At 40.0% G+C, this 57,671-nt stretch carries 54 protein-coding genes and 1 other RNA gene (1 of these 55 running past the window's edge); 29 read left to right on the forward strand and 26 right to left on the reverse strand.

Translation table 11 applies throughout. The features are described 5' to 3' along the window. On the reverse strand, window positions 1-423 hold a 423-nt coding region (locus AC0UA9_RS00005), incomplete at its 3' end, for an IS110 family transposase (protein ID WP_475655649.1). 248 nt (window positions 424-671) lie between these two features. Here AC0UA9_RS00005 and AC0UA9_RS00010 point away from each other — a divergent pair. Next, a complete protein-coding gene (locus AC0UA9_RS00010; protein WP_475655650.1) occupies window positions 672-923 on the forward strand; it encodes a hypothetical protein in 252 nt (83 codons plus the stop codon). 95 nt (window positions 924-1,018) lie between these two features. On the opposite strand, the gene lnt is transcribed toward AC0UA9_RS00010, so the two are convergent. The 5 genes from lnt to AC0UA9_RS00035 form a co-directional block, all read right to left on the reverse strand. Beyond that, entirely contained in the window at window positions 1,019-2,623 is a 1,605-nt protein-coding gene (gene lnt / locus AC0UA9_RS00015) for an apolipoprotein N-acyltransferase (protein WP_475655651.1), read from the reverse strand. After that, window positions 2,623-2,805: a hypothetical protein gene (locus AC0UA9_RS00020; protein ID WP_475655652.1), complete on the reverse strand. Its 183-nt coding sequence runs from the start codon at window positions 2,803-2,805 to the stop codon at window positions 2,623-2,625. The genes lnt and AC0UA9_RS00020 overlap by 1 nt, the downstream gene beginning before the upstream one ends. Further along, the gene (locus tag AC0UA9_RS00025) at window positions 2,802-3,326 is read right to left on the reverse strand and encodes an archaeosortase/exosortase family protein (RefSeq protein ID WP_475655653.1); all 525 of its coding nucleotides are present in this window, start codon (window positions 3,324-3,326) and stop codon (window positions 2,802-2,804) included. The genes AC0UA9_RS00020 and AC0UA9_RS00025 overlap by 4 nt, the downstream gene beginning before the upstream one ends. Before the next feature lie 829 nt (window positions 3,327-4,155). Further along, on the reverse strand, window positions 4,156-4,761 hold the full coding sequence (locus tag AC0UA9_RS00030) for a PEP-CTERM sorting domain-containing protein (protein ID WP_475655654.1): 606 nt from the start codon (window positions 4,759-4,761) through the stop codon (window positions 4,156-4,158). A gap of 484 nt (window positions 4,762-5,245) precedes the next feature. Then, window positions 5,246-6,502, reverse strand: coding sequence for an NRAMP family divalent metal transporter (locus tag AC0UA9_RS00035; protein ID WP_475655655.1), 1,257 nt, complete (start codon window positions 6,500-6,502; stop codon window positions 5,246-5,248). Between the two features lie 376 nt (window positions 6,503-6,878). On the opposite strand from AC0UA9_RS00035, the gene AC0UA9_RS00040 reads away from it, so the two are divergent. From AC0UA9_RS00040 to AC0UA9_RS00060, 5 genes are all read left to right on the forward strand, one after another. Beyond that, window positions 6,879-7,421, forward strand: a complete 543-nt coding sequence (locus AC0UA9_RS00040) for a hypothetical protein (RefSeq protein ID WP_475655656.1) — start codon at window positions 6,879-6,881, stop codon at window positions 7,419-7,421. Between the two features lie 71 nt (window positions 7,422-7,492). After that, complete coding sequence (locus AC0UA9_RS00045; protein WP_475655657.1) at window positions 7,493-7,759, forward strand: DksA/TraR family C4-type zinc finger protein; 267 nt, start codon at window positions 7,493-7,495, stop codon at window positions 7,757-7,759. A 96-nt stretch (window positions 7,760-7,855) separates the two neighbouring features. Further along, complete coding sequence (locus AC0UA9_RS00050; RefSeq protein ID WP_475655658.1) at window positions 7,856-9,037, forward strand: MFS transporter; 1,182 nt, start codon at window positions 7,856-7,858, stop codon at window positions 9,035-9,037. 107 nt (window positions 9,038-9,144) lie between these two features. Further along, window positions 9,145-9,477: a hypothetical protein gene (locus AC0UA9_RS00055; protein WP_475655659.1), complete on the forward strand. Its 333-nt coding sequence runs from the start codon at window positions 9,145-9,147 to the stop codon at window positions 9,475-9,477. A 279-nt stretch (window positions 9,478-9,756) separates the two neighbouring features. Next, entirely contained in the window at window positions 9,757-10,617 is an 861-nt protein-coding gene (locus tag AC0UA9_RS00060; RefSeq protein ID WP_475655660.1) for a hypothetical protein, read from the forward strand. A 108-nt stretch (window positions 10,618-10,725) separates the two neighbouring features. On the opposite strand, the gene AC0UA9_RS00065 is transcribed toward AC0UA9_RS00060, so the two are convergent. Next, entirely contained in the window at window positions 10,726-12,345 is a 1,620-nt protein-coding gene (locus AC0UA9_RS00065) for a polysaccharide lyase family 7 protein (protein ID WP_475655661.1), read from the reverse strand. A gap of 720 nt (window positions 12,346-13,065) precedes the next feature. Between AC0UA9_RS00065 and AC0UA9_RS00070 the strand changes: the two genes are divergently transcribed. After that, a complete protein-coding gene (locus AC0UA9_RS00070) occupies window positions 13,066-14,154 on the forward strand; it encodes an endonuclease/exonuclease/phosphatase family protein (RefSeq protein WP_475655662.1) in 1,089 nt (362 codons plus the stop codon). A 108-nt stretch (window positions 14,155-14,262) separates the two neighbouring features. Beyond that, window positions 14,263-14,604: an MliC family protein gene (locus AC0UA9_RS00075; RefSeq protein WP_475655663.1), complete on the forward strand. Its 342-nt coding sequence runs from the start codon at window positions 14,263-14,265 to the stop codon at window positions 14,602-14,604. A gap of 342 nt (window positions 14,605-14,946) precedes the next feature. On the opposite strand, the gene AC0UA9_RS00080 is transcribed toward AC0UA9_RS00075, so the two are convergent. The 6 genes from AC0UA9_RS00080 to AC0UA9_RS00105 form a co-directional block, all read right to left on the reverse strand. Next, window positions 14,947-16,251: an NAD(P)/FAD-dependent oxidoreductase gene (locus AC0UA9_RS00080; RefSeq protein WP_475655664.1), complete on the reverse strand. Its 1,305-nt coding sequence runs from the start codon at window positions 16,249-16,251 to the stop codon at window positions 14,947-14,949. 263 nt (window positions 16,252-16,514) lie between these two features. Beyond that, the gene (locus AC0UA9_RS00085; RefSeq protein ID WP_475655665.1) at window positions 16,515-16,730 is read right to left on the reverse strand and encodes a formate dehydrogenase subunit delta; all 216 of its coding nucleotides are present in this window, start codon (window positions 16,728-16,730) and stop codon (window positions 16,515-16,517) included. Between the two features lie 2 nt (window positions 16,731-16,732). Further along, entirely contained in the window at window positions 16,733-17,566 is an 834-nt protein-coding gene (gene fdhD / locus AC0UA9_RS00090) for a formate dehydrogenase accessory sulfurtransferase FdhD (protein ID WP_475655666.1), read from the reverse strand. Window positions 17,567-17,568: 2 nt separating this feature from the next. Further along, window positions 17,569-20,472: a formate dehydrogenase subunit alpha gene (gene fdhF / locus AC0UA9_RS00095; protein ID WP_475655667.1), complete on the reverse strand. Its 2,904-nt coding sequence runs from the start codon at window positions 20,470-20,472 to the stop codon at window positions 17,569-17,571. Then, complete coding sequence (locus tag AC0UA9_RS00100) at window positions 20,465-22,036, reverse strand: formate dehydrogenase beta subunit (RefSeq protein ID WP_475655668.1); 1,572 nt, start codon at window positions 22,034-22,036, stop codon at window positions 20,465-20,467. The genes fdhF and AC0UA9_RS00100 overlap by 8 nt, the downstream gene beginning before the upstream one ends. 8 nt (window positions 22,037-22,044) lie before the next feature. Then, window positions 22,045-22,527, reverse strand: a complete 483-nt coding sequence (locus AC0UA9_RS00105) for an NAD(P)H-dependent oxidoreductase subunit E (RefSeq protein WP_475655669.1) — start codon at window positions 22,525-22,527, stop codon at window positions 22,045-22,047. Window positions 22,528-22,779: 252 nt separating this feature from the next. On the opposite strand from AC0UA9_RS00105, the gene AC0UA9_RS00110 reads away from it, so the two are divergent. Then, a complete protein-coding gene (locus AC0UA9_RS00110) occupies window positions 22,780-23,868 on the forward strand; it encodes a substrate-binding domain-containing protein (RefSeq protein ID WP_475655670.1) in 1,089 nt (362 codons plus the stop codon). Window positions 23,869-23,961: 93 nt separating this feature from the next. On the opposite strand, the gene AC0UA9_RS00115 is transcribed toward AC0UA9_RS00110, so the two are convergent. The 10 genes from AC0UA9_RS00115 to AC0UA9_RS00160 all read right to left on the reverse strand — a co-directional run bounded on the left by AC0UA9_RS00115 (window position 23,962) and on the right by AC0UA9_RS00160 (window position 37,545). Further along, window positions 23,962-25,680 (reverse strand): OFA family MFS transporter, encoded by a 1,719-nt coding sequence (locus tag AC0UA9_RS00115; RefSeq protein WP_475655671.1) that lies wholly within the window; start codon window positions 25,678-25,680, stop codon window positions 23,962-23,964. Between the two features lie 580 nt (window positions 25,681-26,260). Then, window positions 26,261-26,989 carry a DUF1499 domain-containing protein gene (locus AC0UA9_RS00120; RefSeq protein ID WP_475655672.1) on the reverse strand — a complete coding sequence of 243 codons (729 nt, stop codon included), beginning with the start codon at window positions 26,987-26,989 and terminating at the stop codon, window positions 26,261-26,263. A gap of 67 nt (window positions 26,990-27,056) precedes the next feature. After that, window positions 27,057-27,845, reverse strand: a complete 789-nt coding sequence (locus AC0UA9_RS00125; RefSeq protein ID WP_475655673.1) for a sterol desaturase family protein — start codon at window positions 27,843-27,845, stop codon at window positions 27,057-27,059. Continuing rightward, window positions 27,838-28,482: a CDP-alcohol phosphatidyltransferase family protein gene (locus tag AC0UA9_RS00130; protein WP_475655674.1), complete on the reverse strand. Its 645-nt coding sequence runs from the start codon at window positions 28,480-28,482 to the stop codon at window positions 27,838-27,840. The genes AC0UA9_RS00125 and AC0UA9_RS00130 overlap by 8 nt, the downstream gene beginning before the upstream one ends. A 16-nt stretch (window positions 28,483-28,498) precedes the next feature. Continuing rightward, window positions 28,499-29,137 (reverse strand): ATP-binding cassette domain-containing protein, encoded by a 639-nt coding sequence (locus AC0UA9_RS00135; protein WP_475655675.1) that lies wholly within the window; start codon window positions 29,135-29,137, stop codon window positions 28,499-28,501. A 39-nt stretch (window positions 29,138-29,176) separates the two neighbouring features. Next, entirely contained in the window at window positions 29,177-30,931 is a 1,755-nt protein-coding gene (locus AC0UA9_RS00140; protein ID WP_475655676.1) for an ABC transporter permease, read from the reverse strand. After that, window positions 30,928-32,226 (reverse strand): ABC transporter substrate-binding protein, encoded by a 1,299-nt coding sequence (locus tag AC0UA9_RS00145; RefSeq protein WP_475655677.1) that lies wholly within the window; start codon window positions 32,224-32,226, stop codon window positions 30,928-30,930. Before AC0UA9_RS00145 ends, AC0UA9_RS00140 begins: the two co-directional genes overlap by 4 nt. Continuing rightward, window positions 32,213-33,043 (reverse strand): DUF547 domain-containing protein, encoded by an 831-nt coding sequence (locus AC0UA9_RS00150; protein ID WP_475655678.1) that lies wholly within the window; start codon window positions 33,041-33,043, stop codon window positions 32,213-32,215. Before AC0UA9_RS00150 ends, AC0UA9_RS00145 begins: the two co-directional genes overlap by 14 nt. Before the next feature lies 1 nt (window position 33,044). Then, the gene (locus tag AC0UA9_RS00155; RefSeq protein WP_475655679.1) at window positions 33,045-35,210 is read right to left on the reverse strand and encodes an FAD-dependent oxidoreductase; all 2,166 of its coding nucleotides are present in this window, start codon (window positions 35,208-35,210) and stop codon (window positions 33,045-33,047) included. Window positions 35,211-35,235: 25 nt separating this feature from the next. Further along, window positions 35,236-37,545 carry a TonB-dependent receptor gene (locus AC0UA9_RS00160; protein WP_475656150.1) on the reverse strand — a complete coding sequence of 770 codons (2,310 nt, stop codon included), beginning with the start codon at window positions 37,543-37,545 and terminating at the stop codon, window positions 35,236-35,238. 282 nt (window positions 37,546-37,827) lie between these two features. On the opposite strand from AC0UA9_RS00160, the gene AC0UA9_RS00165 reads away from it, so the two are divergent. From AC0UA9_RS00165 to AC0UA9_RS00200, 8 genes are all read left to right on the forward strand, one after another. Continuing rightward, window positions 37,828-38,241, forward strand: a complete 414-nt coding sequence (locus tag AC0UA9_RS00165; RefSeq protein ID WP_475655680.1) for a hypothetical protein — start codon at window positions 37,828-37,830, stop codon at window positions 38,239-38,241. A gap of 177 nt (window positions 38,242-38,418) precedes the next feature. After that, entirely contained in the window at window positions 38,419-40,050 is a 1,632-nt protein-coding gene (locus AC0UA9_RS00170; protein WP_475655681.1) for a B12-binding domain-containing radical SAM protein, read from the forward strand. Between the two features lie 584 nt (window positions 40,051-40,634). Then, window positions 40,635-41,975, forward strand: coding sequence for a hypothetical protein (locus AC0UA9_RS00175; protein ID WP_475655682.1), 1,341 nt, complete (start codon window positions 40,635-40,637; stop codon window positions 41,973-41,975). A 550-nt stretch (window positions 41,976-42,525) separates the two neighbouring features. Further along, window positions 42,526-44,190, forward strand: a complete 1,665-nt coding sequence (locus tag AC0UA9_RS00180; RefSeq protein ID WP_475656152.1) for a purine-cytosine permease family protein — start codon at window positions 42,526-42,528, stop codon at window positions 44,188-44,190. A 163-nt stretch (window positions 44,191-44,353) separates the two neighbouring features. Continuing rightward, the gene (locus tag AC0UA9_RS00185; RefSeq protein WP_475655683.1) at window positions 44,354-45,922 is read left to right on the forward strand and encodes a mannitol dehydrogenase family protein; all 1,569 of its coding nucleotides are present in this window, start codon (window positions 44,354-44,356) and stop codon (window positions 45,920-45,922) included. Continuing rightward, window positions 45,922-46,842, forward strand: a complete 921-nt coding sequence (locus AC0UA9_RS00190) for a carbohydrate kinase family protein (RefSeq protein WP_475655684.1) — start codon at window positions 45,922-45,924, stop codon at window positions 46,840-46,842. The genes AC0UA9_RS00185 and AC0UA9_RS00190 overlap by 1 nt, the downstream gene beginning before the upstream one ends. Before the next feature lie 83 nt (window positions 46,843-46,925). Then, entirely contained in the window at window positions 46,926-47,624 is a 699-nt protein-coding gene (locus tag AC0UA9_RS00195) for an HAD family hydrolase (protein WP_475655685.1), read from the forward strand. 15 nt (window positions 47,625-47,639) lie between these two features. Then, window positions 47,640-48,599 (forward strand): sugar-binding transcriptional regulator, encoded by a 960-nt coding sequence (locus tag AC0UA9_RS00200; protein ID WP_475655686.1) that lies wholly within the window; start codon window positions 47,640-47,642, stop codon window positions 48,597-48,599. Between the two features lie 37 nt (window positions 48,600-48,636). Here AC0UA9_RS00200 and AC0UA9_RS00205 read toward each other — a convergent pair whose 3' ends face one another. The 3 genes from AC0UA9_RS00205 to AC0UA9_RS00215 form a co-directional block, all read right to left on the reverse strand. Beyond that, the gene (locus AC0UA9_RS00205) at window positions 48,637-48,852 is read right to left on the reverse strand and encodes an integrase core domain-containing protein (RefSeq protein ID WP_475655687.1); all 216 of its coding nucleotides are present in this window, start codon (window positions 48,850-48,852) and stop codon (window positions 48,637-48,639) included. 399 nt (window positions 48,853-49,251) lie between these two features. After that, window positions 49,252-50,172: a hypothetical protein gene (locus tag AC0UA9_RS00210; RefSeq protein ID WP_475655688.1), complete on the reverse strand. Its 921-nt coding sequence runs from the start codon at window positions 50,170-50,172 to the stop codon at window positions 49,252-49,254. Between the two features lie 19 nt (window positions 50,173-50,191). Next, window positions 50,192-50,941, reverse strand: coding sequence for a S24 family peptidase (locus AC0UA9_RS00215; RefSeq protein ID WP_475655689.1), 750 nt, complete (start codon window positions 50,939-50,941; stop codon window positions 50,192-50,194). 184 nt (window positions 50,942-51,125) lie between these two features. Here AC0UA9_RS00215 and AC0UA9_RS00220 point away from each other — a divergent pair, with 184 nt between their 5' ends. From AC0UA9_RS00220 to AC0UA9_RS00275, 12 genes are all read left to right on the forward strand, one after another. After that, a complete protein-coding gene (locus tag AC0UA9_RS00220; RefSeq protein ID WP_475655690.1) occupies window positions 51,126-51,353 on the forward strand; it encodes a helix-turn-helix domain-containing protein in 228 nt (75 codons plus the stop codon). Continuing rightward, entirely contained in the window at window positions 51,346-53,631 is a 2,286-nt protein-coding gene (locus AC0UA9_RS00225) for a DNA-binding protein (protein WP_475655691.1), read from the forward strand. Before AC0UA9_RS00220 ends, AC0UA9_RS00225 begins: the two co-directional genes overlap by 8 nt. A gap of 46 nt (window positions 53,632-53,677) precedes the next feature. Next, window positions 53,678-54,397: an AAA family ATPase gene (locus tag AC0UA9_RS00230; protein WP_475655692.1), complete on the forward strand. Its 720-nt coding sequence runs from the start codon at window positions 53,678-53,680 to the stop codon at window positions 54,395-54,397. A gap of 83 nt (window positions 54,398-54,480) precedes the next feature. Then, window positions 54,481-55,038 carry a hypothetical protein gene (locus AC0UA9_RS00235; protein WP_475655693.1) on the forward strand — a complete coding sequence of 186 codons (558 nt, stop codon included), beginning with the start codon at window positions 54,481-54,483 and terminating at the stop codon, window positions 55,036-55,038. Next, window positions 55,022-55,558 (forward strand): hypothetical protein, encoded by a 537-nt coding sequence (locus AC0UA9_RS00240; RefSeq protein WP_475655694.1) that lies wholly within the window; start codon window positions 55,022-55,024, stop codon window positions 55,556-55,558. Before AC0UA9_RS00235 ends, AC0UA9_RS00240 begins: the two co-directional genes overlap by 17 nt. Continuing rightward, window positions 55,555-55,824, forward strand: a complete 270-nt coding sequence (locus AC0UA9_RS00245) for a hypothetical protein (protein WP_475655695.1) — start codon at window positions 55,555-55,557, stop codon at window positions 55,822-55,824. Before AC0UA9_RS00240 ends, AC0UA9_RS00245 begins: the two co-directional genes overlap by 4 nt. 23 nt (window positions 55,825-55,847) lie before the next feature. Beyond that, window positions 55,848-56,480, forward strand: a complete 633-nt coding sequence (locus tag AC0UA9_RS00250) for a DUF3164 family protein (protein WP_475655696.1) — start codon at window positions 55,848-55,850, stop codon at window positions 56,478-56,480. 9 nt (window positions 56,481-56,489) lie between these two features. Next, the gene (locus AC0UA9_RS00255) at window positions 56,490-56,708 is read left to right on the forward strand and encodes a hypothetical protein (RefSeq protein ID WP_475655697.1); all 219 of its coding nucleotides are present in this window, start codon (window positions 56,490-56,492) and stop codon (window positions 56,706-56,708) included. After that, window positions 56,705-56,872, forward strand: a complete 168-nt coding sequence (locus tag AC0UA9_RS00260; protein WP_475655698.1) for a hypothetical protein — start codon at window positions 56,705-56,707, stop codon at window positions 56,870-56,872. The genes AC0UA9_RS00255 and AC0UA9_RS00260 overlap by 4 nt, the downstream gene beginning before the upstream one ends. Before the next feature lie 8 nt (window positions 56,873-56,880). After that, window positions 56,881-56,951: hammerhead ribozyme type II (locus AC0UA9_RS00265), an RNA gene on the forward strand. 8 nt (window positions 56,952-56,959) lie between these two features. After that, a complete protein-coding gene (locus tag AC0UA9_RS00270; protein WP_475655699.1) occupies window positions 56,960-57,127 on the forward strand; it encodes a hypothetical protein in 168 nt (55 codons plus the stop codon). Further along, window positions 57,124-57,671: the 5' portion of a gp16 family protein gene (locus tag AC0UA9_RS00275; protein ID WP_475655700.1), read on the forward strand. The gene runs 76 nt beyond the window's last position; only the first 548 of its 624 coding nucleotides appear in the window; the start codon lies at window positions 57,124-57,126; its stop codon lies beyond the right edge, outside the window. Before AC0UA9_RS00270 ends, AC0UA9_RS00275 begins: the two co-directional genes overlap by 4 nt.

The raw sequence follows: 57,671 nt of genomic DNA on the forward strand, positions 1-57,671 counted from the left end.
GGTTTCTCGCGCGCGAGATAAATCACGTATCGCTTCATCTTCAGGCTCAGGAACATAAATAGGTGTTAAGTCTTCTGATTTAAGTAATTTAGCGAGTTTAAGTGCATCACGCTTATCTGTTTTCACTTTATCACCTGGCTTTTTAGGGATAAGCGAAGGAGCAACGACATAACAACAATGTCCTAGACTGGTTAACAGTCGATAAATCCAGTAGCCGTAAGGGCCCGCTTCATAAACAAAGTGAAGTGTTGCTTGCGGGTATTTCGATTGGTACTGCCTAGCAAGCTTAGTGATTGCTGCCTTGGTTGTTTTGATTTTTCCTTGATGAACCGTTTTTGCGCCACGCTGGTCTTCAATATGTGCAACTTCAGTCGATACTTTATGGGTATCTAAACCAATAAAAATTATGTTATGTTTATACATGCTAGCCTCCAGTTTTAGTTGTTTAACACACTAATTATGGCTCTGGTTTTACTAACCCACGAATTTGGAGGCTAGCACCTCGTGGGGAGTCATTATGTCTATATGATAAGGAGAGTCTCATCAAATATTTAACTTTAGCATTCATCATTACATTATCCGGTTGTGCGACCAATCCAGAGAAAGCCCCAGAAGCAAAAGTTATAACTAAAACTAAATTAGTCACAGTTAAAAAAGAATACACACCTCAGTTGTGGTCACACCATAAGATCTTAAAAGAGACTCCTGAATTATGTGCAGTAAAAGGTGTTTCTATTTTAAATTCATTAGGTTTTCAATCTGTTGTTAAAAATGGTAACTATGTTTATGGTAATTTCAGCAGTAATCGAGCAGCAATAAAATGTGTAACCGTTAATAAGCAAACTTTTGTTTACACAGCTGTTGCGGGGGCTGATGTTAAGCTAGTGGAAAAACTAAGAAATGAAATTTCTTGGAAATTATAATTGTCATATAACAAATAAGAATAGGTGTCGCGCAGCCGACAAAATTAATAAGGATAGTCGCTCAAATGACTTAAACGTTGTTGGCATTACTCACATCACCGTTTTGCTTTTTTATTACCAAACAATATGATGAGTGCTACCAGTAATAACAATAGTAGTTTGATAACAGACGGATATTTTTGATAAAAAGTAGCTGTCTGTTTTATAGGCAGGTCATTGATAGAATAGCCAAATTTTTCATCTTCAATACGTGAGGTTTGCAGTAATTCCCCCGTAGGGCTAACCACTCCACTTAGCCCTGAATTTGTTGAACGAATAAGATACTTTCTATACTCAATAGCTCTAAACATTGCTAATGACAAATGAATTGCCTTGCCGGCAGTGCCATCAAACCATGCATCATTTGAGCTATTGATAAGAACTTCGCCCCCAGCTTCTACGCCTTTTCCTACAATATCCGAAAATACAGCTTCATAACAAATCAGCGGTACTGCCTTTACCGTGTGTATACCATTTGATATATCAAAAAGCACAACGGCTTTACCTGGGCGATAATTAGCAGCATTAGGGAATGCCTTTCGAATCCAAGAAAACTCCTGCTCAAATGGCAAATATTCACCAAAAGGGACTAATACTTGTTTGCTGTATTCTTTTTGAATCGTGTTATTAGCTATTAATTCCATAGTATTGAAGTATCGAGGGCTTTTATTTAACGTATCTTGCATTGGTTTTATTGTGGTTAATAATACTGTTTTGTCAGACAAATGTTTGTCAAAAAACAGTTTATCTTCAGCGAAGTATTGATAAGACAAAGGCACAGAGACTTCTGGAAAAATAACCGCATCAATTTTTTTGTTCTGGTTTAGCATCGTTAACAATTCAACCAAGGTATTTTGCTGTAAAAGCCATGCATCCCTTGTTCTATGTGTTGTGCTTAAGTTGGGTTGCACAATAGCAACATGAAGTTTTTTACTTTCGCTATTTGGCACTGAAGAAAATTGATGTAAACGGTAGAAGCCATAACCCGTATTCATTGCAAAAATTACACATGCTGTAATCAAACACAAAATACCCTGCCGTAACTTACGCGAAGGTGAGTTGCATGTCGTTAAAAAAAGGCCATTAGCTATCAATGTACTTACACACTGCACAATAAAAAAAACAATGGCCACGCCACCTACATCCGCCATTTGAATAAACAACGGTCTTTGATAAAGCGCGTGAGCAAGATTGCCCGGTAACACATGCGGAATGTAATTAACCAGAACAGTAAAAATAAGTGCTGATTTTAACGCACCAACTACAGAGAAACCTAGTTGATACTTCACGTGTAGCCAACATGCTATCGCGTAAGGAAGTGAAGAAGCCAAACAGAATAAAAAAACAATAAATAAAGCAAGATTAGCTGGGGCTGAGGTGATGGTAACAATGCTCGCGATAGACCACCAAATACTAGATAACCACCCCAATGTTGCAGCAAGAACCCCTACAGCAAAAGCGTTTCGTTCATTACAAAAGTTCATCGCAAGTAATAGGGGAACCATGGTGATCCAGGCGACATCGCCATAACCACCACTTGGAAAAGCTAAGTAGAACAGCCCTACGCTTAAGAGCGCAATACACAAAACGTAGAACTGCTGAAGACTGCCCGAGAATTTAAAAAATGAAGGTTGCCAAAGAAGTGAAATAGGGGGAGGCATTATTTTCTATTGCGATAAACAAACGCTATAACAAGCACTAAGACAAACTGAAAAACCATTTGTAAAGCAGGTACACTAGCGCCACTCCCAGCATCTACGCCGCCACCACCACCGCCACCCAGGGCATAGGTATAAGGTATTACGGAAAAAACTAACAATAAAAATAAAAGGGTACGCATCACTGGGAGTCCTTTAGTGGAAAAAGTTTGTCTAGAATAAATAAAACTAATAAAGCGAGTCCAAAATTCACTGCTTGCCAAACATAAAGGTGATAAAACTCAAAGTTATTGTTTGTATCTTTAATTTCAAAAAGTAAATGGACAATTCTAATAATATTTGCAAACTGCAACAGACAAAAAGCAATCAACATCATTTTAACTTTTGATAACCATGTGTGCTCAAATGCCATGATAGCGGCCCAAACCGTAGCAACTAACATTAAAGCAGTACATTTATTGTCGACAACCAAATATCTGGCATTGTGAGGATGAATAAGCATATTTCCATCAACAATAACCATAGTATCGAGATAACCATAAAATACAGCAACAATATTGGCAATACTATGTTGTATTTTTTCAGTCAATGGTAAGTATGTATGACTCAAAAACACAATTAGCTGGAACACAACAAGTGCGGCACTAAACCGAACAAAAAAAACCAACACAAATGAATTTTTAATATATTGAATTAATTCTTTCATTACAACTACACGAATTACTAAAGAAAAATCAGTATATAAGACTTAATTAGCGCTGCCTATAGCTAGCGCAATAGTTTATGAGCTTATTAATGCATTAATTACAGAGCCTTGACTGTTATGGAGTCATTAAAAGATATTTACTAAGAGCGGCAAGCCGTAATGAATTAATTGGAGCAGTCGTTTAAATGCTACTAATCAGGGCTGATAAGTCATTGTTGTATTTATTTTGGATCGCCTTTTAACCAGTTTTATTTTACTATGCTTTATCAAAGGAGATAATTATGAATAGTTCAGTAATGGGTGGTGTGCTAGTAGTCATTATCGTTATAATCATTGCTATAGCAGCATCAAAACGTAAAAAATAATCATGTCAATATAGGTATTTTAGTAAAAATTACCTAGTACATATGAGTCTATCTTTTGTTAACAGTGTTCTGTTTGTTAATTTAATGCGGCAGTCGTTCACAGCGTTTTGCTAGGGTGATAGATAATGGTTAAGTAACAAGCTTACACACTGAAGGAGCTAAAGCGTTTGAAATAAGTAAAGCTAAGCACGTGTTAGCGCAGCTGTAATTTTACACCGGTAAATTAATAGCATAACTCTTCCGCCACTCTTTGATTACATTACATCATAGAATGGCGGAAGAATTTGCTCTAATACCTTTGTTGAACTTTAAGCTAGAAACTTCCATCATAAAAAGAATGCGCTAAACAGGGTCAGCATAGTCAAACATACAAGGGTATACACTTTAAACCAACCGTGAGGTTTTAGCTCATCATCTCCATCAACACTTATAAACGCATTATAATTTAACAAAATTAAATTAAATTAAATATTCGATTTACGTTGAAAAGTTAACAAGCCTAAACCTAGCCCGAACAACGCTAAGGAAATAGGTTCAGGAACGGTACTTGGGTTTATCACCGTCTCTGATATGGTCAAAGTATTTGACAGACTGTCGTTCCACGGGGTCCAATCTGCTGTCGGGTTAGCTATAGGTACGTAACTAAACTGATAGTCGCCTGCTGATAACCCTGCGAAGGTCACACCTTGCCATGCGGTGACAGGCCCACATGCTCCACATTGACTCAAAAAATCGGCGTCACTGTTTGATAGAGGGTTGCCCGCTTGACCAACACCACCAGTTACATAAAAGTTTGTGATGCCATCAATCAATCCAGTTGGTTTAACCAATGTATTCATATTAAACGCAAGAGTTGTTGCAGCAAATATCGTACCATTGATGCCTTCAAGCGTCATACTTCCTTCAGTAGCCACATTTCCAGGAATACTGTGGGTGTAATTTCCCCCCCAGAATGCAATACTACCTGGACCTGAGTTTTCGAAGCCAATGGAAATCATGTGAGCATTTGCCGTTGAATTTAATAGAATGCTTGTTGTGCAAGCTAGCACACTTAACGTAAGTTTTTTCATTTTTAATTCCTTCATTCTTGAGTAAACTGCCTAAGTTTTATGTTATCACTTGTTGTGAACAGCAACATCCGAAGTGCTTTTTTGGAATTTAATTTATTTTCTCCTAAAGTTTCAAGAAAGCATATTTAATGCCATCGAAAACCCTATTAGATTATGTAATATAAGACTCATCTGTAAATATCATTAAATTTCAATATACTGTGATTAATAATTTAATGGTGACATAAATCATTTGTTGTGATGAGTTACATTTATGAGCTGAAAAAACTCACTAAGTGTAAATTTTTTTGACATATTCATTGGGTTGTTTAAAAGACAAAGAATTGGGTGATACGTGTTGATTAATTATTATATATAGTAGTTAATTAATCAGTAACTCAAATTGATTTTACCTGTAAATTGAGAGCATAATGCTTCCGCCATTCTTTGATTATATTACATCATAGAATGGCTTCAGAATTGGGTTAGATGCTGCTGTTGAGCATTAGGCTAGAAACTTCCACCATAAGAAGAACGCACTAAACAGGGTCAGCACAGTCAAACATACAAGGGTATACACTTTAAACCAACCGTGTGGTTTTAGCTCATCATCTACATCATCGCCCATAATAACGTTATAATTTAACCAAGCATAAATAGGAGCACTAACAAAAGACACCGTAGTAACAAAATCAAGCAGTGCTTTAATGTCAGCCGCAAAATCACTAATAATCCACCAACTACCAATCGCCAATATAGCAAGTGCAAAAACATACACTTTATTCGCTTGTTTATCTGTTTCAGCAGTAGACGATTTTGACATCATAATAGACGCTCTTTTCCATACTTGCGGGAAACCATCAGCAACCGCAAATGTTGTCGAAAACAAGGCGACAAATGTCACAATAGCCATTAATAACCAGCTCCAATCCCCTAAAGCATTACTGTAAATACCCACAAGTTGGCCTGCAAAAGCAGCCGCACCCTTAGCAAAACCTTCTCCTTGGCCAAACATAAGCAACGACCCTAGCCAAACAAAAATAATGGCAAGAACAAAACTTGTTAGGTAACCAACATTAAAATCTATGGTCGCATTTTTAGCGGCTTCTTTACTCGGTTTATTTGATCGAGAAATTGTCCACAATGAATGCCAGACAGAGATCTCAATAGAAGTTGGCATCCAGCCAATTAAAGCGACAATAAACGCGATACTTGCTGCTGAGGTTAGTGATATTTCAGGCGCTTGTACAGAAGGTGTAAAACCTAACTTTCCAACAGCAGCAAACCAAGCTACTAGGCTACATACAACTAGCACCAACATCATCCATTTTAGTAAGGTATTGAGCAACTTATAGTGACCGATGATCAATACTGCACACACAATCACCAACACCAGAGCGGCCCATTGTGATAGCGACATCACATCACCAAATAAATTCATCGCGAGTGCTGCGGTTACAATGGTAACGCCAGACTGAATAAAGAACATGGTGACAAACGTAAGAACTAGGAACAGGTAAAATGCCCAACGCCCAACATTTTTATAGCCATCAAGTAAACTTTTACCTGTAAAAGCGGCATACCTAGGGCTAAATAAGAAGAAAGGGTACTTAATAATATGAGCGAGGATAATAAAGCCCAACAATGCGAAACCAAAATCAGCGCCCGCTCTTGTGGCTTGCACAATATGAGAAACACCAATACTTGTTGCGGCCCAAACAATACCAGGCCCTAAAAGAGCAAAAATTTTCGATAATTTCATATCTATAACATTAATTTAACGTGAGTTTTATTTCGCATTAATTTAATGGTATACCTAATATATTGCAATTATTTTCCTAGTTTGGTAAAGCGGACCATGCACTTTATTAAGCAAAATCTGAAGGGCGAAACCGCTTTTGTCTTCATGCTGAGAAAATAGTCGGTAACTTGCATTTAATCAAGCAATGATTTGAAGTGTGCAACTGTTTACCGCGTTAGTTATTTTTCACTATATGACAAGTTCTCGTGGCGTGGGGAGTTGTTTTACCGTTAAACTGCCTAAAACAAGGTAAATGCTTAGCCGCAGCGTTATTAATTTTAATCCGGACGCCACACCGTTCAAATTTATACGCTTTTTATCAAAATCTGGAGTACAAATGAAAAGTATAACGATTATTATTGCGCTGTCGTCAATGTTATTGCTTGCTTGTGGTGGCTCTGACCCAGAGACTACTACTCAACAAACGCCAAATAATGACTTTGTCGCAAAGTTAGCGAATACGGCTTGGCAAAAAGCATGTTCTCCTGACAATATGTTAGCGAATGGCGAGTTAAAAGATTCATGGAACGTTAAGATTCATCTAAACATAGATGCGTCACTGAAGTCTACTTATCGAACAGAGTTTTTTCATCCCAGTGATAGCACATGTGATTCAGTGATGTTCGATACTATAGATATCTCGAAATTTGATATTATAGGCAAAATTATCAGCGAAGAAAGTATTCAAGCCTATGGTCTTAATGAAACGTTTATTTTTAATTCAGCGAATAACGACGTCGCTTCGCGCTACACTTTAGTCTATTTGGCTAGTGAAAAATTATACTTTGGTCAAAAATCTGCTGGAAATTTTGGCGAAACGCCTGAAACAAGACATACTTCAGTATCGCTTGATGATTATTTTTCTCAAATAATAAACTGAAAGTCAACAGTGTTTATCGGCGGCGTTATCGATAAAATTCGACAATTGATATATTGGTAGAGGTTATAGTTATGGCAGGTGGCTGGGCTCGTGACGGAGCGGTGCAAGATCAAATTGATGCAAGTATTGATGACGCGGTTAAGCAGGCACGGGATAATATTCAATCTGGTGAAAGTGCTAAGCTCTGTCAAGAATGTGAAGCGAAAATCCCAGCAGCAAGACGTGAGGCAATTGCGGGAGTACAACTTTGTATATCATGCCAATCTAATTTAGAAGCTGAGCGTATTAGCGCTGGAGGAATTAACCGACGTGGCAGTAAAGATAGCCAACTTAGATAACAGCAGTACTTGTGACTTTATTGCACAGGTACACACGCTATTGCTGCAGCCTACAGAACGTTTGGATTAACGTACTTCTACAGAACTAGACAAAAAATGAAAAAATTTAATAGAGTTAAAGCCACTGAACATGCTTTTCCATGGCTGATAATGATCATGTTATCGTCAGTAACCTTTGTAGGAATGCTGTCAGAATTGATGCCTTCGGGGGTTCTCCCGCTAATGATGGCGGATCTCAATATCAGCGAATTTCAAACCGGCAATTTGGTCGGTTACTACGCTGTTGCGTCAGCGATCTTTGCCATTCCGCTTATTTCAATAACGATGCAATTTAATCGCAAGTATTTGTTGCTGTTTTTGTTGGCTGGTTTTGCTGTTGCAAATATAGTTATAGGACTAGTGCACGATTATAACGTTATCATATTGTTAAGGATTCTAGGAGGCATTTGTGCTGGGGTGATGTGGCCAATGCTTGCTGCCTATGGTATGCGGTTGGTAGATGCAAGGCATCATGGTAAGGCTATTGCGGTTATTATGGGGGGCACTACGTTGGGAGTTAGTATTGGCATGCCAATAATGACTTCTATTGGTAATGATTATGGTTGGCGAACTGAATTCATTGGCCTTGGCGTTATTATCATTGGTATTGCAGTTATTAGTTTTTTTGTTTTGCCTTCAATAGCCGGCGAAAAAATGACTAGAAGTTCCTCACCTTTGGCCGTGCTAAGAAATCCCTCAGTGTTAATTATTTTATTGCTTACCTTGGTTGGGGTTACGGCACATTATGGTGTTTATGTCTATATCACAAGTCTTGTTGATGAAATCGATTTAGTTGGAGGGGTGGAAAGAGCCTTATTATTTTTTGGTATAGGCTCGATGATTTCAGTGATGGTGGCTGTACAATTTACCGATAAATACTTGAGATTACTAACAATCACTATGTTCGTCTTACTTATCATTGCTATGCTCATAATACTCATGTTCGCTAGGGTAACCGGCCTGGCCTATTTATCGTTTTTTTTATGGGGTCTGTCGTTTGGCCCAGTAGTTACCTTACTACAGGCAGCCGTCAGCAGGCAGATAAAAAGTGGTAAAGATGTCGCTACGTCAGTTCAGTCTTCGGTATTTAATGCCTCCATTATGCTAGCATCTGCTGCTGCTGGGCTACTGCTGGGAGTTTATTCTCCAATGAGCTTGGCGTTCTTTGCCGTTGCCTTATCTATTCCAGGTATCATCATCTCATTTTTTGCGAAAAAGACTTTCAATGGTTCGTATTAAATGCCGCTGGGTGTTAAAATAAAATAATCGAGTTAGAGTGTTTTGAAATATATGTAATATAAAAACGAGTTATTCTACAAGCTCGTTAAGCCAACAAGGAGCGTTAAGTGTTTAAATTATCTGGTAAGGATACATTAATTGTTTTATTTATCTGGGGGTTGGCATTGTTTATTTTTTCTACCTCTCTTTATGATTTATTACTCACCTCATTTGTTGCAGGGGAGGTTATAAGAAATATCGGATTTTCCTTTATGTTATTTGGCGTAGGGTTAACGCCTCAGTTTTTTTCTAAACCTATATCTCAAGCATTCAAAGAATTTGATCGGTTTCCGCCTATATTTTTTACGCTAAAAACTCGCTTTTATATAAATAATGTGGGTTTGTTTCTTTTATTTTTAGGGGGGGTAATCAGTTTTGTTCTGTGGCTAATCTCGCCCTAATAAATAAAAAACTGTCGCGATAGCCGACACCTTATTCAGTAGGTACTTATCAAAGTTGGGCAAAGTTAAGTGTAAAACATGCCTAAAAACTGCCAATGCAAACCAAAAGCTTCCATGCTAGTATTGTTGTGCATATGTACAAAAAAACTCTAACGATAAACAAAAGTTCGGTAGAATTTATAATAGCTGCTATGTTTAAAGGGAATTACCTTTCAGGGTAAGCTAAAAACTGCTGTGCATATAGCAGCATGCGACATTTATCATTTAAAGGTCAACGTTTTGAATAAAACAATAATAACAATAATATTATTTTCACTACTGCCTATTAGTGTCAGTGCTGTTGATGTTGTTAAATTTCAACGGCATCAAATGACGGAAAAAAAGGCTTCCCATAATGTTGAAGTGATTCGAAGAGCTTTAGAAGTTAGTGAGCCTGAATACGGCGAATTTAAACTTGAAGTGATTAATTTAACCATGAGTGTTGGCAGAATGCTCCAAGCGTCTTCAGAAGGAAAGATAATTAATACCGTTATAGTGCCAGCAAGTGAAGTATGGGATAGTTATAATATTCCTATTAGGGTACCTGTGCGACTAGGCTTGCTAAGTTATCGAGTTTTAATTATAAATGAAAATAACTTGCCTCAATTTAATGCAATAGAAACCTTAGCAGACTTAAGTGCTTTACATGCAGGTGTCATAAGAGAGTGGGTAACGACAGGAATATTTAAAGAAAATGATATGAATATTATCGAATCAGGTCATTTTGAAGGAATTTTTTTAATGTTAAAAAAAGGCCGTTTTGACTATATTCCTCGAGGCATATATGAAGTGTTTGACGAGTTAGCAACGCGCAAAGATGTGTTAGATAATATTGTTATTGCACCTAATATTGGTTTGTACATTCCTTCGTCAAATTATGCTTATGTATCACCCTCAGAACCCCGTATTGCTGAACGCCTTGAAGCTGGCTTAATGCAATTATTAAAAAGTGGCGAATTGAAAGAAATTTTGTATAAGTATTACGCAAAAGATATTGAGCAAGCAAATTTAGCAGAAAGAAAGTTGTTTATTATTGAAAATGATTACCACAAAAAACAGAGTAAGGGCGATGAAAAATATTACTTACTTAATGTACAGTAATTATCAGTATGCTTTTTTATTATTTATAACAATACAAGAGAACTTTGTTTAGGAAATATAAAGGCTTACCTAGCAGTAAGCTAGGTAAGCCGAAATTAACTGTGTGTATTAATCGTTACGGATGTAGGTGACATTAGTCATGGTTACTTTTGCCTCGGTAATACCAATATTGTTGAAGCAGGTTGCAAATGAACTTGAATTACCTGGTGTACCACAATTAACATTACCATTAGGGTATTGTGATTGTAGGTAATTACCAAACTTAAGGTAAGAAGCAGAATCATCTTCTACTTCCGTTTCAAGTGATTTACCAAATGCTGACACTTTAACCACACCATAGTTATTAATCACCTCGAATGAGAAGCTATCACCAGAGCGTATCGTACCTAGCGCTTTTTTCTCTTCAACACCACTAGTGTTACGAATACGTACATACACGGCAAATACACCATTACCAGGTATTGACTCACCAATACCTGACTCACTTGAATCAGCTACATATAGTTTCATAATCGTGCCGGTATCACTTGCGTGATGTTGAGCAACAATCATTTTACCGCCGTCAGATAAATCAACCTTAATGTCGGCTTTAAAAAGCTCATAAGTCTCAGTCATGGCAACGCGCTCGCTTGATTTTATTTTGTACTCATGCCGCCAGCCATTTCCGTTAGGTGTGGTAACTTTAGCGTCTAAAGCAACAAATTCAAGCGTTTTAGCGTCAACTAAAGGATGTGGGTTTTCTCCTTCTAAGTCCCATAATGTACCGTTTGTAATGGATAATGGAATATTACTACCACTTGGGTTAGTCGGTGGGGTAGGTATTGTTGACTGACCACAGCCGCGGATATTTGTTTCAATGATACTGTTCCAGTTGTTTTCTGTGTTACCTTGACCAGTTATGCGAACGTAACGAGCATCAGAGTCAAGTACATTGTGTGTTTCATAGCTTGAATTTGACCCACTTGTAACACCAGAGGTTAATACAGGGTGCCAGTTGCTTTTGTCTGTTGAGGTATCAACATAGAAGTAGGAACTACGTGAATGACCTTTATACCATTTAACTTTCATGGTTTTAACATTAGCGACAGAACCTAAATCGTAAATGATTGCCTTACTCAAACCTTTAGACGACCAGCGCGAATCATCAGATAAGTCGCCATCAATAGTATTGCCAGGGCCGTGCCCGTCATGTGAGCCATCATCAGTAGCGTTAACAATGATTAAGTCTTCAGTGGCGGAACATGCCGTAGGTGTTGGCGTAGTTGTACCAGTGCTTTCTAGCGTGAAATCATCAAAACGACCTTCGCTACCGTAGTAGTTACCATAGATAGTAATGGTAGTCGCAGAGCCAGAGTTAAAACTGACAGATACTTTTTCATAGTTATTATTTATACCACCACTGGTGCGATTATAACGTGTTCCATTTACACTAGCACCAATTTTACCTTCACCTTTAATGTAGGCCGATAGGGTGTAATTTGTATTTTTTGAAACATTTACGTTTTGTTCAAACTTACCGCCTTCACCGGTAATTTTTGCGCCCTTTGTCCCTGAACGTACATCACTGGTAATGGCTGAAGGGTCGGTATCATTCCAACCACTAAAGTTATTTTCAAACCCTGGGTTTTCGATTGAAATTAATGCTGCATTGACAGCAGCGACGCTGCTAAAAGACAATGCTGTTACGATAGCAAGCGGTGTATATAACTTTTTAGTTATGAAAATCATTCTATTATTACCTTATTATTATTTGTTTTATTGTTATTTTACGTTGTTGTAAATAGAGCGATCCTTGAAGTTTTTAATAGCTTTACAATAATTGGTTAAAGATATAAGCCTACCAATCCTTGGTAGGTTGGTTACCAATAGTCTTTCAGTTCATCAGTTAAATCAAGTGTTAATTTTCACCAATATAGTTTTATGTAATATTTTCTTTACATTGCAGATGCATGGTTGTTCCTTAAGTAACTGTTTGTAAATATATAAGTTTTGTACGAAGTGCTGGGTAGTCAGTTTGCAAAAACATCGTTTTGTTAATTTTATTTTAAGCATAGTTGCTTTAAGGTTTTGTTAGCTTTATCTACAATGAAAAGTAATAATAATTATCCGGATTTATTTTTGGTTTGTTTTAACGTTTAATATTGGTCTTGTAGTTGGTCTTTTAATTGGACTTACCAAAAGTAATCTTCCTACTTTCTGCATAATAGAAGGTATCTTTTTTCTTTGTCTGGTATACTCGCTTTACAAGCCTTTTTTAAACGTTGTAGTATATGTATCTTGCAAGTAGGGCGTAACACTGAACCCTAAAAAGGGCATCAAGCCACTACTTGCCGTTGCCAAGAAACCATGGAAAACCCCTTGGCTTAAGTAATATAATTCAATCACAATACAACAATCTGTGCTTTAACTTGCTGTATCTTGAATTAACAACTGAAGTGGAGATTTAGCATGTTGCTATTACTTGGCCTAGGAACAGCGTTGCTTGTGCTGGTTACTTTGTTGCCTTTGTCACGGCATCCGCATTGGCTGATCAGAGGGTTAGACTTTCCCCGGTTACTTATTTCTTTTTTTGCCGCCTTATTGATGCTCGCGAACATAATGTTCCTTGATTTTCAATTAGGTACTACTTGGTTCATGTTTGCCACAGTTTTTTCATGTCTGGCCTGGCAATTGTGGTGGGTACTACCCTACACCTTTATTTGGCCTAAAGAGGTAAAAACTGCCACTGAAATACATCCAGCTAAGCAATTTAGTATTCTCACTTCTAATGTACTTACACCTAATCGTAACGCTGATGCGTTGATTAACTTGGTTAGAAAGCACAAGCCAGATGTGCTGGTGACTTTGGAATCAGATCAGTGGTGGGAAGACCAGCTTTCTGTGTTGGAATCTGACATGCCCTTTACGGTTAAATGTCCGCTTGATAATTTGTATGGCATGCATGTTTTTTCGAGGCTACCTATAGCCGAGCAAGAAATCTCGTTTCTTGTAGAAAAAAACGTCCCGTCAATACATGCTTCTTTTGTGTTGCGATCTGCTGATAAGGTTCGTGTACATTTTCTTCACCCCGCACCACCAAGCCCAACGGAAAACCCTGAATCTGCAGAGCGGGATGCAGAGTTAGTGATTGTAGCTCGAAGCGTCGCTGATAGTGAACAACCAGTTATTGTGACTGGCGATCTCAACGATGTTGCTTGGTCGGCTACAACGCGGTTATTTCGCAAAATCAGTGGGTTACTAGACCCCCGTATTGGGCGTGGAATGTACAACACCTTTCATGCCTATTATTTTTTTCTGCGTTGGCCTTTAGATCATTTATTTCATAGCCAACATTTTACGCTACAGTCAGTGCAAAGGTTACCCTCGATTGGTTCGGATCACTTTGCGTTGTTAACAAGGCTTGTGCTTTCGCCTAAGTCAGGGGCTAATCAAAAAGGCCTTAGCCCTGAGGCTGGCGACCATGAATGGACCAAGGAAATAGTTGAAGAAAAAAATGTCAGTAAATCAGATGTACCGCAACCTGGCGAGTCGCGCTAGTTTTATCACTATATTTTCTGGTTATAGTACTAGCGTAAGGGCTGTTGTACGCAGAAATTACTTAGTAAATACGCCCTAAACGCTAGGTAGAAAATAGGAGACAGACAAATGCAAAAAATTAGGTTTATATTATTGGCTTTATTTTGTGCTGGCTTGTTGGCTGCATGTACTTTGCAGCAACAGCATAGCCAAACGCATGCACTAACTTATGCTTGCGACAATGGTTTGTTTATCTTGGCCACTTACCCAGATAGCAACTCAGCAATCATTATGTATAAGAATGAAAGCTATGTTCTTAATATTGCGCGCTCTGCAAGCGGTGCGCGGTATGTTGGTGCTGGTGTTGAGTGGTGGACAAAAGGGAGTGGGGTGGGGTCACAGGGCACTTTATTTCAACATAATCAAGATGGTACCAGCGGCAAGCGTCTTGAATCTTGTCGCGTTAAATAGCCGCAACTGCTTCAAAGGTTTTGTTAGGTTGTATGCTAGATAAACAGGTAAAACCGGTGTCTCATTAGTAAACAATAGCTCGTTACTGTTTATGTCATTAAATTGTGCCAGCCTATGTTAGGGGTAAACCAAGTAAAGGCTGTACCTACGAACGTCGAATCAATTCAACAGTAATAGTTAATGTCAACAAGCAAGCATCAGCTAAAGTATTCAACTGTAGACTGATAGACCTACGTCGTCGCGCAACTAAGGGTTTTTAAGTAACTAACAAAACCCTGTGTTGGTTATAAAACAGGCTTGAGGTTCATTACGAGGGGATGGGCGCAAAACCCAAACTAAGCTTTAATGCAGTTTCATTCTTGGGCGCACTACACGCAGTATTTTTTCGCTGATCCATAAAGCAAATGTTTTAGCACTGCCGTGAATGGCGCGCTGATGCATCCGATATAATGACAGATACATAAAGCGGGCAATTTTACCTTCAATGAAAAAGCTATTGCGGGTAAGGTTACCCATTAGGCTGCCAACCGTGCTAAAGCGCGACAAGTTAACTAATGAACCGTGATCATTATACTTAAAACGTTGCAGTGGTTGGTGTTTTAATGTTGCAATGATATTTTTTTCGATACATTGCGCCATTTGGTGTGCTGATTGTGCACGTGGTGGCACTTTTTTACCATCGGCTAAGGTAAAAGCACAGCAATCTCCTAAGACAAAAATGCTGTCATCAACCGTGCTTTGTAAAAAGTCGTTGACCTGAATTTGATTACTAGGTGTCAGCTCAAAAACATCTAAATCTTTAATAAAATCGGGCGCTTTAATACCGGCTGCCCAGACCATAATGTCGGCATTAATCAGCTCATCGTCTTGCGTAATAAAGCCATGCTCCTTGGCCATCTTTACTTGTGTTTTTTCACGTACGTTGACACCCAGCTTTAATAACTCACGTTTAGCACTGCTAGCGATGCGCTCAGACAGAGCAGGTAAAATACGCGGGCCCGCTTCAATTAAATGAATATGTAAACGTTTAGATGACATATTAGTTAAGCCGTATAGTTTTAATAATTCAGATACGTGATAAAGTTCGGCCGAAAGTTCAACACCAGTAGCGCCGCCGCCCACGATGGCAATATTTAGTGATTGCTGTTGGTTATCGTCTTGGTGTAGGCGAGTAAAGCTATCTAGTAAGGTATGCTGAAAACGCTCAGCTTGCTGACTTGAATCTAAAAAGTAGCAATGCTCTTTTATACCTGGTGTATTAAAGTCGTTACTTACGCTACCTATGGCAATAACCAGATGGTCGTAGCGTACGGTACGCTCGGGTAAAACCGCATGACCTAATTCGTCAGAAAGTGGTGCGAGGGTAATCGTTTTATTGCTTTGGTCAATATTACAAAAGCTACCTAGCTGAAAACGGTAGTGATGCTTAGCCGCATGAGCAGAATAGACAACACCGTCTAAATCGGGATCAATAGAGCCGGTCGCCACTTCATGTAATAATGGTTTCCAAATATGCGTACGGTTTTTATCAATGAGTAGTATGTCTGCGTGTTTTTTCTTCCCTAGTTTATGGCCCAATTGGGTTGCTAGCTCAAGTCCGCCGGCACCACCGCCAATGATGACGATTTTAGGAATGGTTATGCTCATAATGTTGTCCTATAAAATAATATTAGTAAATAAACACACGTTTAATTTTGAAAAAGTTAACAAGCAGAACTCTGGTAATAAAAGGGGTGTAACAAAAAGCTAATATTATACTGCCAGAGCAATTAACCCAAGCAGTAAAGCTTAGGCTGTTTGGGGTAATACACCGTAAGTTTAATACCGACAGGGACGCATATATTAAACATTGCATTTAGATTTTTAATGACTATTCATCATAGTGTCATGCTATACAGGTTAACTTAATTTTATATCTGAGCTAAGGCTAGCTTTATGGTAGGGGATAACGTTGAACCATCACTCTTGGCATATTGTAATATATTTTCTTTCATTGAACGAGCCCAAAACCTATTAACGTGATCAGCGACAACTGCTGCCGTTTCTTCATCCGTTTTTTTATAGCTGTTGTTATCGGCAATTTGGTTGAGCATAGTAACCAGGGTTTTAATTTGCGAACTACTCATGGTTATATTGTTCCTATGTGATTATTTAAATTGGTATAATACGTATGGCGACCCGGGCGAGCAAAGCCAATTAAATTAAGCCCAGCTTGTTTTGCTAGGGTTATTGCTAACGCTGTTGGCGCCGAAACTGCCACTAATGTGGCGATATTGACACTCGTTACCTTTTGTACCATTTCATAACTTGCTCTGCTTGAAATAAGCACAAAGCCGTTGGTGGTGTCCATTTTACGTAGCGCTAAAGCGCCAATTAACTTGTCTAAAGCATTGTGTCGCCCGACATCTTCACACAAGAGGATGATTTTGCCAGTACTGTCGCACCATGTTGCGCCATGCACCGCGCCAGTTAACGATTGTAACTCTTGATGCTCACTTAACTGCGACAGTGCTTGCTGAATGACTTGGGGAGCGGGCAATGCTTGCGGTGTTACCTGCTTTATTGGCCGTATGGCGCTCGCCAGTGATTCGCTACCACAGATACCACAACCTGTGCGACCAGTCAGGTTGCGCCGGTGTGACTTTAACGCCATCATACGCTCAGAGCTGATCTCAATTTGTACTTCTATCCCATTTTCACTGGTAACAAGATCAACATGATACATTTCGCCAGCGTTATTAATAATACCTTCAGACAAACTAAACCCTAAGGAAAACTCATGTAAGTTCGCTGGTGAGGCTAGCATCACCGCGTGAGAAATACCATTGTAGACCATGGCAATCGGTACTTCCTCAGCGATGCAGTCGAGCTTGCTTTGTGCTAGTTCACCCCCTTGCTGCCAGTAGTTAACCGGCAGTGTTACATGGTTTGTTGGCAACTTTGCCTCGTCTTCCCGTGTCAACGTTAATTTCCTATGGTGGTTTTCTGCTTTTTAGGGCTTCGTTTAAAATGGGCTTGCTGTTCGGCACTGAACTTTTTATAACGCGTTTGCCAAGCAGATGGCGAAGTGACCTTTTCAACCTGTACCGCTGTCACTTTATATTCAGGACAATTAGTCGCCCAATCAGAACTGTCGGTAGTAATAACGTTGGCACCACTTATTGGGTGATGAAAGGTCGTAAAGACCACACCACTTTGCATGCGTTCACTTATTTTGGCTTTTAATACCGTATCGCCCGCGCGACTACTAATGCCTAACCAGTCACCATCATTAATGCCTCTTTCTTCTGCATCATTGGGGTGTATTTCAAGCAAGTCTTCTTGGTGCAATGTTTGATTGGCAGTACGTCGTGTTTGCGCACCAACATTATATTGGCTGAGTATTCGCCCAGTGGTTAATAGTAAGGGGAAGCGTTTATTAGCGCGATCTTCACTACCTAAATATGGCGTAATTGCAAAACGCCCCTTGCCAATTGGAAAGCTTTCCACATGCATGATGGGTGAGCCATCAGGAAATTCTTCGTTACAAGGCCATTGAATACTGCCTAGCTCGTCAAGCTTTTGATAACTGACCTTACTGAACGTAGGCACTAATGAGGCTATTTCATCCATTATCTCAGCCGGGTGTTGATAATTCATTGGGTAACCTAAAGCATTAGACAGCTTTTGGGTAACCTGCCAGTCTGCGAATTTTGCTAATGGCTTCATGACTTTACGCACGCGATTTATCCGCCTTTCTGCATTAGTAAAGGTACCATCTTTTTCTAGAAATGAAGAGCCAGGTAAGAACACGTGTGCGTATAATGCGGTTTCATTTAGAAAAATATCCTGCACAATTAAACAGTCTAATGATGATAATGCCGCCTGCACATGTTGGGTATTAGGATCAGACTGTAAGATGTCTTCTCCTTGCACATACATGGCTTTGAACGTGCCTTCAATAGCTGCGTCAAACATGTTTGGAATACGAAACCCGGGTACGTTATCTAAGGTTACGCCCCAGTTTTTTTCAAATTTTGCACGTACCACATCGTCACTGACATGCTGATAACCGGGTAGTTCCTGTGGAAATGAACCCATATCGCAAGAGCCTTGAACATTGTTCTGCCCACGCAATGGATTAATACCCACGCCTTCACGGCCTATGTTACCTGTGGCCAAGGCTAAGTTCGCTATCCCCATTACCATGGTTGAACCTTGGCTGTGCTCAGTAACACCTAAGCCATAATAGATGGCACCATTTTTTGCCTTGGCAAAAGTACGAGCGGCAAGGCGGATTAGCTCGGCATTAACTGTGGTAATACTTTCCATCGCTTCGGGAGAGTTGACTTCTTCCAAAATAAATTCACGCCATGCATTATATTCATCTGTGCGTTGCTCAATAAAGTTTTTGTCTTCCAAGCCTTCACTGATAATGACGTGCGCTATGGCGTTGATCATAGCCACGTTGGTGCCCGGCTTTAGCGGCAGGTGATGACTTGCGTTCATGTGCGCAGTATTAAGTAAATCAATGGTTCTGGGGTCGACCACGATTAACTTTGCTCCCTGGCGCAAACGTTTACGCAACTGTGAAGCAAATACCGGGTGTGCGTCGGTCGGGTTTGCGCCAATCACCATGACAACATCAGCTTTCATGACTGAATCGAAGGTTTGTGTGCCTGCTGATTCACCAATGGTCGCTTTTAGGCCATAACCTGTAGGTGAATGACAAACACGGGCACAGGTGTCGGTGTTATTATTACCAAAAGCCGTGCGGATCAATTTTTGCACTAAATAGGTTTCTTCGTTGGTACAGCGAGATGATGTAATGCCGCCAACACTTTCACGGCCATATTCGGCCTGAATTTTTCTAATCTTATTCGCTGAAAATGCTATAGCTTCGTCCCAACTAACCACTTTCCATGGCTGATCAATGCTGTCACGGATCATCGGCTCAGTTACGCGGTCTTTATGAGTCGCGTAACCAAAGGCAAAGCGACCTTTGACACAAGAGTGCCCCTGATTAGCTTTGCCGCCCTTATAGGGCACCATGCGTATAACTTCTTCACCTTTCATTTCAGCTTTAAAGGAGCAACCAACGCCACAATATGCACAAGTTGTAATAATGCTGTGTTCTGGTTGCCCTTTGTCAATGACTGATTTTTCCATCAGGGTTGCGGTGGGACAAGCCTGTACGCAGGCACCACAAGAGACACAATCAGAGGATAAGAAATTATCTTCGCTGGTGCCAGCACTAACCTTTGAGGCAAAGCCTCTCCCTTCAATGGTTAAGGCGAACGTGCCTTGAACTTCTTCACAGGCTCTAACACAACGGGAGCAGGTTATACATTTACTGGGCTCAAAAGTAAAATAAGGGTTAGAGTCATCAATCTTGGCGTCAAGATGATTCTCGCCATCAAAACCATAACGTACTTCACGTAAACCGACAGCGCCAGCCATATCTTGTAATTCACAGTCACCATTACTTGAACAAGTTAAGCAGTCAAGTGGGTGATCAGATATGTAGAGTTCCATGATATTACGTCGTAATTTTGCAATGTCATTATTTTCAGTCGATACCACCATGCCCTCTTTAACCGGGGTTGTACACGAGGCCGGATAGCCTCTCATGCCTTCAATTTGTACCGCACATAAACGACAGGAGCCAAACGCTTCGATGTTATCGGTAGCACACAATTTAGGAATGTTAATATCAGCCATTGCGGCAGCGCGCATGACTGAAGTACCGGCAGGAGCCGTTATTTTTACGCCATCAATTTCAATAGCAACTATTTCTGTGGAGGTGCTAGCAGGCGTACCGTAATCTTTATTAAAATCGATTGCTTTATTGAAGGCTGTGTTGGTTGCCGGATCAAAATAGTTAATCATGATTGTACTCCTGCGTTGGTAAATAAAAATCTTGAGGAAAATCATGGTAAGCACTTCGCACGGGGATAGGCGTCATGCTACCCATTGCACATAAAGAGCCGTCAACCATGGTGTCACAAAGATCGTTAAGTAAGGTCATATTCTCAGCGCGTTGTTCATTGTTTTTTATACGATCAATGACTTCTACGCCACGTGTTGAGCCAATTCTACAGGGAGTACATTTACCGCAAGATTCAACGACACAAAACTCCATCGAAAAGCGTGCTTGTTCAAGCATGTCAACACTGTCATCGAAGACCACAATACCGCCATGGCCCAGAACAGCACCGGCCTCAGAGAAGGCTTCATAATCAAGCGGGATATCGAGTTTATTTACCGGTAAATAGGCACCTAATGGCCCCCCTACCTGAATCGCTTTTATCGGCCTATTAGTCGCGGTGCCACCTGAAAAATCATCAATCAGATCTTGTAAACTCGAGCCAAAGGGCAGTTCAATTAATCCACCTTGCTTAACATTACCCGCAAGTTGAAAAGGTAAGGTACCTCGTGAACGACCAATGCCATATTGTTGGTATGCCTGACTACCTTGACTGATAATAAAAGGAATAGCCGCAAGTGAGAGCACATTGTTAACTATGGTAGGTTTTCCAAACAGACCTGCTAACGCAGGTAGTGGCGGTTTGAAACGCACCATACCTCTTTTGCCTTCGAGCGATTCTAATAGGGCGGTTTCTTCACCACAAATATACGCTTCTGCGCCTAATCTCACTTCTAAATGAAAGCTTTTTCCGCTACCACAAATGTTATTCCCTAAATAACCGGCTGCACTAGCAACTTTAATCGCTTGCTGTAAAATTTCATCAGCAATAGGGTATTCTGAGCGTAAATAAATATAGCCTTGGTTTGCACCTACTGCTAACCCGGCAATAATCATGCCTTCAATCAGCATAAACGGATCACATTCCATCACTAATTTATCGGCGAAGGTACCTGAGTCGCCTTCATCGGCATTACAGACAATATATTTTTGCTCTGCGACTGCATCCCTCACTGTTTGCCACTTTATCCCCGTAGGAAAAGCAGCACCACCCCGGCCACGAAGACCTGATTCTACAACAGCAGTGACAATTTCCTGAGTGGATAACGTCAGTGATTTTTGTAAGCCTTTAAAGCCATCTAAGGCCAGATAATCATCGAGCGAAACGGGGTCAACAATACCTGCACGGGCAAATGTCAGTCGCGTTTGTTTTTTTAAATAGCGAATCTCTTCCGTCAGGCCGAGTGCAAGCGTATGGCATGGTGGTTTTTCATGGCAGATATTATCGGTTATATCCGCCATGATGCTTTCAACATCAGAGGGTTCCACAGGACCATAGGCCATACGGCCCTGTGCTGTGTCTATTTCAATCATAGGCTCTAACCAAAATAAACCCCGTGAGCCATTTCTGATGATGTTTATGTCTATATTATGGTGTGAAGCATAGTGGGAAAACGCTTGTGCAACATCATGGGCTCCTAAAGAAACAGCGGTGCTTTCTCGTGGAATAAAAATTTTCATTGTCATTGTCTATCTCACTTTAATTCGCGGTCTACATTAGAAAGCACTTGTTCAAATTTTTCATTAGAGATACGACCATAAAGGTCATCGTTAATTCTAATGTTCGGCCCAGTTGCACAGTTACCCAGACAATAAACACTATCTAGACTGAACTTTTCATCATCTGTCATTTGATGATAATCAATATTTAAATAATTTTTCGCGTGTAGTTCAAGTTGTCGACTTCCACGAGACTGACATGCCTCTGCACGGCAAATTTGAATGTTATATTGAGCTGGAGGCGATGTACGAAATTGATGATAAAAACTGATAACACCGTGAATTTCCGCGGGTGTTTTTTTTAGCTTTATTGCTATTCGTTCAATTGCTTGAGGAGCGATATAGCCCATTTCTTTTTGAATGGCATGCAATATAGGTAACAGAGAACCTTCTTTGTTTTTTAAAGAATCAATGATATTTTCTACATTGGATAAAGGGGAAGAAAATTCTATTTTCATACTAACTCCTGAAGGTCTGTTACAAAACATATATATGAAACATATTGCATATTTGCTATGGTGTTATCATTCTTTGTTATAGCTTGACTATAGCACCATTGTTTCACCATAAGAATATGAACAGTATTTCATAAGTTGGTGTTTTTAATAGCGTGTGCAGCTTAGTGCAGCTTATATAAATGATAAGCCACAACCTTTAATCAATATCAGTGAGATACACAAGTAAAGCTCAAAATAATATACAGGTGAAAAATGACCGATAAAGCACTATTGCCAAAGAGAATTCAAATTAAACCCGCTTGGTCATTTTATGATGAGCAAGGTGAGTATGTAGACCCTCGGCTTTTTGTCCTGCTAAGTGCGGTACATAATGATGGAAAGTTGACCGTAGCAGCAACAAAATTGGGCATGTCTTATCGTCATGTCTGGAATGTACTGAAAAAGTGGACAGACTTTTTTGGCTCTGATTTAGTCGAGCTGAAAAAAGGCAAAGGGGCGCTTTTGACCCCATTAGGTGAAAAGCTACTTTGGGCTGAACAAAGAGCTCAGGCACGCTTTGAACCGCAGTTAATCAGCATAGCGTCAGAGTTAAATTTAGAAATACAAAAACACTTAATGGTGAAAGATCCTTTGCTAAAAATTGCCGCAAGCTATGGTTATGCTATTGCTTTGCTACCAAATTTCACCCATAAGTTTAAACTCGACTTACAATATAAAAGCTATGCAGAGTCATTTGATGCGCTGAGTAAAGGGCTATGTGATATTGCGGCATTTCATTTACCAACCGATATTGTGAGTCAAAGATTAATTGATATTTATAATAAATATTTCACAATGAATACTTATAAAGCCATTCGGTTTGTTACACGTAAACAAGGCTTGATTGTTAAAAAGGATAACCCTAAAAATATTACTAAAATTTCTGACTTAATACGTGATGATGTTACCTTTATTAATCGACAGAAACATTCAGGTACGCGCTTATTGATAGATGAAGCCCTCAAAAGATCATCCGTAGACGCTAAAGATGTCATGGGTTTTGATAAATTTGAATTTACCCATTCTGCTGTCGCAGCCTATGTTGCGTCAGGTATGGCTGATGTCGGTATTGGAATTGAAACCGCAGCGCGTCAATTTGCGCTAGATTTCATCCCTTTAACGACCGAGCATTACGTTTTAGTTTGTCATCAAAAGACCCTTGAACAATTATCTGTTCAACGCTTAATTACTGAGATAAAAAGTGAAAAATTTCATGAAGAGGTTGCAAAGTTAGCAGGCTATGAGTCTATTGCTTGTGGCGATATCCTTGATCTAGAAGATATGTTACCTTGTTTAATTTAATTTTTTAAACGCTTATTACCTAGCATGCTATTAGCAAGATAAAACCGCTTTAAATTAATATAAAGCGGTTTTATTAGTTAAAATTAGTGTTAACTAATGGGTATTCTCAACATGATGTTTAGCGTGGACAGGGCGAATGGTTAAGTTAGCAAAGAGCGCAATAACTAATAAACCGGCCATAGCATACATAGTGGTATTATATAAACTTGGTGTGGGATCAATAGTGCCTGCTGGAACTAATTCCATTAAGTTACTGACTGTTACTGTTTTTGCTGCGACAAGCTCATTCAATTGACTAATGGCAGAGCCAAACTTAGCTTGGAATACCGCAGGGTCTATTTTCGACACTAAGTCGGCTATTGCATCATTTACCGACATATTTCTCAGGTAGGTAATAGCGAATGGACCAAGAACACCTGCTGTTGCCCACGCTGTAAGTAAACGACCATGTATTCCTCCAACATGTAAAGTACCAAATATATCAGCTAAATAAGCAGGAATCGTTGCAAAACCACCGCCATACATGGTGAAGATGACCATTGTGGCAGCGTAGAACATAATTAACCATACTGTAGATGGATCTGCACTCACTTGAGAGGCCGCGTAAGGTATTGACAAGTAGAGCATAGTTCCTAATACGAAGAAGAAGTGATACGTGTTCTTTCTCCCTATGAAGTCGGAAATTGATGCCCAGAAAAATCTACCGCACATATTAAATACCGAGATCATGAGTACATAAGTACCCGCAAAAGTCGCGGTAGCGACATCAGGTAAAGTTGAGCCAAAAATATCAACCATCATGGTTTTAGCGACACCAATTACACCAATACCTGCTGTTACGTTTAAACAAAGAACGGCCCATAACTTCCAGAACTGTGGTGTTTTCAGTGCTTGATCAATGTGTACATTATTATGAGTAATCATGCTTTTTGCAGCTGCATCTTTGTCCGGTGGAACCCAACCTTCAGGAGTCCAGCCTTCAGGTGGAACACGATACGAGAGTGAGGCGATAATCATGACAATAAAGTACACAATACCTAACGTTAGGAAAGTACCTGCAGCGCCCGTATCACCTGTGCCTACAACATAAATACCTGCATCACCAGGAAAAGCCATATCCGCTGCTTCACCAGCCGTTGCAACAATAACTTCTACCGTACCAGACGCCGTTTCTGCAAAACGTTTACCTGCTTCTGTTATCAGTGTTACCGTACCTTCTGTCCCTAAATAAGTAGGTGCAACCGCATGGAAATTTAACAAAGAAGCAATTAATGGTGCACCAATCATCGCGCCGCCACCAAAGCCCATAATGGCCATACCTGTAGCCATACCCCGCTTATCAGGGAACCAACGCAGCAAAGTAGAAACCGGTGAAACATAGCCTAAACCCAGACCACAGCCCCCGAGTGCGCCATAACCAAGGTAAACAAGCCATAATTGATGGGTAGATATACCAATACTACCGATGATAAAACCGCCACCCCAAAGAAATGCGGCAGTAACACCAACACAACGAGGACCAACTTCTTCAAGCCATTTACCAGCAACTGCTGCAGATAACCCAAGAAAAACGATAGCGACAGAAAATATCCAAACAACGTTACTTAAAGACCAATCTCCCGATGAGCTAGTAACTACCCCTAATTCTTTAATAAGTGCGGGGTTAAATATACTCCATGCGTAAACAGAACCAATACATAAATGAATTGCAATTGATGCTGGTGGGACAAGCCAGCGATTAAATCCCGATTTAGCAATTATTTTATCTTTCATTAAGAAAGAAAAAAAGCCCGCAATTGTATTTGACATCATTGAATTCCTTTTAGCTACAGCCTGATTTAAAAAAGAGAATAATTAAATGTTTGTTTTTGTAACAGTCGAATAGTGAAAACTAACCAGTGTTTTAACTATTTTGTTATGACCAATAACAATCCACTTAATGATTTGTTTTTACTAATACCAAAATATGAATTAAATTACATATAGTTGTTTTGTATTATGAAAAAACTATACCACTGGAATATTGTTATAGAAATATGAAGAGCTATTCATATGTAAGGGGTGGGTTTTTAACTGAAACCCAAAATAATATTGAAATAGCACCAATTAATACATTCTGAGCCATTAACAATTTAGGTGAAATATTAATAAATAAATGTCGTTATTTTGCGACATGTCTGCGAGTGACTGCAGCATAAATGCCAGCAAAAGATTAAGGGAAGTAACAGACTATTTTAAGCCAACTAAGCAAAAACTTAAGGTGGCTAAGTTATTCATTGCCATAAGAAGAGTCATATTCCATCTGCCACATATAACAAAGCCCGCTCATTGAAAGACTAGTGGGCTTTTTTTGGATATTTGTATATAAGGTAGATGCTGCTATCCCGCGTTATTAGCTTTTTGCAAACCGCGTGATAAAGCTTATTACTCGCTGGGCATTAGCGCCCAGATCAGTGCCGCCAATGCGCGAAATTGATCGTAAGTCTATATTACTGCCAGTCGCGCTTGCTTCAATGCGAATAACTACGTCATCTTTAAATGCCCAAAGTAAGGTGGTATCAACGGCTTCGATAATACCTTGCTCGGCGTCTTGGGCAATGATCTCCCAACCTAAACTCTTGGCTGTTGCCATGGCTAGCTTAAATGCTTGCGGTTTAGTTAGCTTGCTGTTGATGGTTTTAACTGCTGGATATGCATTTAATTGCAGTGGCGCGAGTTTTTCGCTGTCATAGCTTAACGGGTTACTGTTTTCACCTCGTAAGGCTATTATTGCTTGAAATTTTGGTGGGTTGGTTGTGTCAGTGCTCACCTGATGCAGAAAAGGTAATGATTTAACTTTAACCCATTGCATTGTTAACCCGATTGCCGGAATGGCAAATAAGATGACGGCAAAGGCACAGCCTTTAACAACCGGATAGTTTTTGTTAAATAATGCGAACAACCCAAGCAGCAGGGCGATAATTAATCCCGCAATGCTGCCGTAGCCGGTAAATGATATCACTTTAAATGAAATAGCCATTGGCCAAATGTCTAAGCGATAAGCAAGGATAGCGACGGGAAAACCCAGTATTAGTAGTATAGCGCTATACTTACAAACGCTAGTAATTTTATTGATTAACATGGAGTTATCTTAATATGTTGTTGTGATTAATAGCAAGTTTGTTAGCTGTGCCCACCGTTGAAGCTAATTATTTTTTAAACGGCATTAATAATAAAGCGATAAACGAGGCGTTTTGCTTAACACTTGGGTATTCAAGCAAACCAATATCTAGTTCTGCGTCGGCTTTTGTGGCCTCATTTTTATAACTGCCAAAAAGTTTGTCCCACCAAATAACGCTAAAGCCATAATTTGAGTTTGTTTCACTCACTACTTTACTGTGGTGAATGCGGTGCAGTATTTGCGTCATTAATATAAGGCGTAGTGGCTTTTCAATGGCATTAGGTAGGCGTATGTTTGCATGATTAAACAAGGCGAGTCCATTTAACGCGATTTCAAATATAAGTACCGCAATGGCGGGTACGCCGAGTGCCGTAACTGCAATAAGTTTTATAACTATGCTGAGCACAATTTCGATGGGGTGAAAGCGTAGGCCGGTACTGGTATCTACATGTGCATCGGCGTGGTGTACGCGGTGCAAACGCCATAAAAGTGGCACTTTATGAAACAACCTGTGCTGCCAATAAATGAGTATATCGAGCAGTATAAGGCTGAGCACTATGGCTATTATGCTAGGCATAGCTAGTTGGTTAAATAAGCCAATGCTATGCTCTTGATTATAAAGTGCTACTGCGGTTAAACCAATCGGCACGGTTAAACGTGCGATAACAGATGAAGCAAACACTAAGCCAAAATTTGCAAACCAGCGAGTACTGTTTTTAATGGGCGATTGCCTTGCGGGCTGTCGCCATTCAAGCAACATCATTATAATTAAAATACTAAAAAAGCAGCCCAGTCGCCACCAAACTTCGTTAGTCATTATTATTTATAACCTCATTGGCTTCTTGCTGTTTAAGTGTGTTGTAGCCGCCATGTATACGGGTAAATATGGTAATGGCGCAGGCAAAAGCAAATATACCGGCGAGAAATGCAAACTGCTGCGGCCAAATACAAAAGGCTACAAATAGCGCTATGGTTTCGGTGCCTTCGGTTAAACCGTTTAAGTAGTAAAAGCTTTTGTATTTAAATTGTGGTTTTTCGAGTTTAAATTTTTCAGCGGCGATAGCAAAAGCTAAAAAGCTTGAGCCGGTACCAATAAATGTAGCGAGCAATATAGCGCCTGCAATGGCGTTTTGTTCGGGGTTTGCCAAAATAAAGCCAAGTGGAATGGCCGCGTAAAATAAAAAGTCGAGGGTAATATCTAAAAAGCCGCCAGCGCTTGAACTTAAATTAGCATGGCGTGCTAGTGCACCGTCAAGCCCATCTAAAATGCGATTTAAAGCAATGGCAGCGAGTGCGCCGTACCACATTTCAAAAGCAAGTAATGGCACAGCGAGCAAGCCAATTAAAAAGCCAAATACTGTTAGCTGATCGGGTGTTATGCCGCGTTTATGTATCAGCACTACCACAGGCTTTAACAGTGGTTTTATTACAGGGGTGATAAATTTATCTAACATAGGGGGCCTTGTGCGCTTAAATTACAGTATTTAAGGTAAAAAGTTTACCGTTTGCAGCGTCGTAATCGCTATGATCGTGCGTTACCATAATGGCAGGCAGTTTATGTTGGCGTATTTGGCTAAACACCAGTTCACGGGTATCAACGCGCAGTTGCGTGTCGAGCTTACTAAAAGGCTCATCGAGTAAAATAGCTTTTGGCTCACTTAATAACAGTCGTAATAAGGCAACACGTGCTTGTTGGCCGCCCGACAAACTATCGGGATGGCGATTGGCCATTCCTTTTAAACCGACTTGCTCAAGTGCGTGTGCTATTTTTTCAATGCGTTGTTTTTTGCCCCCTTTGGGCATAGCAAAAGCAATATTACCCGCTACACTTAAGTGCGAAAACAATAAAGCGTCTTGATACAGTACGCCAATATGGCGTAAATGCGTGGGTAAATCATTTATATTTTTACCATTAAGCCACACCTCTCCAGTGGCTTTAAAGCCACTGGGTAAAGTACCTGTAAGCCAATTTAATAAGCTTGATTTACCACTGCCCGATGGGCCCATAATTGTTAGGATTTCACCGCCATTAACTTGCTCGTTTAAGCTAAGTAGTCGCTCGTTTTGGCGATAAAGTTGACAATTTTTAATCTGTAAAGATGACTGCATTAAAAAACCTTTAACTCAATACTGTTTACTGTGAGAGCTTTACGCTCGTGCGCTTTTAAAAAAGTACTTAGGTAAAACCCATGCCAGTATAAACCCAATAAGCGGCAGTGCCATTTGCATAATAGCGTATACGGCACTGGTGCGCCTACTTGCGCCATTTGCCAGGGTAACTGCTTCGGTTGTTATGGTGGCTATACGCCCGCCACCGGCTAAAAGAGTTGGTAAGTATTGGCCAAAACTGATCGCTAACCCCAATGCGGCTGCAATTAAAATAGGTGCAAATAACTGCGGTAATTTCACTTTAAAAAACACTTTGTAAGGCGCTGCGCCCAAACTTGCTGCAACGCGCGCAAAGCGAGAGTCTAACCGCCTATAACTGCTCGAGAGTGACAAAAATACGTAAGGCAAAACAAACAGTAAATGGGTAAACACCACATTAAAAAATGCGGCTTGGTTATTTACCCATTGTTGTATCCATACTAGGCCAAACAAAAAGGCAATACTGGGTACTAATAGCGGTAAGTAAATAATTAAACTGGTAAAGCGAGAGATGGGTTTGTCGCTTAACTGCTCCGACTCTAAACACAATAAAGTAACCGTAATGGCAAATACCGTTGTCACTAAACCAATAGCTAGGGTATTAAAAAGCGGGTTGCTCATTTGCATTAATGCACTGTTAAAATGCAGTAGGGTAAATTGCTCGGGGAGTGCATCGGGAAAGCGCCAAAAGCCCGCAACCGACCACAAAATAAGGGCGATTAGCGAGAGTAAAATAAAACCGATCACCAAAGCGGTGAGTATTACCGTTAGTTTTTGCCAATAAAACCCGCCGTACTCGCGCACCCCATTAGTGAGTGAGTCGCTAAATAATACTTTTATCGCTTTTTCGCCGCCAAGCCAAAGTGCAAGTAGCCCCCCCGTGAGTGCCAGTTGTAGCAAAGCACCGGCTGAGGCTTTAATACGTAAGTTTAAATCGACATCGTTAAACCAGTGCATAATAGCTACCGCTAATGTTGACGGTGTATTTGGGCCTAAAATAAGTGGCATTTCTACACTGGCGCTGGCATAAGCGAGCACAGCTAAAATAGGTAAACGCAGCAGTGGGTAAAGGCTAGGGAGTATTACTTTAAAAAAGGCGGTCATGGGGCAGTAACCCAAATTAAGCGCAACTTTATGTTGCTGGCGTAATTTTTTGCCAAGCTCAGGCTGCGCCAGTACGCCTAGTGCCATTAATAACAAAAATGGCAGTTCTTTAAGCGTTAACCCTAACATTATACTAATGCCGAACGAGTCATGCGGGAATAGGCCGTTTGGTGCAAGTTCCCACCCGCTTAACCAAGGCGATAACATTCGTGAAATCATGCCTGAAGGGGCAATTAAAAAACCTACCGCAATAGCCGCTGCAGCGTGAGGGATCACTAAAATAGGGCTCAGTAAACGCTGAATGCGGTTAAGCCAAGGGCTGTTAAAAAAAGCGGCTAAAATCATCAAAGTCATAATAAAAGCAAGTAAGGTACTTATTAAACCTGTGCCAATACTTAGCATAGCCATATTTACTAGGCCGGGTGTTTGCCAAAGCATGGTAAAGCCTTGCAAGCCAAATGTAGTTTGATCAAGTGCAGGGGCATAACCAAAGGCGGGTAGTAACACACTAATTAAGCCGCCAAGTACGGGTAAAATAAGTAAAACGAGTAAAAAGCGTGGGCTTAATTTTACTATTTTACTAAACATATCATGGCTTTTACGGGCGTGAGGCCCATGGCTTGTCGCCACTTTATTGCTAATAACACTCATTGGCTTACCCCATAGCGAGTTTGCCAGCCTAGCATTATGGCATTTACCCAGCTTGGGTGTGGCTCGCTCAATGTGCGCTTAATACTGTTAAAAGGCAGTGCGCTTGGGTGCGGTTTAGCTGTTTTAAACAAGGCTTGTTGTTCTGGCGTTAGCCTTGATTGAATAAGTACACTTTTATCGCCCCATATATGCGCTTTTTGTTTTTGGGCTTGCGCCGCTGGGCTTAATAAAAAGTTAGCGACTAATTGCGCACTATGCGGGTGGCTTGCATTGTAAGGAATGGCGACAAAGTGAGTATTACTTAAACTGCCATCAGCCATGGCATAGCTGCGAATGCTTTTTGGTAAATCGTAGCGTTTAACGGCTGCGGGCACTTCGGGTGCTGAAAAGGTAAAGGCGATACTTAGCTCGGTATCGTCTACTAAACGGCGCATTTGCGCGCCACTTTGCATAAAGTGCGTGCCACCACGCCAAAGCGTAGGGTGTAGCATATTTAAAAAGTCCCACAGGGGGGTTAATACTTGTGCTGTGTTGTTAGCGGTAGCCGCTTGGTTTAACTGCGCTTTAATACTTTCACTACTTTGCTGATGCAGTACCACTAAGGCGTATTTTAAAAAACTCATCCCTAAAAAATCAGGCGGCTTGGGGTAGCTAAAGCGCCCCGGGTTTTGTGTGCTCCAGTTTAATAATTCGTTTAATGTAGTAGGGCGTTTATTGTTTGCCTGTTCATTTATTGCAAGGCTGTCGTAATAAAAGGTGAGCGATGCTTGCCCCCACGGTGCTTCCATACCATTTGTGGGTATGCCAAAGTCAAAATTAACCGCCGGATTATTGGCGGGATCTGTGAGTGCAAAGTTTGGTAGTTTATTTGCCCACTGTTTTAACAACAATGCGTGCTCGCTCATGGTGGCAAAATTAGCGCCGTTTATCCATACCAGATCAACACTGCCTTGGTCATTATTATGTGCTGATTTTTCGGCCAACACACGGCTTACTGCTTCGCTGGTGTCGCTGAGCTTTACATGCACTAAGTTAATATTATATTGAGTTTTAACTTGCTGGGCAGCCCATTGAATATAGGCATTTATTTGCGCATCGCCGCCCCAGGCATAAAAGTACACGCTTTGGTTATTACCAAGCGTTTCAATATTTTCCCAGCGAGTGACTAAATCTTTACTCATATTTTGAGCGTTATTATTAGCAAAAGTGCTTAAACTTGTTATTAAGCAAACGCAAAACGCGACACAGTAAACACTGTATCGCGTAGCTGTTTGCCAAAACTTACTGGCGTGCATTTAAATCCCAGTTGTAGTCTAAAAATTTTACTTTCATGTCATTATTTTTAAGCACTTTTTGCTGAGCGGGTACTAGTTTAAGTGCATCGCTATATTGCAGTAAAAACTGCTGTAGCGTGTCTGCACCTCTAAAACCTTTTTCAAAGTCATCGCCGTACCATTTAAATATAGCGGAGATATTTAGCGTATTTTCCTGCGCAAAATTACGTGTTGTATCAGATAAAAAACGCACCGTTTGCTGTTGCAATTGGCTCTCTAGTTCAGTAGCTGTGAATGCCTCCCCGCGCAGCGCAGGGCAACCAATACTTGCACAATTTACAGCAAAATGAATGCGTGGATCGTTATATTTACCGCTGCCACGAATTAAACCGTGCTCTATGTCATCAAGGCTGCGAGTTTTACCCAGTAGTGGCACAAACGCTTTGCTCCATGGTGAGCTAAAAAAGCTGCCTAAATCTTTTATTGATTTAAGGTTTGGGTACTTAGTCAATATAAGTTCAACAGTCCACGCATTATAAGCATTGATTAAAAAAGCGAGTTGCTTAGGCTTTTCCCACGAGTCAAACTCGTTTTGTGTCACGGCACTTAACGAAGCTAAATACGTTTTTAGCTGTGCATGCTCACGTTTTATGGCTGCGTAATCAACCTCTGTGCTGTGATTATGGTTAATCGCGACAACATGCTTATTTAGCAAGGCATTCCAGCTATCGTGCAGGTTATTAGTCGTGCTTTGCGCTTGGCTTGCAAGCGATGTTACAAGCGCCGTCGCAAAAAATGTCGCACTTAATAATAAAGGCTTTAATGTTGTGTTAAACATATTAGCCTCGACGCCACGTATGATATTTTTCGAGCAGGTTAAGTACTTTTTCAGGCGCATGCGCGCGTTTCCACTCACCTGCAGCGTATTTGTTGCCTTCAGCCCAAGTAGGATAGCTGTGTATCGTACCCAGTATTTTATTAAGGCCTAAACCGTGTTTCATGGCCAGTACAAATTCAGTAATTAAATCACCCGCGTGTTCAGAGACCACAGTTACACCGAGTATTTTGTCTTTGCCTTTAGGGGTAATGACTTTAATAAAGCCTTTGGTGGCGCTGTCGGTAATTGCGCGGTCTAGCTCTTCAAACTCAAAGCGAGTGATTTCAAAATCGATACCTTTATCAATTGCCTCTTGCTCGTTTAAACCCACACGTGCCACTTCTGGGTCAATAAAGGTGGTCCATGGAATAACGCGGTAATCTACTTTAAACTTTTTAAGGTTACCAAATAAGCCGTTTACTGCTGCGTACCAACCCTGATGAGCCGCTACGTGCGTAAATTGATAAGGGCCAACAATATCGCCTGCGGCAAAAATATTAGGGTATAGCGTTTCTAGGTATTCGTTAGTGACTATTGTACGGTTTGTTTCTATGCCTAGCGCTTCAAGGCCGTAACCTTTAAGGCGGGCACTGCGGCCAACAGCGCATAGCAGTTCGTCGTATTCAATAGCAATTTCTTCATTATTGCCTTCGTTAAGGCGTTTAACAATAATGAACTTTTTACCATCGCGCGCTTCACAGCGTAATGCCTGATGCGAGGTTAAAATGTTTACGCCGCTTTCGCTCAACGCTTCATGAGCAAAGGTAGACACTTCAACGTCTTCTTTGATCATGATGCGCTCCGCCATTTCAATTTGCGTAACGCTTGAACCTAAACGGGCAAAGCTTTGAGCTAATTCGCTACCAATTGGGCCACCACCAAGTACTACAAGCTTTTTAGGTGCCTCATCTAGCGCTGCAAATTTATCCCATAAAGTATCGCTTGTTACATAACCGGTTTCTTCTATACCGGGTAGTGGCGGTACAAATGGGCGTGCGCCAGTGGCAATAACAATAGTACGCGCAGTTAATGTTTGCGTGCCGCCATCGTTAAGTTTAATTTCTACCGTCCACGGGTCGATTAATTTGCCGTAGCCTTTTACTACGTCTACGCCTAAATTAGTGTAGCGCTCTATGCTGTCGTGCGGTGCTATATCGGCAATAACTTTATGAACACGCGCCATTACTTTTTTAAACGAAAACTGCGGTGTCATGTTTTCTAGGCCGTAGTGTTCACCGTGGCGAATTTGCTCTGCAATTTTAGCGCTTTTAATTATCGCTTTACTTGGAACGCAACCGTAGTTTAAACAGTCGCCGCCCATTTCGCCCGCTTCAATAAGGGTTACTTTTGCTTTAACAGCAGCGGCAATATAGCTTGTTACCAAACCACCAGCACCCGCGCCAATAACAATCATGTTACGGTCGAAGCTTTTAGGTTTAGTATAGTTTTTGTATACACGACGTTTTTTAAACACGTTTAAGATCCCTTTAGCAATAAATGGGAATACGCCCAATAAAGCGAATGATAAAATTAAGTCCAACGATAAAATGCCCGATAAACTCTCTATTTGAGCAAGCTGCGTACCTGCATTAACAAATACAAATGTACCGGCTAGCATACCCACTTGGCTTACCCAGTAAAAAGTCCATGACTTGATGGCTGTTACGCCCATTAACAAGTTGATTAAAAAGAACGGAAACACCGGCACTAAACGCAACGTAAATAAGTAAAAGCCGCCTTCTTTTTCAACGCCTGCATCAATGGCTGCTAAACGATCAGGAAAGCGCTTTTTAATGGTATCGCGCAATAAGTAACGTGATACTAAAAAGGCCAATGTAGCACCTATGGTTGATGCAAACGATGCAACCAATAAGCCTTCAACTAAGCCAAATAAAGCACCCGCTGCCAGTGTTAAAATAGCCGCGCCCGGTAAAGACAATGCAGTAACCACCACATACAATAAAAAGAATCCGCCAATTATTAATAGCGGAGATTGCGCTTTATATTGGCTAAACTGATCCATCGACCCTTTTAAGCCCTCAAGCGTTAGTAATTGGTGCAAATCAAAATGAAAGAACAGGCCGATGGCGACCGCTGCAATCAATAACAAAAGTATTTTTTTAATCATGTTCTCTCTTCTCTAGCATTACTGTTTAGAAATTATGGGTAAGCGTCAGCTTAGCGTTAATAGGTAGCTCAGGAAAAACGAGTGTGGCGTTAAAGTAGCCACCTTCAAAGACTGGGCGCCAGTTTTTTTGGTTGGTTACATTGTTTACATCTAAGCGTAACTTGGTGCTAGGCGTAAAAGCATAGCGAGTATTTATGTTTAATGTGTACTGATCGCGAATATGCACGGTTGCCAAAAAGTCTAATGGGTAACTCTTGGTATAGAGACCTGAAAACCCCGTTTGCCATTTAGCATTAATGGCATAATTGCCGTTAAAGCTAAAGGATTGCTCTGGAATGCCTTGAACTTGGCTACTTGAAGGCGCAAATGCGGTAAAACTCGGCGCGCCCACGCTAGTGCCTGCAATAATATCAGGACGAGAATTGTCAAATGCATCGGCTACTTGGGCAGAATCTTGACTACTTGCAGAATTATCGTAGTGGGCGTCAATGTAGCTATAGCCTGCGCTTAACCAGTACGGGTAGGCATCGTAAAATACTTGGCTTTCAAAACCTGTGGTGCGAATACCGGTATTACTGCCATCGCGGTTACGTAAACTGCGGCGTTGACTAAATATAGCACCATCGGCATACCAATCACTATTGCTTGGTGCATATTTTAAACCAAACTCAACGAGCGTATTTTCGGTGGCAAAATTTTGCGCACTAATGGTATTGTCGCCGCCAAGTGTAGTACCGCCAGCCATGCTATTTGATGTGGCTTCGTTGTAACTTGCTGCGCCATAAGTGGTGTAATCATCGCTGAGTCGGTAATTAAAACTTACTTGCCCTGAATGCAATGTATCGTTAATGCTGTCGCTGGCGGCAATTTGCCCTACAGGTGCTATTGGGTCGTTTGCTTCTACGTCATAAAAATCAACGCGGTAGCCAACACTGGTATGAAACTTATTAGTCCAATCAGAATCTTGTTGAATAGCCAAGCCTGTTTGCCATGAGCGTGAGTCAGTGGTGTCTGATAAGTTAAAGTCGCCACTGCCGTCGTTATTAATGTCGTACTGACCACCCGGCGATACAAATACGCCAGGGCGTAGCTCTACCAACCGCGCCTTTTGTGCATCGGTCAACGGAATACGGCGATTTGAAATCGGGCCAGTTAAATCTATGGGTAAGTCGGCTTCGGTGGTAAATTGGCTGTAACCTAATACGCGGTTATAGCGTACATCAAAGGCAAAAATAGTTTGCTGGTTACTATGCCAAAGGTAGGTAAGCTCGGTACGGTTTTGTGCGGTATCGGCACCCGCTATAATTTCAACAAAGCTGTTTTGTGCAATTTCGTCACGTTGTAAATGCTGAAAGTAGGAAATGTTTTTAATTGACGCGTGACTAGAAAGCTCACGCTTATAAATACTGTGGAGTAAGTAGGTAGTTGCCTCGTTTTGATTATCAGGATCAGTCAGTACGGTGCTGCGATCTATTTTTACTTGCCCGGTTGGTGAAATAATCGAACCCGCTAAAGGTACAGTGCTACCATTTGCTTGCACCCCTTGGCCGGTAATATACAGTCCGTCATCTATTAACGCCTGAGTAGGGCGGTTAATACCGGCGTTATCGGTAAATTCAACTTGGTATAATTCAACATTAAGATCCCAGCTACTTTTATCATCAGGAAATACACGCAGCGCGGCAAATAAGCTGTCGCTTTTTGTACCAGAGTAGTCGTAATAACTGCCGTTATCAATATGCTCTGCACTGACTCTAAAACCTACTTTGTCTTTTACTATGGGGGCGCTGTAGTCAACCAGTACACGATATTGATCCCATCGTCCGGCTGATAAGCTTGCTTTACCTTTACTTTCGTCTGTAGCAGCTTTTTTAGAGTGTAAGTTGACAAACCCGCCATTGCGTTGGCTTGAGCCAAATAATACCGGTGGCGCACCTTTTACTACATCTATTTGTTCTATAGCGTTGAACGATAACGGTACACCAAAGCCATTGTTGCCCGCTTGACGACGTGTACCATCTTGAAAAAGCTCACCTAATTGGCCGCGTATTGTGGGTAAACTTGGCGCGCCAAAACCACTGGCTGAATAGGTATTAGGGCTTACTGCAAGCACATCTTGTAACGTGGTAATGTTAAGCTGCTCTATTAGCTCGCTCGAAATAGGGGTTACCGAGCGTGGAATATCTTTTAGGGCCATGTTGTTGCCAAACGGACCGTCGATTAAGTTATCTTTAACGGAAAGCCCTTGAGAGTTTACCTTGTGGCCTAGTACTTCTAGCCGCTCTATGGTGTTTTTATTCGTATTGGCTTTAGTTTCAGTTGCATTCACTAACATTGATACATTTAAGCTAATAAGGGGTGCGAGTAAATAAATAAGTTTCAAAGTGCACTCGTGTTTATTGAATTTGTTATGGTGGATAAAGTAAGACCTTAGTAAGTGGAATAAGCTTTCATTTTATTTAACATAGTTTGTCAAAGAACAATGGCTAATTTTATGTATGGCATTTGTCTTTCAAAAATTGAGCAAACGAAAGAATTTTATTTGCTTTAGTGCGGTCTAGTTTGTTTCACTCACACTATTTTATCTTTATTTAGGTATTATTTAAAAGGAATCTCTATGACAAGCACTTACAATACTCATTTACAAAACCGTTTACAGTGGTCACTTTTTTCACTGCGTTTGGGCGTTTTTATTGTGATGATAATGTGGACGCTGGATAAATTTGTTAACCCAGGACACAGTGCAAAAATCTTTGAAAAGTTCTATGGTATAGGTGGTTCAAGCGAAATAATTATTTATATATTAGGTTTTTGCCAATTATTGTTAGTGTTGGCATTTATGGCTGGTATTAAAAAGCGGTTTACTTACGGCTTGATTTTTCTGATGCACGGCTTGTCTACACTGTCTTCTTATAATCAATATATTGATGGGTTTAATCATTTATTATTTTTTGCTGCATGGCCAATGTGGGCAGCGACTCTCGCGCTGTATTTACTGCGTGATGAAGATAATAAATTGACGATTAAGTAACTTTTATCTTTAATAAAGAGGCTTTGTTGCCTCTTTATGATGTGTGCTATTTATTAAGCTGAATAATATAACAAACCACGGTATAATTAGTTTAATACCCGCAAAGGTAACAAAAGTACAGCATGGGGTGAAAAACCTGCTGAACTTGCGTTACCATAATGACTCAACTGAAATAATATGCAAGACGTAATAAAGCCGACCTCAATAGAAATCACTACACCTATAACGGTACAAAAGAGCGTCAACAGAGTTGCTCATTCTCATAAAGAAATTAATAAAGAATCACCCAACATTGTATTGGCTACACTGAATGCTAAATACTTTCATACCAGTTTTGGCTTGCGCTACCTTTATGCCAATTTAAAAGAGTTACAGCGTTTTTGTCATATTAAAGAATTTACGATTCATAGCCGCGCAATTGATATCGTTGAACAAATTTTAGCAGAGAAGCCAGATATCATTGGCTTTGGTGTATATATTTGGAATATCGTTGAAACCACCGATGTTGTTAGCCTATTAAAGGTTATCGCACCAGAAATTAAAATTATTTTAGGCGGACCTGAAGTAAGCTATGAAACTGAGCAGCAAACGATTGTCAGTTATTCAGATTATGTATTAACAGGGCCTGCAGATTTAAGTTTTTACCAATTGTGTAGAGACCTGATAGATAATACGCCGCCAGATAAAAAAATTGTGCGATCAAAACCGGTAGAACTAAGCGAATTAGCCCTACCTTATGAATATTATACCGATGAAGATTTAACCAATCGCTTGCTGTACGTTGAAGCGTCGCGTGGTTGTCCCTTTAAATGTGAATTTTGTTTATCATCATTAGATAAAACATCAGTGCCTTTTGAGCTAGACGTATTTCTAGAGCAGATGGACATTCTATATCAACGGGGAGCAAGAAACTTTAAATTTATTGATCGAACCTTTAATTTAAATATTGCTACCACCATGCAAATTATGCAGTTTTTCTTAGACCGCATGACAGACGATTTGTACCTTCATTTTGAAGTGGTTCCCGACCACCTACCAAGAAAGCTAAAAGAGTTATTAACCCAATTCCCCGAAGGCAGTTTGCAATTTGAAATTGGCATACAAACTTTTAATACCGAGGTACAAGCAAACATAAGCCGTAAGCAGAATAATGCTAAATCAAAAGCTAATTTAATTTGGCTTAAAGACAACACCCATGCTCACATTCATGCGGATCTTATTTTTGGCTTACCGGGTGAGACCTTTGATACTTTTAAAGACAGTTTCAATCAGCTTTATCATTGTCGGCCACATGAAATTCAAATGGGTATATTAAAACGTTTAAAAGGTAGCCCAATAATTCGCCACACTGAAACATTCGACCTACGCTTTAATCCATTACCTCCCTTTAATATATTAAGCACCGACAGGGTAAGCTTTGCCACCATGCAACGCATTAACCGCTTTGCGCGTTACTGGGATATGATTGGTAATTCTGGCCGTTTTAAACATTCATTGCCACAAATATTGTCTGAGCAACCTTTTGATGATTTTATGGCAATTTCTGAGTGGATTTTTACTAAAACAGGGCAAACACATAAAATTAATCTGAAAAGACTGTTTGAACTAATTTCACAAGCAGTAGAAGCACTATTTCCAGAAAAACACCAAGTTGCATTGTCAAAAATTGAACTAGATTACGATGCCGCTAAACTAAAAAGCCCTTTTAGTGTGCTTAACCTTTTTGCCAAGCCACAGGTTGAATTAAGCAAAGTAGGGCCTAAAAGTAAAAACAAAGCGTTAAAACGCCAACAACAACATATGAGTTAATGGCTATTTATTCGCTCAAAGGTGTTTACAGTGGTTAAGCACCTTTGAGCAATAGAAACCTTGATTACCTTGTCTATGTTATTCCCCAAGTATATTTTTTACCCCTAACGCTTACGTTAAAGCAGTCACAACAAGATTAAATACCTCGTGTATTACACTTACTACACCTTTATCGTGGAGATTAGACTGAGTGAAGTGTGCACCTTTTACTACTTCACGTCTTGCTTAGCGTTACAAAGTAATTTTATTTAACTTTAGCGCGTCAAGCATTTATACAAGCTGTCCCCCCAATACAACGCATAAGCTTTGTGTAGGTTCGTCGTTAATTTAATAGCTGACTTTTATTAACAAACTTATTGACTAAAAAAAACCATGGTGAGACTATGCTCGCTAGCCGGGCTATTGCTCTTTATTGGGTTTTTGTTGTTTTTATCTGTTATTTGGTGGGTGCGTGTACTCACAGTTACCAATGATGAATAACGCTAACCATTAAACGAGTGCAGTAAGGTATATGCCCAGCACGAGTAGAAGGAAACAAGCTTACCGTTAATTTAATAACTAAAAATATAAATAAAGGGGTTACGATGTTACAACACACACCAAAAAAATTATCTAAGTTAGGCGTATTTACCGCGGTCATTATGACTATATCAGCACCCGTTTACGTAAAGGCTGCAGAGTTTCTTGATGGTCTTGCTGAAATTAACTTTTTAGCGTTACAGAACTATCAAGCAATACAAGCAAAAGCGGGGGCATTTCGCCCTGTAGATGAAGTGCAATCTTCTGGGTTTGGCCGTTTGAGAGTCAATTTACAGCTGAAGTTTCACATCAGCGACAATATCGTAGCCGATGTAGATATTGCCGAAGAACCTAATGATTTCGGTAATAATGGTGATCGAGATTTTGCATTTCATCAAGACTTTGCTGGGATTGAGTTTGATCTGCTTGGTCTTACTGATGTAGCACGCGATGATGCTGATTTAACGCTGCGGGTTGGTAATATTGGCTCAGCACCATTTCAATTTAAAGGTTTTCAAGACGGCGCTGATAACCAAGCCAATGCACTTATTGGTAATGGGATAACGGACTATGCAACGGCAGAGAATGGTATGCAATTAAGGTATAGCAAATCTTTCGATCGAGGTGTGATTCGTCGTTATACTGTTGCTGGTCATATGACTACTTCAAGTTTTGGTGAGGCCTTTCAGGAAAACAGAGGTTTTAACTACAGTGTTCAGGGAACCCTTGAATTTGCTAATAGTTTCAAAGCGGGCTTGAATATTTTTAAGGCTAATCAAGGTGAACAATTGCGTTTTGAAAATGGCGTAGCAAGCCTTGATGGAATCACCACAGCCAACGGTCGTTTTGGTGATGGTGAAAACTATAACTTCTCTGCTGGTCCTTCAAGTGAGCGTGATACGCATATAGGTGTTATGCCTGGTTTGGAGCAATCAATAATCCAGTTAAACTTGGCGTATCAGCCTACAGCTAAAACAAATGTTATTGTGATGATTGGTAAATCTCAAGATGACTATACTTTCGCAGATACGGCAGGTAACCCTCTGGCTGGTTTTACCTATTTAGGCGTTGACGGTGTAGCAAATAGTGCAGGAACATCGTTTGACGCAAATAGAGTAATAAAGGGTGAATCATCAGTAGCGTATTATACACTGGAAGCCTCATACTATTTAATCCCCAAAAAACTATATATGGCAACACGTTACGCAGCAGCAGAAAATACATCTGATTTAATTGAACACACCGATAACACAGTGAAACGTATTCAAATAGCCCTGGGATATTGGGTTAATGACAAAACCCTCCTTAAGTTGGAATATGTTGACCAGGCAGAAGGTATTAATTCGGGTGGCCAAATAGGCACAGGCTTTGACGGACTTACGTCAGAAATATCAGTTAAATTCTAACAGTGCCCCCTGTGTAACTAGTGACACCTGTCATTGAATTAACAGTAATCTCGACATGCGATAAGTTGAATACTTGTTTTTGTTGGCTTACTCAGTAATGAGTAAGTCTTTATAGCCAAAAGTTATAAAGTTTTCGTGATCAATGCGCATATAAATACCAGTATCAACTTATTTGTTAATACTATTATGACAATATCTTCAATATATTTCGGTATATTAAAACTTAATTTTTAATTCAACACCATCTTAAGTTATTGTTTTAGTGATGTATTTTTTAATGCAATTTAAAGGCAATATTTTAACTTAAATAAACTTATTGACGATGCAAACTCAATTGTGTGATTATGCCCAGCGTTTGGGCTATTACTCAACAAAGAGTTATAGCCTATTAAGTCAACAAAAAACACTAGTTATTACCAAAAATACCTAATAAAAAATAACGTTAAAAAACTTATCACCTGGTGGGCGGTTTACTCGGGTGATAGTAAGGAAGGCAAAAGTGGCGAATACGCAAAGCAATAATACATTTACTAACATAAATGAAGAACAAATGCCGGTAGCACAAAATAAGCTACATGGTTGGAAACATTTTGCAGGTTTATATGCTGGGGAACATGTGGCTGCAACTGAGTTTGTAATAGGCGCAACTTTTGTTGCCTTAGGTGCAGCAACAACAGACATTTTACTCGGGTTGTTAATTGGTAACTTATTGGCAATGTGCTCATGGTGGTTATTAACAGCGCCAATAGCAGTTGAAACACGTTTAAGTTTATATAATTACCTCAATAAAATTGCCGGTAACTCAATGACTAAGCTCTATAATTGGGCAAATGTTGTGATATTTTCAGTGATTTCGGCTGCCATGATTACAGTTTCATCAACGGCTGTCAGGTTTTTATTTGATATACCTGCACAATTAAACTGGTACCCAAACAGCTTTTGGTTTGTTGCTATTGTATTAGCGGTTGGCTCTATCGTGGTGTTTGTTGCTATGTATGGTTTTTCAACTGTCGCTGATTTTTCTAAAATATGTGCTCCATGGTTATTTGTGATATTTATTGCTGGTTCATTTACTTTGTTTCCGGCGTTATCGAATCACGTATTAGGTACTACAACGCTCTCGGGGTGGAATGATTTTATCACCATTGGTGACAGTTCAATTTGGACCGGTTTTACCGGTGACGGTGAAAAAGGAATAGGGTTGTTCGAAGTCATAGGCTTTGCATGGGCAGCAAATTCAATTACTCACTTTGGCTTAATTGACATGGCAATATTTCGCTTTGCAAAACGTAAAAGCTATGGCTTGTTTTCTGGGGTGGGTATGTTTTTCGGGCACTATTTAGCATGGATTTCGGCCGGTATTATGGGGGCTGGTGCTGCGGTATTACTTAAAACAACGATTACCGCATTAGATCCAGGCGACGTTGCCTACCATGCATTGGGTTTAACAGGTTTTGTTATTATAATTATTGCCGGCTGGACCACAGCGAACGCTAATTTATATCGCGCAGGTTTAGCTGCCCAATCCATATTTGTTGAACAGTCCCGTGAGAAAACGACCGCAATTGTTGGGGTTGTTACCGTAATTATTGCTTGTTTTCCTTTTGTATTTTCGCAAATGTTACCTTTACTCACTTACGCTGGTTTATTAGTAGTGCCTGTAGGCGGTATTGTCTTTGCTGAGCATGTACTTTTTCCAAAACTTGGTTTAACACGCTATTGGGCTAAGTATCAAAATATTTCTCGTAGCATTCCCGCAATTGCTACCTGGGCGTTAGCATTAGTTTTTGGCTTTGGTTTAAATGCACTGGATGTAATGTCGTTTTATTATCTATTTATTCCAACCTGGATATTTAGCATTGTTATTTACACCTTATTAGCTAAAAAATATGGTGCCGACAAAGATTACAGTAAAGAAGTGGCGGATGAAAAGCTTGAACAACTACAAATTGTTGCTTACCAAGCAGAACAAGCAAGTAACGACAAGCCATTTATTGTCGACACCAGCAAGATCAGCAAACTGTTAAATACTGTATCAACAGTTTCATTATTAATCATTACAGCTTTTGCATGTCAAGTTATGTTTTTTAGTGAGACCATGGATATTTATAATGCGAATAAAGCACAGTTTGAACTGTACTGTTTCATATTTACCCTGACGTACTTCGCTAGCGCTTATGTCGCGCTTAAGCGTCAAAAGGCGTTAAATAGTTAACTAATCACTCATTTAAAAAACACCCAAAGTTCGTAAGATTAAACGGTTAATAATATAAATAACGGGTTAATCTTGCGAATAACACAGTTCAACAGGGCGATGAACAACATCATCGTTTCCTGATTATATTTTAGGATTTATCCTATACAGTAAGGCCAAACACATGACTAATACTTTACTAAAAACTACTGTTAACAATACAGTGTCAGCCGCAAATAAAGGGCATTTAAATGCTTTAACATGCGCCACTTTACCACATCATATTGATGTACCAACGTATGATCGCAGCCAGCTTAAAGCCGGTATTGTTCATATTGGGGTAGGGGGATTTCACCGTGCTCATCAAGCAATGTATATTAATGAGTTATTGAAAACGCCAGGCTCAGAGCAATGGGGAATTTGTGGCGTGGGCTTATTAGAAAACAACCGTAGCTTACGCGATACGTTAGTTAAACAAGACTATTTATATTCTTTAGTTGTTCGCCATCCAAATGGCCAAATTGATAATAAAGTGATTGGCTCAATGATTGACTTTATTTTCGCACCTGAAAATAAAAAAGCAGTAATCGAAAAATTAGCGCATAGTGATACCAAAATTGTCTCGTTAACTATTACTGAGGGCGGCTATAATTTAAACCCAACGACGGGTGATTTAGATTTAGAAAACCCTGCTATTATTAATGATATTAACAACCCCAATGACCCCAAAACAGCCTTTGGTTATATTGCCGCTGCGTTAAAATTACGTAAAAATAATAACGCACCCGCTTTTACTGTGCAGTCTTGTGACAATATTCAACATAATGGTGCAGTAACACGTAAAATGTTACTTACGTTTACCCAGCAGCAAGATCCTGAACTGAGCCAATGGATCGCGCAACATGTAAAATTCCCTAATGCGATGGTTGACCGCATCACACCAGCCACTACTGAGGTGGATATTGAGTATGTTGCAGATACTTATGGCGTTAATGATGAGTGGCCAATAACCTGTGAGTCTTTTTCGCAGTGGGTAATTGAAGACAGTTTTAGTGATGGTCGCCCTCGCTGGGATTTAGTTGGTGCGCAATTTGTAAAGGATGTAACCCCTTTTGAAAAAATGAAAATTCGTTTGTTAAATGCAGGTCATTCTGTCTTGGGAATTTTAGGCGCAATTCATGGCTACGCGACTATAGATGAAACCGTATCTGATCCTGACTTTGCTAAATACTTACGCGCCTTTATGGACTTGGAAGTTACACCGTTATTAGATGAATTAGACAGTATTGACTTAAATCAGTACAAGGATACCTTAATAGAGCGTTTTTCAAATCCTAATATTAAAGATAGTCTTGCGCGTATCTGCAGTGAAAGCTCAGCTAAATTACCTAAATTTTTAATTGCGACAGTCATTGAAAATTTAGCTGTTGGACGTGATTGTTCACTAGGGGCTTTAGTGATTGCAGCCTGGTGTTTATATAGCGACAAACAAGTAAATCAAAAACAAGAAGCATTCGCTATTCAAGATGTTATGCGCGACGAGCTTGCAGAGTACGCTAAAAAAACACAGGTAGATAAACTGTCTTTTCTAAAATTGAATTGCTTGTTTGATAATTTAATTGATCAACCTGCATTTAGTCAATTATATGCTGATGCTATTGATGCACTTTATACCCCAGAAAGTAACATTAAAACCATTATGAAAAGCACGCTTGAAAATAAAGCAGATAGAGTTGCTCTGGAGATAAAATAATGAATAGTTTATTTATTAATGATAAAGCCCCGACTGATATATCAATAAACTGTTTTGGTGAAGTACTCTGGGATTGCTTCTCTCATGGAAAACGCTTAGGTGGTGCACCATTAAATGTTTGTTTAAGGTTAAATTCGCTAGGCATTAAAGCTCAAATGTTAAGTGCTGTGGGTGATGACCCGCTAGGTTATGAACTGCTTAAAGAGATAAAAGAGCGCCAAATGACCACTGAAAATATCACCATTAACCCTGATAAAAAAACCAGTACGGTGGAAGTGTATTTAGATACAAACGGCTCTGCATCATATGAAATTGTGGCTGATACCGCTTGGGATAATATTAAGGAAACGCCTCAACTGATAGAACAAGTACAAGCGTCAGATATTTTTGTTTTCGGTAGTTTGGTTGCTCGTCAACCGTTGTCATTAAACACACTTAAAACATTACTAAAAGTGGCAAAATTTAAAATTTTTGACGTGAACTTGCGTAAACCACACTATGATCTAGCTGTTTTGGTTGAATTGATGCAACTTGCTGACTTTATCAAACTAAATGATGACGAACTATACGAAGTAGCACATGCTATGGGATCAAAGTTTAACTCGTTAGAGCAGAACCTTGAGTTCATTGCAGAAAAAACTAATACACCTTATATGTGTGTTACTAAAGGTTCTCATGGAGCATTACTTAAAATTAATGATAAAAATTATTATAATTCCGGCTACCTTATTAATGTTGTTGATACGGTTGGTGCGGGCGATTCTTTTTTAGGTTCGTTAATATTTCAACTTTGCAATACAACCAATGCACAATATGCGGTAGATTTTGCTTGTGCGGTAGGTGCTATGGTTGCGCAGAGCCATGGGGCAACACCAGAACTTTCACTGAATGATGTTGACGCATTTATGCACCCAGAATGATTTACAATGGCAGGTAAAAGCTTGTAATATAATTTCATTACAACACTGGATTCATATCAACTAAAAATGCATAGGATAATAAAGTGAGCAAAATTCATGCGGCACCTAAACATAATGCGATAAACTTAATTATTTTTGATTGTGATGGCGTTTTAGTTGATAGTGAAATATTAAGCCAACGTGTATTGCTGTCTATGCTCAAGGAAGTCAATGTTATTGTTTCAGAAGAATATTTTCTGACAAACTTTTTAGGCTATAACTTTGAGCATGTGACCGCTAAAGTATGGGCTGATTTTTCAGTTGTGTTAACGGATGATTTTCGACAACACTTCAGAGAAGCGTTAATTAACGTTTTTGCTACTGAACTTCAACCAACACACCAGTTGGCATGGCTACTAGCCCAACTTAAAACCAACAGTTGTGTTGCCACAAGCGGTAGTCCTGAAAAAGTAAAGAACTCACTGCACTATACCAAACTTGACCACTATTTTAACGGTCGGGTATTTACCTCGTCTGAAGTGGCAAAAGGGAAACCAGCACCTGATTTGTTCTTACATGCAGCCGCCCAAATGGGGGTAGCGCCGCAAAACTGTTTAGTGATAGAAGATTCTAATGCGGGTATCCTTGGCGCTAAGGCTGCTAATATGCAAGTCATTCAGTATGCTGGCGCGAGTCATTTGAAAAATCAAAAGATCGTTACGCCAATACAGGGTGATATTAGTACAATAACACATTGGAACCAACTATTTGAATACGCACCTTCACTTACTAAATCATTTTAAATCAAGAGGTAAACTGTGTTAAAAAGATCTAATTCAGAGATAAGAAAATTAGACGACGCTGCCAAAGCAGGTTGGTTGTATTATGTTGCTGGTAATACGCAAGAAGAAATCGCTAAAAAGTTGAATGTATCGCGTCAATCAGCACAACGTATGGTGGCGTTATCAGTAAGTGAGGGCTTGATTAAAGTTAGGTTAGAACACCCTATTGCTAAGTGTATGGACTTGCAGTCGAAAATTAAAAGTCGCTTTGGTTTAACATCATGTACTGTTGTCCCAAGTGATAATAGTGAACCCAACTCTACGCTAGGGCTTGCCCAAGCAGGTGCTAAAGAAATAGAAATGCACTTAAAGACAACCGAGCCAAAGGTAATAGCAATGGGGACAGGGAGAATTTTACGTGCTTGTGTCGAAGAGCTCGCTTTACTAAAGTGTGAACAGCATCAAATAGTGGCGTTACTCGGTAATATGGCGTTAGATGGCTCTGCCTCATCGTATGATGTTGTTATGCGTATGGCAGAACACATTCATGCCAAGCATTATCCTATGCCTTTGCCAGTGTTGCCAAGTAGCAAAGCTGAAAAAGAGCAGTTACACGCACAGCGTTATGTCGCTAATAATTTAGCGTTAGCGGCAAAGGCAGATGTTACTTTTGTTGGAGTAGGCAATTTAGCTATTAACTCACCGTTGCATATAGACGGCTTTGTCACACCCAAGGAATTAAAAGAGTTACAAAGTAAGGGGGCAGTAGGCGAGCTAATCAGTTGGGTTTTTGATGTTAAAGGGAATTTAATCGACTGCGCCGTTAACCAACGGGTTGCTAGTGCGCCTTTAAAAGTAAACCCCGACAAAGCCGTATACGCAATTGCGGCGGGTGAAGAGAAAGTGTTTTCTATATTAGGTGCACTAAGATCTAAATTAATTAATGGCTTAATAACGAATGAATATACGGCTGAGCGTTTATTGAGTATAGATTAAGGCTTACCTGTCCTAGTATAGGTTAACAGTCATTTAATTAAAGCGCCTGATGCACTTCATTGGGCATTTTGTACTTTAAGGCCATACGTGGCCTCCGTTTATTTTCATACATCACAGGTGCTTCCACCATCGTCCTGGCTTCTTTCAAGTCTTTAGGTTTTACTAGTAAGTATTCTTTCTTTAATATACCGGTAACTCGCTCTGCTAAAGTATTTTGAAAACAATCATATCCAACGGTTATTGAACATGTCACATCATATGGTTTGTGCAGTGCTTGCTATTGATTTCATAACACTCTCCAATGTACTTAGAAGTATCGACCTATTTCAGGGCGAGACAGGCTCCCAGCAGTTTGCATGTAATAGGCTTGAACCAGCGACACATGCATATCTAATAAAGAGTACAGTCCATCGCGCTACCAACTGAGCTATTGGGGAATTGTAACCAGTCATTAAGAATGAGAAATACCGAGATAATCTAAAAATTTGCGGGAATTTGTGGGAAGGCTTTATTTAAAAGGCTTTAAATGAAAATTTAAGGGAGATTTAACAATAGTTTTAAAATGGGAAATTAAAGGTGGTTTTTAGCTTAACCGAATTAAAACCACCTAAAACGAGAAACTAAGCGTTTATTTTTTCGCTTTAATAAAGATTTATTTGTTTGTAGAACCTGTTAACTCTCGCAGAAAGATTAGCTTAGGATATTTTTTACCTTCTTTATGTCCATAAATAACAGTGACGTTACCCTGTATTTTTGATTTTCCTCGTAGCTTGTTTAATTTTATTGTTGGATCAATATGAAGTTTTACACGTCGGTTTTCGTCAAGGCTTGGTGCAACTACTGCCCAGCCACGCTTAGCGCTATCAATATCAGTAGCTCTAATTTCTAATTCGAGATTGTTGATGTCGTCTATATATTCTTCAGGCTCTTCATCGTTGATAATACTAGGAATCGCTTGAATAGATTTGTTTTCTATTTTAATGGACTCATCTTCGTTGAAGCGGATAAAAGCTTTTGCGTCTTTTTTTGCGGGTTTAATGATTGCTACAGCTTCTTTCGCTACTTTGTTTTTATCTTTGCCATTGATAACTGTGTTTAAAATGTCCTTTAAATCATCAGCATCCATTTTAAGATTATCAGCACCTATGTTTATGATTGTATTGTGGTTAGCCTGAATCGTCGCCTTTTGTGTTTCGGTCGCTTTAGGGTCTTTCATAACATAAACGAGAGCTGCACCAAGAGCAAGGCCAGCAATAAGTGTTCCTAGTATTTTTGGGTTATCCATAAGTAATTTTAAACCTATTTTTTCTCTAAAGTTGCTAATTAACTCATCTAAGCGTTGTTGATCACCAAAAACTAACTTAACAAAAAGGTCTTCATAGATGCTGCCTGACTTTAATTCGTTAAGGAATACTTCTACCTTTAATACCTTGGTATCAGAAAATATAGCCTCTAACACCTCTGGGCAGCGCTCTATAAGGCTTTGTAAAGCAATTAATGATTCGCCAATTTCCTTTAAAGGAACTAAGTCTTTATTTGAATAGTATATCTGCTGCTGAACGGTGATTTCCATTAATCTTCCTTAATTACGTTTAATACAAGTCTTTGCCAATCCAGACAACCTTGCCGATAATTGCTAATTGCTCTAATTCGTTTTCTTTTACTATTTGGTCGTCATACTCTTTGTTGTCGCTGATAAGGCATACAGAGCCGTCAAAGCGCTTTTGTAGGCGTTTGGCGTAGAGTTCTTGGCCAAAGCGTAATACATAGATAGAGCCATCTTTTAGCTGTGTGTCTGACAGGTCAACTAATATGGTGTTGCTATTGTGTATAGTTGGTTCCATTGAATCACCCTGGGCGAACACAACGGCAAGATCACGAGGGTTAAGCTTTCTAAATCTTATCCATTTACTGCGAAAGGCTAATTGTCGTTTAACTTCCGCCCCATCGTTCAATGCACCATGACCAGTACTGACAGAAACATGGTAGCCTGGTATAAGTACGTATTCTTCATTGAATTCATCGACGGTGACAGTGGCGCAGCCACTTAATTGAGTACCTACTAAACTGCTAGTGTTTGTCGTTATAGTCTTGTTTCCCAACCCTGTAGCTAACCACTCAAGCGATACCTCGCACTTTTCAGCTAACGTGACTAGTCGACTTAATGTCGGTTCAGTTTCACCACTTAGATATTTTTTGATTGTAGTATCACTAATGCCAACCTTGCGGCCAAAAGACCGCATGCTTTCCCCACCAATTAAACTTTTGAGGCGCAAATGAAACCATTCAACATTTTTATTATGATCTTGAATGTTGCATTCAACTTTTTTATTTACATTCAACTTACACCAACCTATTGAAAAATATGGGTTTAATTAACTGTTATATATATTTGCCGCAAAGTAGAGGTTGAATGCTGCAAATAAGTGTTGCATTCAACATATGTGTTGCATTATGCTTTATATAGGTCGCGCAAGCGGTAACTTGCTAAATGCGCGAGTTAGTATATTAACACGGAACTATAAGATGAAAATAGAGAATGCAAATCATATACATGCTGCACTAAGAGCACAGGGGATTACCTGTCGCTCTTGGGCTATTTCACATGGATATCATCCTAGAACGGTACTGGATAGTATTCAAGCTTTTGCTCCTTGTATGAACCGCAAACCGAAACGCCCGTTATCAAAGCAAATCGTTATTGATTTGAGTAAAACAATTGGATTTGACTTGTTGGGTGAGTGTAATGAATAAGTTGTGGTATGCAGCAAAAGAGTTGCAAGGAATACATGGACTGCCTACAACAGTTCAAAATATCAACGCTAAAGCAAATAGAGAAAGCTGGCTTAAACGCAAACGCTTAGGTCAAGGTGGCGGTTTTGAATACCACATCACTTCTTTACCACAAGCTACCCAGCAGTTTTTGGCAAAACAAGCGGCTGAGGCATTAGCTAACGCTGAAGTTGTACCTGCTCGTTCTGCTCGTAAGCTTGCTGTTGAATTAGATCGCCAAGAAGATATTGCCAATAAACAAAAGCAAGAAAGCCGAGAAAAAGGCTTGCTTAAATTTAATGGTTTGCCTGAAAAGTCACAAACTAGAGCACAAGCCAAACTGCTGATATTGCAAGCCTATCAAACTTATATAGAGCCACATAAAGCGATTGGCAAAGAAGTAGACGGCTTACACCAGTTTGTTAGCGACTATAAGAGCAAAACGCTTGAATTACCTGAATGGATTTATAGCGCGGTTAAAACTATTTCAAAACAGTTTAAGTACCGTTGGCAATCAGCGTTAGATAAAGGTGGTATTACTGCTTTAGGTGGTAATTACACAAGCACTCGCGGCAAGTCGGTTATTAGCCGCCAACCGCAAGTAGAGCAGTTTTTAATGGCATTTTTGGTTAAAAAGCCACACCTGGCGAAAAAGCCACGAGCCATCCACCAGTCATTAGTGATTATGCAGCAAACGGACCACCCCGATTGGGAAATACCGTCTATTAGCTCGGTGCAGCGTTGGGTTAACTCCTGGATAAAACGTCATAGTGCAGAATTTGCCTATGTTACTAACCCTGATGCATATAACAGTAAACATAGACCATTATTTGGTCATGCTTATATGTATCAAATGCTTGAACGACCAAACGATATTTGGGAATTCGATTCAACCCCTGCTGATGTCATGCTCAAAGATGGCCGTCACAGTATTATTGCCGTTATTGATGTATTTACCCGTCGAGTAAAGCTTTGGGTAGCGCCTACCTCAAGCAGTGAAGGTATTTGCTTATTGCTTCGTAAAACCATTTTAGAGTGGGGCATGATTAACGAAGGCGGTTTAGCGGTTACTGATAACGGTAGCGATTATGTTAGTAAAAAAGTCAGCGGTTTATTTAGCATGCTCGACTTTGAACAACATAGAACCAACGCTTATTCAGGCTGGGAAAAACCTTATGTTGAACGGTTCTTTAGAACATTAAGTCATTCAATTGTTGAAAAACTACCGAGCTATATTGGCCATAACGTTAGCGACAGAAAGCAAATTGAAGCGGCAAAAAGCTTTGCTGAGCGTATTAGCAAAAAAGAAACACGCGAAGATAAAAAAGTTGAAGAGCTGAAACTTACCGGTGCAGAACTTCAAGAGTTTTTAGACAACTGGCTTGAATACAGTTATCACCACCAGGAGCATGGTGACCTTAAAGATACGCCATTTAATGTTTATCAAAAGTCAGCCTATCAGCCGCGCATGATCAACAATCCTAATGCACTTAACTTATTACTTAATTATGTAAGCGATGCCACGGTAGTTCGCGGCATGGTTAAAGCGGGAGCGGTTAAATATGTTGCACCTGAATTAATGGAAGCGGTGTGGGACCGAGTAAAAGTACGGGTATTTGTTGATCCAAGTGATGTTGGTCGTGCTGTTTTATACCCAATTGATGCAATAAGCGAAGATGTTTACTGGATTGAAGCGGTTAACCAGGAGTTAGTTGGCCGAGAAATAAGCCCACAAGCGTTTCAAGCACGTCGTAAAGAAGAGCGTAAAGTACTTAGTAACTTTAGAAAAACAGCGAAAGCGCTGGCTGATACGTTTGGCGTTGATGAAATTCATGCAAAAGAGCTGGCATATCACAAAGCACAAAACAGTGGTTTAACCGCGTTTCCTCAACCGTCATTACCTCATGATAACGGCATGTTATCAGCGTTGGACGACTTTAAACCAACATCATCAATTGATGATAAAGATTTAAAACCGAGTTATAGCGAAGCACAGCTTGAAGGTATTGCTGCAAGGCGAGAGCACCGAAATCGACAACAAGCAATGGCCGCTGAAACAAACGCAAAAACCCTACGTACAGAATTAGAAGTTGCTTGGGATTATGCACGTAAATTAGTGCATACACCGTTAAATGAAAAAGAAAACAAATGGTTTAAAGGTTTTATGCGTAGCCATGTAATGGCAGCAAGAAGAATTAACAAATTTTTAGAAGAAGCACGTCGCCAAAAAGACTCAAACCAAACTGGCGACGCGCTTTAACTAAAGCAACCCGCCCAAAAGGGCAATCACAATAAGGATAATACCTATGAAAGATATAACTGTCGAAGTAAAAAACGTTTTACGTTGTGAAGAGTTGTTTGACAACTTAAATAGCCGCAGCTTTATGGTTGAAGGAATGGGGCTTGTACATGGGCCAAGTGGCTTTGGTAAAACTACCACCATGACGTGGTTATTTAACCAAAACCACGTTGATGCCGTTTATGTACGCTGCCGTGCTACTGATACCCCGTCATCATTATTAACTAAAATAGCCTTTGAAATGGGGCTTGAGCCAAAGTTCCCTTTAGGAAAAATGATTGACGATATTGTAGAAAACATGGGGAGAAATGAAATTTCTTTATTTGTTGACGAAGTCGATTACGTCATTGGCTCGGCTCGTATCATGGAATCTTTACGTGATATTTACGACCTAACCAACCAACCTGTATTACTGATAGGTATGGAGCAAATTGCCCGTCGTATAAGCCACCGTAAACAACTCTTTAACCGCATTAGTGAATGGATAGAGTTTCAACCTGCTGACTTAGAAGACGTGGCCTTGTTTGCTGACGTACTTTTAGAAAACGAAATTCGACTTGAGGAAGACTTGCTTGATGCTATACAGCAAAAAGCAAGTGGTGAAGTACGTCGAATTTTATCTGCACTCGAAAAAATAGAGCGTAAAGCCATTGCCTCACAAAGAGACAAAATCTCACTGGACGATGTAGACATTCGCGAAATATTCCTTGATAGCCGTCGTCGTTAAAATCCTTTTAAACAAGCATTAAAGAAGTATTCAAATTGAAAACAAACAATAAAAATCAAGTATGTCAAAGAGTATGGCAGTACATGCTTACCAAGAACTGTTTAGTTAGCTGCGCTGAAGTCGCTAGCGAATTAGACGTATCAACTAATCATTGTCGTAATGTGCTTAATGGTTTTGTTGAACAAAAATGTGCAGTTAAGCAGCGCGTAGGACGCTTCTATCATTTTGCTGTTATTGCGGCTTCAAAACCAAGATTAACTGCGGGTAGAAGTACAGAATCAAAGCGGCAGCATAAAAAAACAGGCCGTCAAAAAATCTGGAATACGCTGAAAATACAGCGCGTAGTAACAGTTAAAGACCTTGTTTGCCTAGCGTCTGTAACAGAAGCTAATGCAAGCTTATACCTACGTAAATTAGTAATTTCTGGTTATGTGCGCGTAAAGCACGCCGTAAACACAGAATTACCTAATCATAAAATAAAAGGTCAGGTTAGCAGCTATCAATTACTGCGTGATACGGGACGTTTATGTCCGATTATCAGAAAAAACGGTTGCTTTGATCAAAACGAACAGCAGCTTTACCGATTTGATGACCAAGCACAACACCAAATAAAGGATAAAAATCATGAAAAAGTGGCTTGAAGTACTACGTCAACAAGTAGCTGAACATGGTCAACCTAAAGTGGCCAAAATGTTGTCAGTTTCAACAGCCTGTGTATCGCAAGTGGTTAATGAAAAATACCCTGGTGATATGCAACGAATAGAGAAATTAGTGGAAGGCGCCTTTTTACAAAAGTGCGTTAACTGTCCCGTATTAGGTGAATTGCCTTTGCACGAGTGCATGAAGCATCAAGCCCGTAAAGGTATATCAAGCAACCCTATTTACATGCAGCTTTACAAAGCCTGTAGAAGTGGTTGCCCTCATAGCAGCTTAACCGAACGTTTGAAGCGTCCGGTCAATGTTAGCTTTAAAGCAACGCCCACGGTTAAAGCTTACGACTACCAAAGTGCGGTTCGTCGTTTAACACGCCAAGCCAGTGGCGCAAGTAGCTTTGCAACAGCTAAGCACCTTAATGAGTTATTGATTAGTGAACTAGAGGTGCTAGGCATTAAATACAACAAATTAATTAAAAAGAATATGAATATAGGGGCAAACACATGATTAAAACCAAGCAACAGCACAACCAACAAAATAGCTTAATCATCAGACAAATGAACAAAGCACAGCGCGCTATCAGTGACTTAATCAACCGAGGTATTACTGTGTTAAACGTTGAAATGGCAAAGCAAAAACCACGCATTGAAATACAAGCGCCACGCATTGGCATAGTGAGCGAAAGCTTAGTTATTCGTGGCACTAAAAATGGCATACGTGAAGACATTAACTTTAGCAAAGTAAACGGCTGCATCGTTTACTGGAAACAATAATTGAACAATAGGAATTAACAATCATGACAAATCAAGTAGTAGAAAAAGTAGTAACAGCGCCAGAAGGTTATCGAACTAATGCGGCAGGTCACTTGGTACCTGAATCTAAAATTGATGCAATTGATTTATTGCGTGACGAATTAGTAAAAGAATTAGCTAATGAGGCAGAGTTTATTGCCAAGCAGCTGCAGCAATTCAAAGTAAAAGCGTTAATGAAAATTCAAGACTTTATTGACCTAAGCGCCCAAACCTACGGTCAACAAATTGGCGGTAAGAAAGGCAATGCAAGCCTCGTTAGCTTTGATGGCAACCTAATGATTAAGCGCAATATCAACGAAAACATCACTTTCGACGAGCGCTTAATCGTAGCTAAATCACTTATTGATAGCTGCATACATGAATGGACCCAAGGTGGTAACGACAACATAAAAGCCCTGGTTGAACATGCTTTTCAAACCGACAAAGAAGGCAATATTTCAGTTACCCGTATTTTAGGGTTACGTCGTTTAGATATTGACGATGAAAAGTGGTTAAAAGCCATGGAGGCCATTGCTGATTCAATATCAATCACGGGCTCTAAAACTTACTTGCGCATTTATCAACGCAATGAAAAAGACACCATGGCACAAATTAGCCTAGACATAGCCAGCGCATAAGGAGGCCGCATGAGACATGGTATAGAAATCATTGAAGAAATTGGCGCAGCTACAAAGGCTCAAGAAAAGCACGGCACAGTAATGTGTGACGACGCCACCTTTGAAGATGGGGTTATAGCTGCCTTATTGTGGGTTATTGGTCACGAAGGGCAAACAACGTTAATGGTTGAAAATTTACGCGAGTTTGAACAAGACAACGCCGACAATAACCGTGAGGAAGTCGCATGAGCCAACGAACCTATGAACAAAAGCAATTAATCACCATGATGTTTGCCAAGAAAACTAGCGGTAAAAAAGCGCAAGACAGATCAGACATGGCAGCCGTAGCAAGGCGAAGACGTATTGAAGAAATTGAAGAGGATAAGCGCTTAGCACTAGAAAGCGCGTTATAAATCAACGTAAGCGAAACCTAACGTAGCAATACGTTAGGTCTGCCCAATGTGGTTATTGGGTACTGATGAGCAGCCAGAGGAACAATCATGCAAAAAGTAAAAACAGAGCAAGAATACAGCGCATACCGCATTACCCAAGCGGGGTTGAACGCGTATGTAATGCAAACCCAAAACAAAACTCTTGAACAAGCTATTGAGCAAAATCGTCGTCACTTTACAGACTTCGACCAACTGCCAAAAGGTAAAAGCAAATGAGAAACCGTTTAATACAATTAGCGCACGTAGCCAAGCGTGAACTCAACCTTGATGAAGACATTTACCGTAGCGTATTAAGAGACATTACAGGCAAAAGTAGTTGCTCAAAAATGAGTATAAAAGAGCTTGAAGCCGTCGTTGAACATTTTAAATCAGTAGGCTTCACTGTGAAGAAAAAGCAAATTAAGAAAAAATCAGCTACTAACAAACGAACAGCACCAACCATTAGCCGCAGTGTTTCGCCTGAAAGCGGTAAAATACGTGCAATATGGATAACCATGCACAAACAAGGTTTTGTGCGTGATGCCTCAGAGCAAGCGCTTGATAACTATATAAGCCGTATGCTCAACCGTAAAACAATCGGTGAAAACATTAGCTTTCATTGTCAGTTTTTGAATGGTCAACAAGCCTTCAAGGTTTTAGAAATCATTAAAAATTGGCACAAGCGTGAGTTAATTAAGTGGCTTGATGAAAAATGGAGCGCTCTGCGTTTACATAAACGCTTTGATTCACTAAGTCATTGTACTGCGGTTTTATCTGGTAA

The sequence above is a fragment of the Colwellia sp. F1 genome, assembly GCF_056238625.1.

Bases quoted from the DNA above. Each gene is read 5' to 3' on its own strand.
- lnt (WP_475655651.1), bottom strand. From the start codon at position 2,623: ATGCCTCCCCCTATTTCACTTCTTTGGCAACCTTCATTTTTTAAATTC.
- AC0UA9_RS00025 (WP_475655653.1), bottom strand. From the start codon at position 3,326: ATGAAAGAATTAATTCAATATATTAAAAATTCATTTGTGTTGGTTTTT.
- AC0UA9_RS00030 (WP_475655654.1), bottom strand. From the start codon at position 4,761: ATGAAAAAACTTACGTTAAGTGTGCTAGCTTGCACAACAAGCATTCTA.
- AC0UA9_RS00035 (WP_475655655.1), bottom strand. From the start codon at position 6,502: ATGAAATTATCGAAAATTTTTGCTCTTTTAGGGCCTGGTATTGTTTGG.
- AC0UA9_RS00040 (WP_475655656.1), top strand. From the start codon at position 6,879: ATGAAAAGTATAACGATTATTATTGCGCTGTCGTCAATGTTATTGCTT.
- AC0UA9_RS00045 (WP_475655657.1), top strand. From the start codon at position 7,493: ATGGCAGGTGGCTGGGCTCGTGACGGAGCGGTGCAAGATCAAATTGAT.
- AC0UA9_RS00050 (WP_475655658.1), top strand. From the start codon at position 7,856: ATGAAAAAATTTAATAGAGTTAAAGCCACTGAACATGCTTTTCCATGG.
- AC0UA9_RS00065 (WP_475655661.1), bottom strand. From the start codon at position 12,345: ATGATTTTCATAACTAAAAAGTTATATACACCGCTTGCTATCGTAACA.
- AC0UA9_RS00070 (WP_475655662.1), top strand. From the start codon at position 13,066: ATGTTGCTATTACTTGGCCTAGGAACAGCGTTGCTTGTGCTGGTTACT.
- AC0UA9_RS00075 (WP_475655663.1), top strand. From the start codon at position 14,263: ATGCAAAAAATTAGGTTTATATTATTGGCTTTATTTTGTGCTGGCTTG.
- AC0UA9_RS00080 (WP_475655664.1), bottom strand. From the start codon at position 16,251: ATGAGCATAACCATTCCTAAAATCGTCATCATTGGCGGTGGTGCCGGC.
- AC0UA9_RS00085 (WP_475655665.1), bottom strand. From the start codon at position 16,730: ATGAGTAGTTCGCAAATTAAAACCCTGGTTACTATGCTCAACCAAATT.
- fdhF (WP_475655667.1), bottom strand. From the start codon at position 20,472: ATGATTAACTATTTTGATCCGGCAACCAACACAGCCTTCAATAAAGCA.
- AC0UA9_RS00100 (WP_475655668.1), bottom strand. From the start codon at position 22,036: ATGACAATGAAAATTTTTATTCCACGAGAAAGCACCGCTGTTTCTTTA.
- AC0UA9_RS00105 (WP_475655669.1), bottom strand. From the start codon at position 22,527: ATGAAAATAGAATTTTCTTCCCCTTTATCCAATGTAGAAAATATCATT.
- AC0UA9_RS00110 (WP_475655670.1), top strand. From the start codon at position 22,780: ATGACCGATAAAGCACTATTGCCAAAGAGAATTCAAATTAAACCCGCT.
- AC0UA9_RS00115 (WP_475655671.1), bottom strand. From the start codon at position 25,680: ATGATGTCAAATACAATTGCGGGCTTTTTTTCTTTCTTAATGAAAGAT.
- AC0UA9_RS00120 (WP_475655672.1), bottom strand. From the start codon at position 26,989: ATGTTAATCAATAAAATTACTAGCGTTTGTAAGTATAGCGCTATACTA.
- AC0UA9_RS00125 (WP_475655673.1), bottom strand. From the start codon at position 27,845: ATGACTAACGAAGTTTGGTGGCGACTGGGCTGCTTTTTTAGTATTTTA.
- AC0UA9_RS00130 (WP_475655674.1), bottom strand. From the start codon at position 28,482: ATGTTAGATAAATTTATCACCCCTGTAATAAAACCACTGTTAAAGCCT.
- AC0UA9_RS00135 (WP_475655675.1), bottom strand. From the start codon at position 29,137: ATGCAGTCATCTTTACAGATTAAAAATTGTCAACTTTATCGCCAAAAC.
- AC0UA9_RS00140 (WP_475655676.1), bottom strand. From the start codon at position 30,931: ATGAGTGTTATTAGCAATAAAGTGGCGACAAGCCATGGGCCTCACGCC.
- AC0UA9_RS00145 (WP_475655677.1), bottom strand. From the start codon at position 32,226: ATGCACGCCAGTAAGTTTTGGCAAACAGCTACGCGATACAGTGTTTAC.
- AC0UA9_RS00150 (WP_475655678.1), bottom strand. From the start codon at position 33,043: ATGTTTAACACAACATTAAAGCCTTTATTATTAAGTGCGACATTTTTT.
- AC0UA9_RS00155 (WP_475655679.1), bottom strand. From the start codon at position 35,210: ATGATTAAAAAAATACTTTTGTTATTGATTGCAGCGGTCGCCATCGGC.
- AC0UA9_RS00160 (WP_475656150.1), bottom strand. From the start codon at position 37,545: ATGTTAGTGAATGCAACTGAAACTAAAGCCAATACGAATAAAAACACC.
- AC0UA9_RS00165 (WP_475655680.1), top strand. From the start codon at position 37,828: ATGACAAGCACTTACAATACTCATTTACAAAACCGTTTACAGTGGTCA.
- AC0UA9_RS00170 (WP_475655681.1), top strand. From the start codon at position 38,419: ATGCAAGACGTAATAAAGCCGACCTCAATAGAAATCACTACACCTATA.
- AC0UA9_RS00175 (WP_475655682.1), top strand. From the start codon at position 40,635: ATGTTACAACACACACCAAAAAAATTATCTAAGTTAGGCGTATTTACC.
- AC0UA9_RS00180 (WP_475656152.1), top strand. From the start codon at position 42,526: ATGCCGGTAGCACAAAATAAGCTACATGGTTGGAAACATTTTGCAGGT.
- AC0UA9_RS00185 (WP_475655683.1), top strand. From the start codon at position 44,354: ATGACTAATACTTTACTAAAAACTACTGTTAACAATACAGTGTCAGCC.
- AC0UA9_RS00190 (WP_475655684.1), top strand. From the start codon at position 45,922: ATGAATAGTTTATTTATTAATGATAAAGCCCCGACTGATATATCAATA.
- AC0UA9_RS00210 (WP_475655688.1), bottom strand. From the start codon at position 50,172: ATGGAAATCACCGTTCAGCAGCAGATATACTATTCAAATAAAGACTTA.
- AC0UA9_RS00220 (WP_475655690.1), top strand. From the start codon at position 51,126: ATGAAAATAGAGAATGCAAATCATATACATGCTGCACTAAGAGCACAG.
- AC0UA9_RS00225 (WP_475655691.1), top strand. From the start codon at position 51,346: ATGAATAAGTTGTGGTATGCAGCAAAAGAGTTGCAAGGAATACATGGA.
- AC0UA9_RS00230 (WP_475655692.1), top strand. From the start codon at position 53,678: ATGAAAGATATAACTGTCGAAGTAAAAAACGTTTTACGTTGTGAAGAG.
- AC0UA9_RS00235 (WP_475655693.1), top strand. From the start codon at position 54,481: ATGCTTACCAAGAACTGTTTAGTTAGCTGCGCTGAAGTCGCTAGCGAA.
- AC0UA9_RS00240 (WP_475655694.1), top strand. From the start codon at position 55,022: ATGAAAAAGTGGCTTGAAGTACTACGTCAACAAGTAGCTGAACATGGT.
- AC0UA9_RS00245 (WP_475655695.1), top strand. From the start codon at position 55,555: ATGATTAAAACCAAGCAACAGCACAACCAACAAAATAGCTTAATCATC.
- AC0UA9_RS00250 (WP_475655696.1), top strand. From the start codon at position 55,848: ATGACAAATCAAGTAGTAGAAAAAGTAGTAACAGCGCCAGAAGGTTAT.
- AC0UA9_RS00255 (WP_475655697.1), top strand. From the start codon at position 56,490: ATGAGACATGGTATAGAAATCATTGAAGAAATTGGCGCAGCTACAAAG.
- AC0UA9_RS00260 (WP_475655698.1), top strand. From the start codon at position 56,705: ATGAGCCAACGAACCTATGAACAAAAGCAATTAATCACCATGATGTTT.
- AC0UA9_RS00270 (WP_475655699.1), top strand. From the start codon at position 56,960: ATGCAAAAAGTAAAAACAGAGCAAGAATACAGCGCATACCGCATTACC.